Here is a 47,059-nt window from a genome sequence, read left to right as displayed (position 1 = left end):
CACAGCGGTCGATCTTGGTCCACCCGCGGCTTACACCGTTCGCGTGACACGCCCTCGGGTTCGGGTCCGTCCTGGTCGAACGACCGGACGATCCGCATCCCCAACACGTACAAGCTCTGCGGCTCGAACACCGCCGCCTGGTCCGCGAGCTGGACCTCGACGTCCGCACACACCGCCGGGGTCAACCGCCCGGCCTCCTTCGAGGCGAGGACCTCAACGATCTTCTCCACGTGCCGCAGGCTCATCGACCCGGCCGCGAACACCGCCGCACTGGCAGGCAGCCGCGGCGGCAGCACCTGACCGTCCATGGCGATCCGAGGACAGACGTGCTCAGCAGCGGTCACATACCGCTTGGCGTCGTTGTGGTCGAGGTTCCACAAGTCCCGGATCGCGTGGATCGACGACTTGTACCCCCGCGCGTGAAAGCCGCCCTCACGAACGAAAGCACTGATCGCGCAAACCCTCGCGAAGTCCAGCCGGCGCCCGAGAACCTCTAATTCACGGGTCGCACTACAGCGTTCTTCGAACGTCCCGACCAGGGTGTCTACCTGCAGTTGTGCCACCCCGTCGAGGGCGGCCTGCAGGTTCTCGGACATACCTCCAGTTTAGATGTGGCGAAGATCCATAGCCAGTCCAATTTCGACTTCGTGCACGCCTGAGGCAAAGCGTCGACAACGACGTTCTGGCTGTTTGTGAGCGCTAACAACAGCCAAAACGTCGTTGTCGACGGCCGGCGCAGCCGGCGTGCCCGCCACCCACAGGTGGGGCTGAAGAGTGCCATCCCGTCGACCTGGAACATCCCCACCACACGGCCGCCCGTGGGCGGCCCTCAACAACACCGCAAGAGAACACGCAAAGCTCCGCCCACGGGCGGCCGTGTGGTATCCCCAAAGAGGTCGACGGGATGGCACGACCCAACCCATCCCGAAGACTTGCCCGCCCGGCGAGGGCGCCCTTAAAAAAGCGCAACCACCAAGACCAGCAGAACCACAGCCGCGAGCCCATCCGCCACGAAGCCACCCAACGAACCACGTCGAGAACCCACCCCCACCCACCCAAACGCGCGACACACCGCTCCGAGACGTGGGACTCGCCCACCGAGACGTGGGACTCGCCCACCGAGACGTGGGACTCGCCCACCGAGACGTGGGACTCGCCCGTAGATACGTGGGACTCGCCCGTAGATACGTGGGACTCGCCGTGCCAGAAGTGTCGACTCACCGTGCCAGAAGTGTCGACTCACCGTGCTGAAGGTGTCGACTCACCCGCCCACCCCGACTCGCGCACGGCGTGGCCCCGACTCGCGCACGGCATGGCCCCCGGCCCGCACACCGCGGGCCCCGGGGTCAGCTGGCGATGCGTTCGGCAAGGGCCGGGAGGGTGTCCATGAGCCTCGCGATCCCCGGCCTCGGCGAGCGGGTCTCCCGGAGCACGAGCCGCACTGCAAGGGAGAGGCCGAGGTCGGGGAGTGGCACGCGGGTGAGCTCGCCGCGCCGCAGTGCGCCGGCTGCCGCGAACTGGGGGACCACGGCGACGTAGCCGTGGTGCATTCCGAGGTCCGCGGCCACGTCGGGGGAGCCGACCAGCCGCACCGGGCTCGTGTGGCCCCGGCGCGGGTCGGCGAACTGCGCCGCGATGTCGCGGACCTGGTCGTGCCAGTTGTGCACGACGACCGGGTGCTCGACGAGGTCGGCGAACGACGCCTCGCTGAGCGCGGCTGCGGGGTGCGTCGGCGCGACCACGACGACCATCGGCGATTCCGCGACCATCCGCGACCCCAGTCCTGCCGGCAGCACCCTGTTCAGCACGAACGCGGCGTGCGCGCTCCCGTCGACCAGTGCCGCGACGGCCTCGTCGCTGTGCGCGATCCGGCAGACGACGTCGATGGGGCTGCCGGCCATCGCCTCCAGCACCGCGGGGAACACGGCCGCGCTGAGGCTCGTCGGCGCCGCGACCACGATCCGGTCGACGTCCTCGGCGCGCACCGCCGCCTCCGTCTCGGCGAGCAGGTCGAGGCAGCGCCGCGCGTAGTCGGCGAGCCGCTCGCCGGCGGGGGTCGGGACGGTGCCGCGCGCACCCCTGACGAACAGCTGCGGCCCGAGCCGGCGCTCCAGCGCGGCGATCCGGCCGCTCACGGACGGCTGAGCCAGTTGCAGGTCGACGGCAGCGCGGCCGAAGCTGCCGGTGCGGATCACCGCGAGGAAGACCACGAGGTCGGTGGTCTCGATGGTCGGCACCGGGGAAGCCATAGGCGCAGCCTAGGGCTGAGCAGAGCCGATTGCCCACTACTGCAAATCAGTGGTGACAGAGAGGGTTGTGCGGACCGCGAGAGGAGGACGCCAGTGAGCGAGTCGATCAGGCCCGACCAGGCCGGCGTGGCGCCGGAGGGCGACGCCCGCCTGCACCGCAGCCTCGGCACGATCTCGCTTAGCCTCATCACGCTGACCAGCGTGATCGGTTCGGGCTGGCTCTTCGCCGCCTACAACGCCGCGAAGACGGCCGGCCCGGCGGCCCTCCTGTCTTGGGTGATCACCGGGTTCGCCACGCTGCTGGTCGCTCTCGTCTACATCGACCTCGCCGTGCGCCGCCCGCTCAGCGGCGGCAACGTCCGGTGGCCGCAGCTGGCGTCCGGCCCGCTGATCGGCGCCGTCGTCGGGTGGTCGGTGTTCCTCCAGGCCCTGTACGCCGGGCCGAGCGAGGCGACGGCGCTCACCCAGTACGCCGGTAGGTGGATCCCCGGCCTCGTCGAGTCGGGCACGCTCACCATCGGTGGACGCGTGTTCGCGGTGCTGGTGCTCGGCCTGGTGTTCTTCGCGAACATGTTCGGCGTCCGCTACATCGCCAAGGTCAACAACGTCGTGACGGTGCTCAAGGTCGCCGTCCCGCTGCTGGCGATGGCCTTGCTGCTGGCCAGCGGGTTCGACACCACGAACTACGAGACGGGCGGTGGGTTCGCGCCCTACGGGATCTCCGCGGCGCTCACCGCGATCGTCGGCAGCGGGCTCGTCTACTCGTTCACCGGGATCAACGCCGCCGCGGTGATGTCGGGGGAGGCCGCCGACGCCCGGCGCACGGTGCCGCGAGCGACGTTCATCGCGCTCGGGCTCTCGTTCACCATCTACTTCGGCCTGCAGCTCGCGATGCTGTTCGCGCTGCCCAACAGCATGCTCGGCGGGGGCTGGCACGGGATCAACCTGAACTCGCCGCTGGCCGACCTCGCCGCGATGGTCGGCATGGTCTGGCTCTCCTGGCTGCTGCTCGCCGACGCCGTCTTCTCCCCGGCCGGCTCCGCGCTGGTGTCGGCCGGTGTGAAAGGCCGCTACACCTACGGGGCGGCGCAGAACGGGATCCTGCCGCGGTTCTTCGCCTACGTGCACGCCCGCAGCGGCATCCCGCGCCGCGCGCTGCTGCTCAACCTGAGCTTCGGCGCCGCGGTGATCCTGCTGCTCGGCGACTGGAAGTCGATCGCTAGCTCGCTCAGCTTCTACTACGGCCTGAGCTACGCGGCCGTCTCCGTCGCGGTGTCGATCCTGTACGCGGTGTCGCCCAAGGCCGGCTGGCTCGGCCGCTGGAGCCCTGCCGTCGGAGCGCTCTCCTTCGTGCTCTCGGGCCTGATCCTCTACTGGTCGACGTGGGACAAGGTGCGGGTCGCGGTCCCGCTGCTGCTGCTCGGATTCCTCGCCTACCTCTGGCGGATCTGGCGCGGGCACGCGGCGCCGAACCCGTCGGCGCGCTGGGTCGGGCTCTGGTTCGTGACGCTGCTGCTCGCGCTGACCGCGCTGTCGTGGCTCGGCAGCTTCGGCGGGATCGGGCTGGTCGCGGCGCCGTGGGACAGCCTGGCCGTCGCAGCGCTGTGCGTCGCCGGCTGGTGGTTCGGGATGCGGTCGGGCATCGCGTGGCAGCACGCGGCCGACCGCGAGGAGGACAGGAGTGACGCACGTGTCTGACCGGGCTCCCGTATGGGACGTCGAGAGGTCGCGCGCCCGGGGCAACAAGCGGTGGTCGGCGTTCACGCCCGACGTGCTCGACCTCGGCGTCGCGGAGATGGACGTCGCCGCGTGCCCGCCGGTGCGCGACGCGGTGCGGGCGGTCGTCGACGCCGAGGGGTTCGGGTACCCGGTGCCCGACCAGCGCAGCGAGGTCCCGCGGGCGGTCGCGCAATGGCTCGGGAATGACGGGCTCTTCGTCGATCCCGCCGACGTGCGGCTCGTGCCCGACGTCATGCGGGGCATCGGCATCGCCATCAGGCGACTCACCCGTCCCGGCTCACCCGTGCTCGTCCCGACGCCGAGCTACCAGCGCTTCTTCGAGATCGTGCCGGCGTTCGGCCGGGAATGCGTCGAGATCCCGCTGCTGCTCGACGACGGCGCCCACCGGCTCGACCTCGACGCCGTCGAGAGCGGGCTGGCCGCCGGCGCGGGCAGCGTGCTGCTATGCAACCCGGTGAACCCGACCGGCGCCGTGCTCGACCACGCGCAGCTGCTCGCGCTATCCGACCTCGTCGAGCGCCACGGCGCGCGGGTGATCGCCGACGAGATCCACGCGCCGATCCGCTACGGCACGCCGTTCGTCCCGTACGCCGCGATCAACGCGCAGGCCCGCGCGCACGCCGTGACCGTCACGAGCGCGACGAAGGCGTGGAACTTCCCCGGCCTGCGGGCGGCGTTCGTCGTGCTGACCGGGCCGGGCGACGGCGCGACGTGGAGCGCGCTGCCGCACGTGGAGTCGAGCGGGGTCAGCCCGCTCGGCATGGTCGCCACGGTCGCTGCGCTCGATCATGGCCGGCCATGGCTCGACGCCGTGGTGCGCGACCTGGGCGTCCACCGCGACCTGGTGCTCCACGACCTCGACGCGGCCGGCCTCGGCGAGATCTGCCGGCGTCCTGGAGCGACCTATTTCGCCTGGCTCGACCTCAGGGCGTGGGGCCGCGAGCGCCCGGGCGCCTGGCTGCTCGACGAGGTCGGCGTGGCGCTGGGGGAGGGCGCGAACTACGGCGCCGCAGGTGCCGGGTTCGTCCGGTTGAACTTCGCGACCCCGCCGGCAGTGCTCAGCGATGCCGTTGCGCGCATCGCCAAGGTGCTCGGGGCGTGAGGCCGCGCTCATCGGCGGCCGTGGGGTGCCGCCGATGAGCGCTGGGCAGATGTTGGACCAGCTCAGGCCGGCTTGAGGACGACCTTGAGCGCCTCGTTCGCCGCGGCGTTCTTGAAGACGTCGTAGGCCTCGTCCATCTGGTCGAAGGTGAACGAGTGCGTGCCCATCTTCTCCGCCGGGATGCGGCCGCTCGCCACCATCTTCAGCAGCGTCGGGATCGAGACGGTGTCGACCAGCCCCATCGTGAGCGTGACGTTCTGGATCCACATGTCCTGCATGGGCAGCTCGACCGGGGTGCCGTGCACGCCGATGTTGGCGATCGTCCCGCCCGGCCGGACCAGGGAGGCCGCGGTCAGCAGGGTCTCCGGATAACCGACGGCCTCGATCGCGACGTCGACGCCGAGCCCGTCGGTCAGCGCGATCACGGCGGGCACGGTGTCGGGGCCGACCTCCACCGCGTCGGTCGCGCCGAACTCCAACGCCTTCGTCAGCCGGAACTTGTTGGTGTCGATCGCGATGACCTTCGACGCTCCCCACAGGTCGGTCGTGAGGATCGCGGCCAGCCCGACGGCGCCCGCACCGACGACGGCGACCGTGTCGCCGGGGCGCACCCGCCCGGCCAGCACACCCACCTCGTAGCCGGTGGGCAGCGAGTCGGCGAGGAAGATCGCCTGCTCGTCGGTGACTGCCTCCGGTACCGCGTAGAGGGACGTGTCGGCGTAGGGCACGCGCACGAGCTCGGCCTGAGTGCCGTCGATGAGGTGCCCGAAGATCCAGCCGATGCCGCCGACGGTCTGGCAGTGCGACGGCATCCCGCGCTGGCAGTACTCGCAGCGGCCGCACTTGGTGATCGCCGGCACCAGCACCCGGTCGCCGACGGCGAACCCGCGGACCGCCTCGCCGACGGCCGTCACGGTGCCGACGGCCTCGTGGCCGAGGATGCGCCCGTCGGTCACCGCGGCGACGTCATCCTGCAGGATGTGCAGGTCGGTGCCGCAGATCGTCGTGGTGTCGACGCGCACCACGACGTCGGTCGGCTCCTCGACCGTCGCGTCGGGCACGTCCTCCCACGCCTTGTTGCCCGGACCGTGGTAGACCAACGCCTTCATCGCGACCTCCGTTGTGCTGGCGGAGCACCGAACGTAGGACGCGCGCCGGAGCGTCGACTGTCCGAGAATCGGACCATCTGGCCGTGGCGGTCGGGGCGGGTGATCGCGGTTGACGCGGATCCGGGACAGTGCCGCCGGGACAGTGCCGTTCGCTCAGAATGAGACAGGAGCGCCCGCCGGGCGAGCTTATCCTGCCGGGATGGTCGGCGTGGTCGGTCAGGAGGCGGCAAGGCGCTCGTTCCTCGCCACCGGACGAACCCCGGCCGGCCCGCGGGCCGTCGCGGACGCGGTTGTCGCGTCATGGGAGCGGTCGCGCGCGAACGACGTCGACGCCGAGCGGCTCCGGGCCTGTTTTCGAGGCGACGGTGGCGGTGAGGTTGATGGGGCCGCGCTGGTCGAACGCTGCGCCCAGGGCGTCTTCGCCGAGTTCCTGGCGGCCAACGTGGGTGTCGGCTGCTCGCTCGCGCTGCTCGACCCGCTCGGGATGGTGCGGGCGCGGCACGATGACGATCCCGCGCTGGGTGATCTCCTCGACGGCTTGCTGCTGTTGCCGGGGTACGGCTACGCCGAGGGCGACGTCGGGACGACGGCCGCCGCGGTCGCGCTGCACGAGCAGGCCGATGCCACCGTGCGCGGGCCGGAGCACTACAACGTGCAGCTGCTGTCGGTGGACGAGGCGGCCGCCGTCGTGCGCGACCCGGAGACCGGTGCGACGTCGGGCGTCGTCGTGGTCGTCGTGCACGCGTCGCAGGGTTCAACTCTGCAGCTCGCCATCGCGCGGACGCTCGTCGCGCGGATCGAGGCGCGAATGGCGGGCACCACCGGACGGCTCGCGGTGCTCGAACGATTCCGCGAGGCGGAGCGGGACGGCGGCTGGGTGATCGCGACCGACGGCGACTGCGTACTGACGAATGCCGCGGCCCGTCACCTCGACGCCCAGGACCTGCGCTTCCTCAGCGATCTCATCCTGGCCGGGGCGGTGCTGCGCGACTTCACCTTCAAGCACGTCGACCTGCCGGTCGCGGGCTGCTGCGAGGTCGCGCTGACCGCGATCCGCGACCACGACACCGTCGCCGGGTGCCTCCTGACGGGCGCGCCGGCCAGCACGAGCCGGCCCACCGCGGCAGCCGAGGCCGTCCGCCGGCAGGGTTCGCACGTCGCACCGACGACCCGCCGCGACTACGCCGAGGACCTGCGGCACGGCGGCCGCTCGCGCGAGCACATCGAGGCGAGCATCCGCGCCAACCGCGAGCTGCTCACCCCGTTCCTCCGCGCGCAGGAGGAGGTGCTCGCGAGCATCACGCAAGGCCGCAACCACCTGCTGATCGGTGAGCCGGGGGTGGGCAAGCGGACGCTGGTGACGAGCCGGTTCCGGCAAGTGCACCCGTCGGGCCGGCTCGTGACCGTCGACTGCGCGTCCTATGCGGGCGACCCGGCCGAGACGCGCATCGACCGCGCCGGCCGCCTGTTCGACCGCCCCACCATCGTCGTCCTGCACGCCATGAACACCCTCAGCCCGCTCGGCGCGCGACGGCTCGACGAGGCGCTGCGCCTGCTCGTCACGATGCCGTCGCCGCCGTTGCTCGTGGGTTGCGTCGATACGCCCGCGGTCGACGCGACCCGCCCGTACGGCCTGCTCCTGCGGCACTTCCACGAGGTCACCCGGATCCCCGCGCTGCGGTATCGCGCCGACGAGATCGGCGAGATCGCCCTCTCGATCCTGCGCCGGCTGGCGCGCGGCCGGCTGCGGGTGTCCCATCAGGTGATCCGGGTGCTGGAGGGGTACGCGTGGCCGGGCAACATCAGCGAGCTGGAGGACGTGCTGCGCTACGTCGTGGCGCGCAAGCCGCTGGGCGAGATCCAAGCGCCCGACCTGCCGGCGCACTGCTTCCAGCGCCGACCGCGCCGGATGTCGATGCTGGAGGCGGCGCAGTGCGACGCCATCATCCAGGCGCTCTACGAGGCGCGGGGGAACCGGTACAAGGCCGCCTCGATGCTCGGCATCGCCCGCTCGTCCCTGTACCGCAAGATCGACGCGTTCGGCATCTCGTACATCGCCTGACGGGCGCCGGCGGGTGCGCGACTCGGGTGACGGGCGGGTGAGTCGACACTTTCGGCACGGTGAGTCGACACCTCCGGCACGGTGAGTCCCACGGCCCGGCGGGTGAGTCTCGCGGCCCGGCGGGCGAGTCCCACGTTCCAACCGGCGAGTCCCACGTTTCGGCGGGTGAGTCCCATGTATCGGCGCGCGAGTGGCGCGTTTGGGCGGGTGTGATTGGGTTTTCGACGTGGTTCCGTTTAGTGGGTTGGCGGCGGATGGGCTCGCGGCGGTGGTCCGGTTGGTCTTGGTGGTCGCGCGTTTTTAAGGGCGCCCTCGCCGGGCGGGCAGATCTCCGGGATGGTGGGTCGTGCCATCCCGTCGACCTCCTTGGGGATACCACACGGCCGCCCGTGGGCGGAGCTTTGCGTGTTCTGTTGCGGTTTTGTTGAGGGCCGCCCACGGGCGGCCGTGTGGTGGGGTTTTCCCAGGTCGACGGGATGGCACACTTGCCTCACCTGTGGGTGGCGGGCACGCCTTCGGCGCCGGCCCGGGCTTGGGTGTCGACAACGACGTTTTGGCTGTTGTTAGCGTTCACAAACGACCAGAACGTCGTTGTCGACGCTTTACCTTAGGTGTGCACGAAGTCGAAATGGAGTGGCTATGGATCTTTGCCGCGTCTAAAATGGAGGTATGTCCGAGAACCTGCAGGCCGCCTTCGACGGGGTGGTACAACTGCAGGTAGACACCCTGGTCGGGACGTTCGAAGAACGCTGTAGTGCGACCCGTGAATTGGAGGTTCTCGGGCGCCGGGTGGACTTCGCGAGGGTTTGCGCGATCAGCGCTTTTGTTCGTGAGGGCGGTTTTCATGCGCGCGGGTATAAGTCGTCGATCCATGCGTTCCGGGACTTGTGGAACCTCGACCACAACGACGCCAAGCGGTACGTGACCGCCGCCGAGCACATCTGCCCGCAGATCACTCTGGACGGTCAGGTGTTGCCGGCCCGGCTGCCTGCTGCTGCGGCGGCGTTCGAGGCCGGGGTGATGAGCCTGCGGCACGTCGAGAAGATCGTCCAGGTCCTCGGCTCGAAGGAGGCCGGGCGGTTGACCCCGGAGGACTGTGCGTATGTCGAAGCCCAACTTGCGGGCCAGGCGGCGGTGTTCGATCCGAAAGGTCTCTTCACTCTGGGGATGCGGGTGGTCCGGTCGTTCGACCAGGACGGGCCCGAACCCGACGACGGGCCGGAGTCCGAGGTCAACGAGCTGACGATCACCCGTCATCCGGACCGGCCGGGCGGGACGATCAAGGGTCGGTTCGACAACCCGGTCCTGTTCGCCACCATCGCCACCCTGATCGACACCAAGTCGAAGCCGACCACCAGTGACGATCAGCGCAGCGCCGGGCAACGCCAGGCCGAGGCGTTGGCCGACATCTGCGGCTACGTCCTCGACCACGGCGACGTCCCCCACGCCGGCGGGCACCGTCCGCACCTCAACGTGCACATCCCACTCGCAGAGCTGGAGAACCGGGTCCGGACTGCTGTCCTCGACTTCGGCGGCACTATCGCCACCAAGGATCTGCGGCTGCTCGCCTGCAACGCCGGCGTCATCCCGATCGTCATGAACGGCGACAGCCAACCCCTCGACATCGGCCGCGCAAACCGCGTGATCCCCGACGGAATGCGACGAGCCGTCGCCGCCCGTGACCGCGGATGCGCGAGATGTGGCCGCCCGGCGAGTTGGTGCGACATCCACCATATTGTTGAATGGCAAAACGGCGGACCAACCGAAATCAACAACCTGGTAATGCTATGCAAGATGCATCACCGCGAAATCCATGCCACCGAATGGATGGTCCGCATGGTCGACGGGCTACCGGAGTTCATTCCGCCCAGATGGGTGGATCCGGATCAGGTCCCACGGCGAAGTCCGACGCATCCCTCGTGGGTCGTGGCTTATCCCCCATGAGCGGGAGGTTGCGTCGGCGCGCCGCTGCGACCGTTCCCGTCATGGACATGAGTATCCGGAAGGTCGGAGCGGGGCTGTGCGGTGCCGCGGCCGTGCTGTTCGCCGTGCTGGAGGTGAGCGGTGCCGCGGAGCCGGTGCAGATGCCCGTCACGCCGAATCCGGTGACGGTGGTCGCGGCTGCGGTCGCCGTGATCGTCCTGCTCGCGGGGGTGGCGATGCCGTACCGCGTGCGGGCCGCGGTCGGTGCGGTGTGCGCCGCGGCGGTGGCCGCCGGCTGCGTCGGCGCGGTGCCGCACACGATCCTCACCCTGGTGGTGTGGGTGGGCGGGCTGGTGACCGGCGCGCGCGGCCCGTTCGACGTCACCCCGGCCTGGCTCGCCGGCGCTACGAACCTGGCCGGGGTGGCGGCCGCGGGGACGCTCGTCATCTGGCTCGTGGTCGACGGGCGGCGGGCGCTCGGCCGGTGCACGGCGTGCGGGCGGACGACTCCCGAGCCGCCGCGGGCATGGCGGAACCTCCCGGCCCTGGCGGGAGCGGCGATCGTCGGCGCCTTGCCCTACGGCGCGCTGAAGCTCTGCTGGGCCGTCGGCATCCCGGTCGGGCTGACCGGGCACGCGTTCGACGACGTCACCTTCACCTCGCCCGGGTTCGGCGACACGGTTGTGCTCGTGCTGCTCGGGGTGGTCGTCGCGATCGGGATGGGGCGCCGGCTCACCGGACGGTGGGTGCGTCCGGCGCAGGTCGGGGTCGGCGCGCTCGGATCGCTGATGCTGCTGCCGGTCGGGGTCATCGCGACGGTCCAGATGGCCGAGGTCGCGCTGGGGACGCGCACCATCGACGGCAGCGAGATCGCGCCCTGGGCGTTCATGGTCGTCTACGCGAGCATGCTGGTCTGGGGCCTCGCGCTGACCGCGCTGACCGTGGGCTACGCCCGCAGCACTCGTGCGGAGTGCCGGCGACACGTGGTGCCCGCGATGACGTTCTGACCCCAACCTCCCAGGGCTCCGCCGGGTCCATGTGGATGTCGGGCCGGTCGGAAACCCGGGAGGGCACATGTACACGAGCGCGCTGATCCCGTACGGCGGATACCACGTCGGTCCACGACGCACGGTCACCGTGAACCTGTGCCGGCCGAGGTTCAGCCCGGAAGGTCTGCACATCAACGTCGACGGTTCGACCCACGTGTTGCCGTGGGGCGTGGTGAACCTCGACGTGCCGGCGGACCGCCCGGTCACCATCACCGTCTTCCAGCTCGCGCAGCACATCACCGGGCTGGCGACCATCGTGGTGCCCCCGGGCCCGTCGGCCGAGCTGGAATACCGCTCGACCGGCTTCTTCGGAGGCAGTCACTACAACGCTCGCGGCCAGATCGGCCCGCCGGGATCGTTCCCCGCCCCGTACCGCGACCACACCCTCCGCAACAGGCTCCTCGTGGTGATCCTGGTCCCGATCGCGACCGTGGTCCTGTTCGTCGTCGTGATGGCCGTGCTGATCGCGATCCTGGCCGCTGCTGCCGCGTGACGGTCGGGCCCTCGAGTCACATCCGCCAGCGGCCGGTGCTCCCGGTCAAGCCGGCCTGCAGCTTTCCCATGCTGGTGCCCATCTCGTCGAACGACGAGTCGTCGAGGTGGCTGCCGAGGGTCCGGGTGAGCAGCCCGAGGTAGATCGATTTGGCCTGGTTGAGCACCCGGATGCCGTCGTCGGTGATGACGGCGTAGACCTCGCGCCTGTTGTGCTCCGGGCGGTCGCGGCTCACCCAGCCCCGCTCGACCAACCGGTCGATGATCCTGGTCAGGCCGCCGCGGGTGACGCCGAGCCGGTCGGCCAGCGTGAGCATCTGCATCCGGCGGTCGGGCGTGCAGCTGATCTCGGTGAGCACGTCGACGTCCGACAGCGAGCAGTCGGCCTCGGCGCGCAGCTGCGCGTCGAGCAGTTTGCTCGTCTCCCGGTGGACGATGCGCAGGCTCGCCCACGCCCGCGCGACGCTGTCTTCGGATGCCACGACGGGAGTCTAGCAAGCGAGTTGACACAGAAACGGTTGTAGATACGATCGTTGTATCTACAACTCCGGAGGACGAGATGGCGATCGCCAAGAACGCAGCAGGAACCCGCGGCATGCGCGGGGTGCGTTGGGCCGCGCTGGTCGCGCGGGTGATGAATCCCGTGATGCTGTGGGACCACCGTCGGAAGGGCGACACGTTCCAGGGCAAGGCCGTGCTGTACCTGACGACGGTCGGCGCGAAGACCGGCCAGCAACGGAAGAACGCGGTGGGCTACGAGCTCGACGCCGACGGCGCGTGGCTGGTGGTCGCCTCGTTCGGCGGCGCGGCCAACAACCCCGGCTGGTACCACAACATGGCCGCCCACCCCGAGCAGGTGTGGATCGAGGTGGGCGGGCAGCGGCACCGCGTGCACGCCGAGCAGCTCGACGGCCCGCGCCGCGACGGGGCCTGGAAGCTGATCACCGAGCGGCGGCCCACCATGGCCGAGTACCAGGTGAAGACCGACCGGGTCCTGCCGGTGCTGCGGCTGACCCGCGTTTAGGTCACCGACCGGCCCGCGGCACCCAGAACAGCGCCAGCCCGGCGAGCACCAGGTGCAGGACGCCCGCCACCGCGGCCGCCGCGTGCAGCCCCGTGACGAACGCTGCCCGGGCGCTGTCGAGCACGGCCGGCGCGAGGTCGGGAACCACGAGCGTCTCGGGGAGCGTGCCCGCGACGCCGGGCCCCTGGAGGCGGAAGAGCAGCGCTGCGAGCGAGCCGAGCAGCGTGATGCCCAGTGCGTTCCCGATCTCGTTGCTGGTCTCCGCGATCGCGGCGGCCGACCCGGCGCGGGCGGGCGGCACCGCGGCCACGGCGGTGTCTGCGACCAGGCTGAACGAGATCCCGTAGCCGAAGCCGGCGACGACCGTCGAGGCGACGTACCAGCCGATCCCGCTGGTCGCGGTGGTCGGCAACAGGAGCAGCAGGCCGAGGACGATCGACAGGTGGCAGGTGACGAGTGCCGCGCGGGAGCCGATCCGCTCGACGATCGCCGGGGTGATGATGCAGGTCAGCGTGAGCACCGCGGCGCCGGGTATCGCGAGGAACGCCGCCTGCAGGACGGGCAGCCCGAGCACCGACTGCAGGTAGATGCCGCTGAGGTACGCGGTGGCCGACCACGCGGCGAGCGGCAGCAGCCCGGTGACGATTGCGACGGTGAAGATCCGTTCGCGGAACAGCGTGAAGTCGAACAGCGGATGGTCGAGGTGGCGCTGGCGGCGGCCGAACCAGACCAGCACCCCGATCCCGATGCCGCCGGCCACCAGTGGACCGACGGCCGGGCCCTCGGCGGCGAGGTGCTTGATCGCGTACGCGGTCAGCAGGAGCCCGCCCGCGGAGAGCACGACGCTGAGCGCGTCGACACGGCCGGTCCGCGCGGTCGGGACCTCCCGCAGCAGTACCGGCGCCAGCAGCAGGAAGCCGGCGATGACGGGCAGGTTGATCAGGAAGACCGAGCCCCACCAGAAGCGGCTCAGCAGCTGCCCGCCGACCACCGGGCCGATCGCGAACCCCGCTGCGAACGTGGCGGCGAAGATGCCGATCGCCCGCGCCCGCCACCGCGGGTCGGTGAACAGCTCGCCGAGCACCGCCAGCGCCGACGGGAGGAGCGTCGCCCCGGCGAGGCCCATCAGCCCGCGGAACGCGATGAGCAGCTCGGGGTTCGGCGCGAAGGCCGCGCCCGTCGAGCCGATGCCGAACACCGCGGCGCCGATCATGAGCAGCCTGAGCCGGCCGTACCGGTCGCCGATCGAGCCGAACGCGGTGAGCAGCGAGCCGACGACGAACCCGTAGACGTCCAGCACCCACAGCGACTGCTCCGCGGTCGGTGAGAGCGCCTCGGTCACGGCGGTCATCGCCAGGAACAGCACCGACCCGTCCATCGCCACGAGCAGGACGGGCCCGAGGATCACCAGCAGCCCGAGCCACGACCGCAGGCCGGGCGGGGAAATGACACCCTGTTCGTTCACGTCCGCCACCGTGCGTGCGGTGCCCGCACCACAACCAGACCCCTGGCAGGGGTACATCTCGCAGGTGCACCCAGGCGGCGGCCGGCGCGGTTAGGCTCGAACACTGTGGAGCGGGAGAGCCTCGGGACCTTTCTGAAGATCCGCCGCGCCCGCGTGCGGCCGGCGGACGTCGGGTTGCGCACCTTCGGTTCGTCCCGCCGGGTGCCGGGGCTGCGCCGCGAGGAGCTCGCGCAGCTCGCCGGCATGAGCACCGGCTACTACACCCGGCTCGAGCAGGACCAGGCCGGCACGGCGTCGGGTCAGGTGCTCGACGCGCTCGCGCGGGTCCTCCAGCTCGACCCGACCGAGACGATCCACCTGCACAACCTCGCCCGCCGGCCCACGTCGGCGCGCCTGATCCGGTCGCGCCCGGAACGTCCGCACCACCGGGTGCTCGCGCTGCTGGGGTCGATGGCCGACACGACCCCGGCCGTCGTGCTGGGCCGCCGCGGCGACGTGCTGGCCTGGAACCGCACCGGGCACGCCCTCCTCGCCGAGCAGCTCGACTTCGACGCGCCGCACGACCCCGCCCGGCGCCCGTCGATCCCGCGGATGTTCTTCCTCGACCCGCACACCCGCGACCTCTATCGCAACTGGGCCGAGCTCTCCCGCGTCCACGTCGCCTACCTGCGGCTGACGGCTGGGCGCTATCCCACCGACGCCCGGCTCGCCGAGCTGATCGGGGAGCTGATGATGCGCAGCGACGTCTTCGCGTCGCTCTGGACCACCGGCGACGTCGCCGACTGCACGGTCGGCACCCAGCAGCTGCAGCACCCCACGGTCGGCCGGCTCACCGTGAACTACCAGGTCTGGCTGCAACCGGACAGCACCGATCACCGGCTCGAGGTCTACACCCCCGACGACCCCGCGTCCGCCGACGCGCTGCGGCTGCTGGCGAGCCAGACCCTGCCGGCCCAGCTCGACGCCACGACACTCGCAAACCGGTAGACCCGGGTTCATGCGTCCGCGGCCGCCGGCCAGGTCGGGGCCGCCGCCAGCTGCGGGATCCGGGCCGGCGGGAGCGACGGCGCAAAGAACCAGCCCTGGCCGGTGTCGCAGCCGAGGGCGAGCAGTCGTTGCTGCTGCGTCGGCGTCTCGATCGACTCGGCGGTGACGGAGAGGCCGAGCACGTGGGCGAGCTGGACGACCGACGCCACGACCTCGACGTCGACCGTTGCATCTGCGCCGTTCCCGGCGCTCCCGTCGAGGCCACCGCTGATGAACGGGCCGGCGAGCTTGAGCGTGTGCACGGGCAGGTGACGCAGGTAGGCAAGGTTGGAGTAGCCGGTGCCGAAGTCGTCGATGGCGATCCGGACCCCCATCGCGGCGATGGTCCGGAGCGTGTCGAGCGAGTCCCGGTCGGTGCCCATCAGGTCGCTCTCGGTCAGCTCCAGCTCGAGCATGTGCGGCGGGCACCCGGTCTCGTCGAGGATGGTCTCGAGGTCCTCGGTGAAGGTCGGTTCCCGGACCTGCCGTTGGGCGAGGTTGACGCTCATCACCAGCGGGAGCGGCGACTCGGCGTTCGCCCACTCGACGGCTTGCCGGCACGCCGTCGTGAGGATCTCCCGGCCAAGCGGGACGATCAGGCCGGTCTGTTCCGCGAGCGGGATGAAGTCGGCGGGCCCGAGCCGGCGGCCGTCGGGCAGTCGCCAGCGGGTGAGCGCCTCGACGCCGACCATCTTGTGGTCGCGCATCCGGACGAGCGGCTGGTACTCGACGTAGAACTCGCCGTTCGCCAGCGCCTTCGGCATGCGTGAGCTGAGCGCGAAACGGGTGACGTCACGCTGGTGGCGGCCGCGGTCGAACAGCGCGATCCGGTCCTGCCCGTCGGCCTTCGCCCAGTACATCGTGGTGTCCGCGGCCTTCATCAGCTCCGCGGCGCCGGTGCCGCCCTCGGAGTACTGCACGACGCCGATGCTCGCGGTGACGGTGATCGTGTGGCCGTCGAGCAGCACGGGCCGGCGCACGACGTCCAACGCGGCACGGGCGACGTCCTGCAGGTGCTCGATCCCGGAGCTGCGTTCGACGAGCACGACGAACTCGTCGCCGCCCATGCGCGCGACGAGGTGGCCGTCGGAGCCGAGGCGGGCGAGCAGCCGTTGCGCGAGCGTGCGCAGCAGCGCGTCGCCCGTGCCGTGCCCGAGCGTGTCGTTGATCGCCTTGAAGCCGTCGAGATCCAGGTAGCAGATTCCCGGCCCGTGCTCCGGGCCGCCGCCGACGAGCGCGGCGTCGAGGCGTTCGAAGAACAACGTCCGGTTGGGCAGATCGGTGAGCGGGTCGTGCAGGGCCTGGTGCCGTAGCCGGTCCTGCATGTGCCGCTGGTCGGTGATGTTCTCCATCAACGACACGACGTACTGCGGTCGCGCGTGCTCGTCGCGGATCAACGACAGCACGAGGTTCGTCAGGATCGACGTCCCGTCCTTGCGCCGGTACGGCTTCTCCATCCGCACGTGGTCGAACTCGCCTTCCAGCAGCTGCTTGACCTGCTCCCAGGCGTGCGGGGGGTCGCTGGGATGGGTGAACTCCCAGAACTGCCGGCCCTCGATCTCGGGCGGGACGTAGCCCAGCATCTCCGCCAACGCCTTGTTGACCTGGAGGATCTCGCCGTCGAGCCGGGACACGGCGATCCCGATGACCGCGACGTCGAAGACCGATCGGAAGCGTGCCTCCGCCTCGCTGCGCGCCGTGAACGCCGCGGCGGCGATCTGCTGCTGCTCGCGGCGGGTGAGGGACTGCAGCGCGCGGGCGTACCCGGCCGCGATCCCGGCGAGCATGCCTGCGACCCGCTTGGTTGCGTCCACCCCGTCCGGCACGGCCGCCTGCAGCCGCTCACCCAGCAGCGACAACGACTTCTCGAGCGCGTCGGGCTCGGTGAAGTGGGCTTCGACCAGCCGCATGCCGACCGACCTGCCGACGGCCGACGCCCGGTCGCCGGTGACGGCCGCGTCGACGAGCTCGCGGGACAGCCCGGTCAGGAACCACAGCATCGACTTGCGGTCCATCGAGACCAGGCTCGTGTGGGCGACCGCTCGCCGCCACTGCGCCGCCAGGTCCTCCGGACGGGTCATGGGCGCTCAGTCACGGCGTGCGAGGCCGGCGAGGCCGGGGTAGTCGTCAGGCACGTCCGCGGCCTTCTCGTCGGGATCGTCGCCCTGTTCGGGGTGCCATCGGGGGAGCAGGACGACGCCGGGCGGGACCATCGTGAGGTCGCCGAAGAGTTCCTGAACCTCCGCCGCCGTGCGCAGCCGCATCGAGTTCGGCGAGGTGTCCTGGTCGTAGACCTTCGCGGCGTCCCGCAGCGCGGCCTGCCCGTCGGCGCGTGCGTGGCTGATCGCGACATGGCTGCCCGGCGCGACCCGGTCCACGTAGCCGGCGATGATCCCGGCCGGGTCGTCGTGGTCGTGCACGAAGTGCAGGACGGCGATGAGCAGGACGGCAACCGGACGGTCCAGGTCGAGCAGCCCGGTCGCGACGGCGTCGGCGACAACCTGCCGCGGGTTGCGGATGTCGGCCGAGATCGCCGTGGCGCGGCCGTTGCCGTCGAGCAGCGAGTGGCTGTGCGCGATGGCGACCGGGTCGTGGTCGACGTAGACGATCCGGGCCTGCGGGTTCACCTCTTGCGCGACCTCGTGGACGTTGCCAACGGTCGGGATGCCCGAGCCGAGGTCGAGGAACTGGTCGACGCCGGCGGCCGTCAGGTGTCGCACGACCCGGCGCAAGAACGCGCGGTTGTCCCGCAGGATGGTCGGGAGGTGCGGCATGGCCTTCAGGGCCTGCTCGCCGAAGAGCCGGTCGGACTCGAAGTTGTGCGAGCCGCCGAGGTAGTAGTCGTAGACGCGGGCAACGCTCGGCTTCGTGTAGTCGATGTCGCGGGACGACCATCCTGGCGCACCTGTCATGAATTCAGCCTTCCCCCAGGACCGCGACCGTGAACTCCACGCCGGATCATGCCATCCGGGGCCCTGCCCGCAGGGTGGATCAGTGATCTCGGTCGCCGTGACGTCGTCCCGGGGGAGTAGGTGGGGTGTCGCCCGCGAGCAGATGCCTGTGGAGAACCCGCGCACGACCCTGCTGGCATGGAAACGAGCATGTGGGGAAGGCGTTCGGCGGCGGTTGTGGCAGCTGCGGCAGTGGTCGTGCTGGCGGGATGCAGGGGAGCGGCGGGTGCCGCGTCGGTGCCCGAGTGGGCCGACGCCACCGCGGCGCCGCTGGTGACCGCCGATCCCGGTGCCCCGCTCGACGACCTCGGCCCTCCGCTGAAGGTCGCCGTCGGTGGGGCTGCGGTCGGTGGGGCTGCGGTCGTCGGGCTCGGGGAGTCGGTGCACGGCGCGGCCGACGAGCTGACGCTCAAGCACCGCGCGTTGCGGGTGCTGGTGGAGCAGCTGGGCTTCCGGTCGGTCGCGTGGGAGGACGACTGGACGACGGGGCGTCGGATCGACGAGTACGTCACCGGCGGCGTCGGTGACGCGGACGAGCTGGTGGCGACGATGAGCCCGCAGTGGCAGTCGCGCGAGGTGGCCGACGTGCTGCGGTGGCTGCGCGACTTCAACGCCGGCCGGACCGACAAGGTGCGGTTCGTCGGCGTCGAGTACTACCTGACCGGGCAGGGCGCCTACGACGCGATCGACGCCTACGTCGCGGCGGCCGCACCGGACCGGCTCGCCGAGCTGCGCGAGCAGGTGCGGATCCTGCGCCCGGCGTCGGCGAACATCTTCGAGCACATCCAGGCCTTCATGGCGTTGCCGGACAAGGAGCCGTACGCGCGCCACGCGCGTGAGCTGCACGACCTGGTCAGCGGGCTCCTGCACGCGACCGGTGACGACGGGTACGCGCTCGCCGAGCACACCGCCCGCCAGATCGTCTCGTTCTACGAGCACTTCCGCCTCCCGGAGAGCGAGAGCCACGCGTTCCGCGACGCGCGGGCGGCCGAGAACCTGGAGTGGTGGCGGGCGCGGACCGGCCACAAGATCGCGTACTGGGCGGCGAGCCCGCACACCGCAAGCGCGTCCACGCTGCGCATCAGCTCGCCCGATGGGGAGATCCACTTCCGGAGCGTCGGCTCCCACCTGCGCGAACGTCTGGGTGCGCGCTACCTGTCGATCGGCTTCACGTTCGACCACGGCAGCGTAGGCGGCGGTGGGCAGACCGTCGCTTTGCCGGCCGCCACCGAGGGCTGGTTCGAGCACCCGTTCGGCCTCGTGGGGCACGAGAGGTTCGTGCTGGACCTGCGCGCTGCTGCTCCGCAGGTGGTTCGCGAGTGGCTCGACGCGCCGATCACCACCCGCGGCCCGAACGGGCCGGGGTCGACCACCGACGGCGGAACGGCGGCGCAGTGGTTCGACGTGATCGTGCACACCCAGCAGGTGGCGCCGGCGGGCTGAGGTGCGTTCAGCCCGATCGGTGCGCCGGTTCGGCGCCGACCTGGGTGACCGGCTGCGGGCCGAACCTGTGCTCGGCGTCGGCGAGCAGCACGCGCAACAGCTGGTCGAGCGTGTCGCGCTGGCTGGGGTCGAGCGCCGCGAGAAGGGTGGCGTCGAGCTCGGCGATGCTGCCCACCAGCCGATCCACGAGATCGTGGCCGGCCGGGAGCAGGCGCACGACCCCGTGCCGCGCCCCCGGGATGCGGTCGCGTTCGACCAGACCGGCTTGCTCGGCCCTCGTCAGCCGCTGCGAGATCGCGCCGGCGGTCACCATCGCCCGTCGCGCGATGTCGCCGGGTGCGAGCTCGTAGGGCGGGCCGGCCCGGCGCAGCACCGATAGCAGGTCGAGTGTTGCCTGGTCGGCGCCGCCGGCAGCGATGATCCGGCGGCGCTGGTCGCCGAAGACCTTCGCCAGCTGCCAGACGCGGGTCACTGTCGCCATGGCGTCGACGGGCATTCCCGGACGCTCACGCGCCCACGCCGAGGTGATCTCGTCCGCCTCGATGGGCGTGTGCGCCTTCGAGCCATCCACCACGGGTCGCCTCCGTCCGACTTTAGGTCTAAACTTTAGATCTGAAGTCAATCGAGAGGACACGATATATGCGCACCGTCGTCATCACCGGCGCGGCCACCGGCATCGGCCGCGCCGCGGCCGAGGCCTTCCACGCCGCCGGGGACCGGGTGATCCTCACCGGTCGCCGGCAGGAGGTGCTCGCCGACGCGGTGGCCGAGCTCGGCGAGCCGGCCCGCGGCGTCGCGTTCGACGCGACGGATCCCGACCAGGTGCTCGCCGCGGTGGACCAGCTGCCGGCGGAGGTCGACGTGCTGGTCAACAATGCCGGTGGCAACACCGACTTCGACCGAGCCGCGCCCACGACGCTCGCCGAGACGGCCGCCGCCTGGCGGGCCAACCTCGACGGGAACCTGGTCTCGGCGGTACTGGTCACCACCGCGCTGCGGGACCGGCTCGCCCCGGGCGGCGCAGTGATCAACATCGGGTCGATCGCGGCGGACCAGGGCGCCGGCGCGTACGGCGCGGCGAAGGCCGGCCTCGCGTCCTGGACGGTCGACCTCGCCGGCAGCCTCGGCCCGCACGACATCACCGTCAACACCGTCGCACCCGGGTACATCGCCGCCACCGAGTTCTTCCGCGACAAACTCGCTGAGAGCCGGCGGCAGACGCTCGTCGAATCGACCCTTACCGGCCGCGCCGGCCGGCCCGACGACATCGCCGGTGCGGTCGCGTTCCTGGCAGGTCCGACGGCCCGGCAGATCACCGGGCAGGTCCTCGCCGTCAACGGTGGCGCGCACACCACCCGCTGAGGTGCGACTCCCGGCTCGCAGATCGGCTAGCTTCGTGGGGTGACGTTCGTCGGTACCCAGCGGCCGCCGCGCCGCTGGTTCCACGCCGAGACGGAGCTCGACCACTTCGCGATCGTCACCTACCGGGTCGAGACGGCAGCATTGGCGGCGCTGCTGCCGGCCGGGTTCGCGCCACGTGAGGTGGTCTTCGACGACGGGCGGCCGGGCGCGCTGGTGTCGGCGGTCGCGTTCGTCGACCGCGACTTCCACTTCCGGTTCTGCCCGCCCGTGGCGATCTCGTGCGGGCAGATCAACTACCGGGCCTACGTCACCGCGCACGGCCGGGCGGGCGTGTGGTTCTTCGCGACCAGCCTCGACCACGTGCTGGTGGGGCTGCCGAGGCTGGTGTGGGGCATGCCGTGGCGGCGCACCCGCATCGAGATCGACGGCGAGTGGGCCGCCGACGCCGGCCGGTGGCGGTTGACCGCTACCGACCGGTCGTCCACGAGCGCGTGCGAGGCCGTCGAGACCGGTTCCGAGTCCGACCGGCTCGACGGGTTCACCAGCCGGGACGAATGGATGGAGTTCCTCACGCACCCCACGTCGGGCTGGTACGGGCGCCGCAGCGGTGGCGTCGGGGAGTACAGCATCTGGCACCCGCCGATGACGCCCCGGCTGCTCGCGGCCCGCTCGGCGCGGTTCGCGCTGTTCGAGCAGCTCGGGCTGGTCGACGCCGATTCCGTCCCGCACTCCGTGCTCGCCCAGCCGTCGCTGCATTTCGACATCCACACCCCGCCGCGCCGCTACCCGGTTCCTCGCCGGTAACCCGGTTACCGGGAAGTGCCGTCTTCCGGGATCGGCGCCGCCGGGCGAGAGTGAGCGGATCATGAACGTCCTCGTACTGAGCTCCAGCCCACGACGCAACGGCAACTCCGCACTGATGGCGCAGGCCGCCGCGGACGGCGCGCGGGAGGCGGGCCACCGCGTCGAGTTCGCGTACCTGTCGGATCACGTGCAGGGCCTGCTGCGCGACTGCCGCACCTGCCGGGCCGTCGACGGGGCGTGCACGATCGGGGACGGGTACGAGCGCCTGCTGCTCGACCAGGTCGTCCCTGCCGACGGGTTGATCATCGCGACACCGCTGTACTGGTACGGGATGTCGGGTGCGTTGAAGACGTTCTTCGACCGGATGTTCTGCTACACCTCGGGCAGCGCCACCGACGGCGACGGTGTTGCGGCCGGGCTCATGGGCAAGCGGGTGGCGGTGACGATCGCCTGCGAGGAGAGCTACCGCGGCGCCACGCTCGGGGTGATCGCCCAGTTCCAGGAGCTGACGCGCTACCTGCACCAGGAGCTCGTCGGGGTGGCCGTCGGCATCGGCAACAGCCGGGGTGAGGTGGCCGCCGACCCGGCCCGGCCGCTGGAGCACGCCGCCGACCTGGGCAGACGGCTGTTCGACGCCCGGATCACCGACTACCGGATCGACACTCCACGCTCGAACCGCGTGTGGGCCGCACCCGACCCGGAGCGCGTCGGCACCCCTTGAGCGGGAGGCGGCTATCGCGGGCGCAGGGCGACCACGGGCAGCTGGCCGGCCATCCGTCGCCGCGCCGCGGCGCTGCCGTCGTACCGCCAGCCCAGCAACCTGCTGAGGACCGGCCGCAGGACGGGTGTGAGCCACCGGTTGCGACGCTCGTAGCCGGCCAGCACGGCGACGGCCTCCGCCTCGTCGAGCGTGCGATGGGTGGGCGCAAATCGGCGGCTGCCGACGCTGACCTCGACGGCCGGGCCGGCCTGGACATTGCGGTACCAGTCGGACGACGGGCCGAGCCCGGCGATGACCATCATCTCGCCGCTCGCGGGGTCGGCGCCGATCACTTCGAGGACGGTCCGGTAGCGCCGGCCGCTGCGCCGGCCCACGTGGGTGAGGCACAGGAAGCGGTTGCCGAGCAGCCGGCCGAGGTCCGCCGCGTAGAGCCGCGCCGGCAGCCGGAAGAGCAGCCGCAGCAGGGGCGACGGCCGGGAGCTGCGGCGTTGCCCGATCGCGGTGGTGGGTTTGCCGGTGATGCTCCGGGCCATCACGCGACTGCCGCCCGGCAGCCGCGCGAGCGCCAGGCCGGCCCGTCGGACCACGAGCTGGCGCTGGGTTGCGGGCAGGAACCAGCGCGCGCCGGCGCGCCCGACCCGCTGCTTGTCCTCGGCGACCGGCCGCCAGATCTGCTCGTACCGCTCCAGTGCCTCCGCGACCGATCCGGCCCGCGCCAGCTGCTCGGCCAGCACGAAGGCGCCGCCAATGGCCAGCGACGCCCCTTGCCCCGCGATCAGCGAGACGGCGTAGGCGGCGTCGCCGAGGAGCACCACCCGGCCTCGGTGCCAGCCGGGCATCACGACCTGCGCGACCTGGTCGTAGAAGATCTCCGACGCGGGCGGGCAGCGGTCGAGCGCCCGCGGCACCAGCCAGCCCAGCGAGCCGTAGATGTCGCGGATCGCGGCGCGCGGGTCGTCCGGGAGCGCGGGCTCGGAGGTGCGGTGCACCGCGAATGCCGCGACCCTGAAGGACGTGACCCCGCCGTCCCGGAGTCCGTAGAACCCCATCTGCCGGCCGATGGTGTCGGTGAGGCCGAACCGGCCGCGGACGGCCTCGTGCACCTCGGGGTCGGCGAACGTGAACGCTGCGGTGTGGAAGCCGAGCTGCCGGACGTAGTGCGCTTCCGGTCCGAAAGCGAGCGAGCGGACCGTGGAGTGCACGCCGTCGGCACCGACGAGCAGGTCGGCGTCGAGGACCGCGCCGTCGGAGAGCGTGACGCGCACCCCGTCGGGACGATCCTCGATCGCGGTCAGTCCGGTCCCGAACCGCAGGTCGACGGTGGGTGGCAGGTGTTCGCGCAGGACGCGTTCGAGGTCGGGGCGCATGACGTCGAGCAGCCGGCCCTGCACCGCGTCGGCGAGCTGCGTGTACGACACACCCGCTCGACGGCGCCCGCTCTCGTCGAGCAGCGCCGCCTCCTGCACGTGGTAGGACACCTCTTTGATCGCGGGCAGGAGGCCCATCCGCTCCAGCGCGTCGTAGCCGGGGCCGAAGAAATCGATCATGTAGCCCTGCGTGCGCGGCCCGTGGGCCCGCTCCACGATGACGACCTCGCCACCCGAGGCGGCAACCCGGTTCGCGAGCGTCAGCCCGGCGATCCCGGCGCCGCAGATCACGACCTTCATCGGGCCGGCCCGCTGACGAGGCGGCGCAGCACCGCCGCGACGGGTCCCTGCTCCGGGGCGAGCGAGCGGTGCAGCATCAGCCCGTCGAGCGTGGCCATGACCACCGCCGCGGTCGCCTCCGGCTCCGCGATCCCGGCCGCGCGCAACCGGTCGGCGACCTGCCCGCGGAACTCGTCGATCACGTCGAGCATCGCGGCCCGGAGCCGGTCGTCGCGCGTGGCGGCGAGGTAGGCCTCCGTGAACAGCAGCGTCATCGGGTCGGTCCCGGAGTAGCCGTCGAGCCCGGCCAGCAGCGCGTCGATCGTGTCGGCCGGGGTGCCCGACGCGTCCAGGATCGGGTCGAGCTCGCCGAGCATCCCGCGCATCGCGCTGATGACGGCCTCGTTCAGCAGCTCCGGCAGCGACCGGAAGTGGTAGTGCACGACGCTCGACGTGACGCCGGCGCGCTCGGCGAGCACCCGCGTGCTGACGGCCGTCCAGCCGCGTTCGGGGATGAGTGCGGCGGCGGCGGCGAGCAGCCGCTGCCGCACCTCCTGTCCGCGGATCGCCGCTGGTGAGCTCATCGGAACACCTCCTGGTCGATCGCCCTGATCGAGCGTCCAGGGCGATCGTACAGGAAGGTGTCAGTCACGCAGGTCGAGCCAGCGGACCTCCTCCGGCGTGAGGTCGACCTTCAGCGCGTCGAGGGAGCTCGCCGTCTCGCTGATCCGGCGGGGTCCGATCAGCGCGAACGTCGGGAAGCTCTGGTGCAGGACGTACGCCAGCGCCACGGCTGTCGGGGCGACGCCGCGCTGCTCGGCGAGCGAGCGGGCGCGCTCCAGGCGGACGAAGTTGTCGTCGCTGTACCAGCAGCGCACGAGCTCGTCGTCGGACAGGTCGTCGGGAGCGGCGCGGCCGGTGAAGAAGCCGCGGGCCTGGCTCGACCACGGCATCAGGACGAAGTTGTTCTCCTCCAACCACTGGCGCGACGTGTCGTCGTTGGAGGCGAGGCAGCCCTTCCACGGCACGTCGAGCGTCCTGGCGAGGCTGAACTGGTTGCTGACCGCCACCATGCCCCGCTTGCCCGCCGACGCCGCGTAGGTGTTGGCCGCCGCGATCCGCGGCAGCGCCCAGTTCGAACCGCCGTACGCCCTGATCCGGCCGGCGCGGACGTGCTCGTCGAGCACGTCGACGAACTCCGCGACCGGCACGTCGACGTTGTCGCGGTGCATGAAGTAGACGTCGAGGTAGTCGGTCTGCAGCCGGTCGAGCGTCTCCATCAGCTGCGGCGTGATCGCATCGGGCGTGTTGTTCGGCGTGTGCATGCCCTTGCCGATCACCACGACGTCGTCGCGCAGCCCGCGGTTGCGGATCCACTGCCCGAGCACCCGCTCCATCAGGCCGCCGCCGTAGTGGTGAGCGGTGTCGAACGTGGTGCCGCCCCGCTCGACGAAGTCGTCGAACATGACGCTGCCGTGCGGGAGGGTCCGCTGGTTGTCGCAGCCCATCACGAGCCGCGACACGCGCTTGTCGACGCCCGGGATCTCGCCGTACGTCATCAGGTTGCCGGCGCGCGGCTTCGGGGCGCGCCCGGACACCGGCGGGACGTCCGCGTCGAGGCGCTCCCGCGGGTACGTCAGCCCGATCGCGGCTCGCCACTGGTCGAGCACGGCCATCGTCGCGAGGGTGTCCGCCCAGGTCATCGCCGGTGCCTGCCGGTCGGCGACGTGCTCGGCCAGCTGGTCGGCCTCGTAGGCGTAGATCCGCGGCGCGTCGAACGTGACACGCTCGACCGGCTGCCCGGCGCGGTGCACCTCGATCACGGCGTCACCGCTCTTGCCCGGCAACCACGGGTGCGGCACCAGCAGGTAGCCCGCACTGCCCGTCACGCGGATGTGGTTGATGTCGGCGAGCCCGACGCCGGTGGTGAGGTGCGCGCTGATCCCGCCTTCGAACTGCAACGTCGCCGCCGTCCACGCGTCGACACCGTCGGAGCTCTGCGCGCCGGAGGTGTCGAGGAGCGTCCCGACCGCGCTGAACGAGGTCGGCTCGGCGGCGGGCTGCCCGTTCGCGGCGCCCGCGATCAGCCGGGCCGCGGTGACCGCGTAGCCGCCGACGTCGAGGATGCCGCCACCGGCGAGCGACGGCTCCCAGGTGCGGCTGCCCGCGACCGGCTCCGCGTTGAAGGCGAACGATGCGTCGATCTGGTGCACGCGGCCGATCGCGCCCTCGCGGACCAGCTCGACGAGCTTCGCCGTCTGGGGGAGCGCGCGGTACATGTACGCCTCCATCAGGAAGACGTCGTGCTCCTTCGCGGCCTCGAGCACCGCCATGGTCTCGGCGAGGTTGACCGTCAGCGGCTTCTCGCACAGGACGTGCTTGCCCGCCTCGGCCGCCTTGATCGCCCACTGGGCGTGCTGCGTGTGCGGTGTTGCGATGTAGACGGCGTCGACGTCGGGGTCGGCGAGCAGCTCCTCGTACGAGCCGTAAGCGCGCTCACCGCCGTGCTCCTCGGCGAACGCCCGCGCTCTGCCGAGGTCGCGGCTGCCTACGGCGAGCAGCCGGCCGGTCCGGGAGGCCGGTAGGTCCGCCGCGAACGCCCGGGCGATCCGTCCCGGTCCGAGGATGCCCCATGCCACCGACCTCTGATGAGTCATGCCCATACCCTGCCATCTCGGATCGGAGCTGTCATGGACGATCTGAGATGTTCCGTGCGGAGAGTGATGCAGAATTACCGAATTCGGACAGATAATTGCCGGTTCCGGTCATCGGATGATTTGTATTGTTCGCCCCTATGGCGCATTCGGAGTGACACCCCCGGCGCTAGCATGGCAATGCCGAAATTTGTCGACGACATCGAGGGGCGACGATGGACCGATTGGGACGGATCGGTGATCGCATGCTCGCCGTGCTGGCGCCGAAGGCTGTTGCGAGAGCGACATGTGCCATGCGGGAGTACTGCTACCGCAAGGAGAGTTGCCCGATCTACCACACCATGTTCTGCCGGTACTCCAGCGGCGGGCACGAGGTCTGCAACTGCCAGTACTGCGTTCCGACCTGCTGACGGGTGCCGCGAACCGGTCGGGCCACTCCAGCGGGTGGCCCGACCGATTTGCCGATCGGTCGTCGCGCTCAGTCGTCGTCGCGCAGCAGTTCCGACAGGCCGGCCGCCGGTATCGCACCAGGATCACAGCGCCCCTCGACTGTGACCATGACCGAGCCGGACGGCAGTTCCAGCACCACCCGGCGGTTGTTCTGCACGTGGGCGTCCAGCACGCCCTGGTGCATCACCCGCCCCGCGTCGTCCAGCGCGGAGATCAGCACCCGTGACTCGCCCCACGTCGACCCGAACGTCACCCACGCCCGGCGGACGACGAGCGAGGAACGGCCGGTCTCGACCATTGCGGTGGATCGGAAGCTGCCGTCGGGTCCGGGCGTGATGGCGATCGGGTTCATGCGGCCATTCTGACGCAACCCGAGAATGGTCGAGCGGGCGGGCCCGTCAGCAACCGTTGCATTCAGCGTTGTTCCGCCATGGTCCGCACTTGCCGTGATAGCAATAGCGGTACCAGAGCGAGAAGTGCAACGGCACCGGGCAGGTCCGGCACTCGTTCTCCAGCGTGTAGATGTGCGCCGCTTCGGCGGGCAGGTTCGGGACGAACAGAGAAAGGATGCGATCGGCGATACGAGACACGGGCGGTCACTCCCCAGGGCTCACAGCGGCTCGAACATCCGATGAATGGTAGCCGGATCGCTGGCCGGCCCGAAACCCTTGGCGGCGAAATTGCCGGTGGCATGATGCGGGGCGTGACCGAGGAGGAGAAGCCGGCGGAGGGGCTCACCGAGGTGCTCGCGCGGCGCTTCCTCACCACCGACGAGGCCCGGCCCGACGCTGTGCGGCGGTGGCACGCGCGCGGGCGCCGGACCGCGCGGGAGAACATCGCGGACCTCGTCGACAAGGGATCGTTCCTGGAGTACGGCCGGTTCGTCACCGCTGCCCAGGAGCGGCGCCGCCCGCTCGCAGAGCTGGTCGTGGAGGCGCCGGCCGACGGGATCGTCGGCGGCACGGCGACGGTCGACGGCAGGCCGGTCGCGGTGCTCTCCTACGACTACCTCGTCATGGCCGGCACCCAGGGCATGCGCGGTCACCGCAAGTCCGACCGGCTCATCGAGCTGGCGGGCCGGATGGGACTGCCCACGGTGTTCTTCACCGAGGGCGGCGGCGGCCGGCCGGGCGATGTCGACGTGCCGCTCGTGTCGGCGCTCGACGTCGGCTCGTTCGCGTTGTGGGGCGAGCTCGCCGGGGTGGTGCCGCGGATCGCCGTGGTCTCCGGCCGCTGCTTCGCGGGCAACGCGGTGATCGCCGGCTGCGCGGACCTGCGGATCGCCACGCCGGACGCCAACCTCGGCATGGCGGGCCCGGCGATGATCGCGGGCGGTGGGCTGGGGGAGTTCGCGCCGGAGGAGATCGGGCCGGTCGACGAGCAGGCGGCCACCGGCGGCGTCGACGTGGTGGTCGACGACGAGGAGGAGGCGGTGGCCGTCGTGCGTCGGGTGCTCGGGTACCTCGCCGGCCCGTCCAGCACCGGCCCGGCGGACGACCAGACAGCTCTGCGCGATCTCCTCCCCGCGAACGACCGCGAGACCTTCGACGTCCGACCCGTCGTCGAAACCGTGGCTGACACCAGCAGCGTCACCTGGCTGCGCGAAGGTTGGGCTCCGGAGCTGCTCACGGCGCTGGCCTGCGTCGACGGCATCCCGGTCGGGATCGTGGCCAACCGGTCCACCCACGTCGCCGGCGCCCTCACCGCCGACGCGTCGGCGAAGGCCGCCGACTTCTTCGGGCTGTGCGAGCAGTGGCGGCTGCCCGTCGTCTCCTTCGTCGACACGCCGGGCTTCATGGTCGGGCCCGCCGCCGAGCGCGCCGGGCTGGTCCGGCACGCCTCGCGCATGGTGAACGCCGGCGCACGATTGACCGTCCCGCTGGTCGGCGTCGTGCTGCGCCGCGGCTACGGGCTCGGCGCGCAGGCGATGCTGGGCGGCAGCACCCACCGACCGCTCCTGACCGTGGCGTGGCCTGGCGCGCACCTCGGCGCGATGGGCCCCGAAGGTGCCGTCCGGCTCGGCTACGCCAAGGAGCTCGCCGCGATGAGCGAGGACGAGCGCGAAGCGGCCGTCGCCGACCGGACCGCCGAGGTCCGCAACCACGCCAAGGCCCTGAACGCGGCGCGGGTCTTCGAGATCGACGACGTGATCGACCCCGCCGACACGCGCGCCGTGATCTCCGCGACGATCAGCAGGGCGATCCGTCAGCGCTAGTACGGCCTAGTATGCGCGTCCGATCAGCACGGTGTGCTTCGCGGGCGCCCCGGTGATCAGGCAGCTCGGCGACGGCGGCTCGGCGTCGACGATGCAGCGGATCGTGGCGCCGGTGCCCTCGCCCAGCGCTTGCTCCGACTCCTCCGTGCCGGACCACCCGGCGAGGAACAGCCCGCCGTCGCCGACGCGGCGCGTGAACTCGGCGAAGTCGGTGACCGGCTGGGTGTGCTCCTCGCGGAACGACCGCGATGCCGCGAGCAGCACCTCCTGGATCTCGTCGAGCAGGGCGGCCGCGGCGCGGGCCGCGCCGTCGATCGGGACGCCGCCCTTGCTGCGGTCGTCGCGACGCACCAGCGTGGCCTGCCCCGAGGCGAGCTCCCGCGCGCCCAGCTCGATCCGGACCGGGACGCCCTTCAGCTCCCAGTCGACGGAGCGGCGGCCGAACGACGTGTGGGTGCGGGCGTCGAGGTGCGCCCGGACGCCCGCGGCGCGCAGCTCCGCGACGATGCGGGCGGCGGCGTCGGCGACCTCGCTGCTGTCGTTGTCACTGTTGTCGTCGAGCTGGAGGACGACCACCTGGTGCGGCGCGATCGTCGGAGGGAGGCGCAACCCGTGGTCGTCGCCGTGCACCATGATCATGCCGCGATCATCCGCGCCGATGTGCCCCACGACGTCGTGGCGGCGTGCCGGCGCTCGCCCTCGGCGTCGAGGTACTGGATGTCGAAGGCGCGCGCGAAGTTGTGGCCGAGGTTGTGGCTCGTCCCCATTTGCAGCGCCTTGCCGTCGCCCATCAGCGCCTCGCACGTGAAGGTGTGCTCGGCGCCGGCGAACCGCTCGCCCGGCGACTTCTCGCCCGTCACCACCGAGATCGCCAGCGACTCCTCCATGAACAGCCGGTAGACCTCCAGCATCCGCAGCGCCTCTTCGGCTGCCTCCGCGTGGGTCGCGTGTGCGGTGTGACCTTCCTGCCAGAGGAATTCGGTGTTGCGCAGGAACAGCCGTGGGCGCAGTTCCCAGCGCACCACGTTGTTCCACAGATTGAGCATCATCGGCAGGTCGCGATGCGACTGGATCCACTTCGCGAAATAGTGGTTGATGACCGTTTCGGAGGTGGGGCGAACCACCAGCGGTTCGGTGAGCTGCTCCCCGCCGCCGTGCGTGACGACGGCGAGCTCGGGGGAGAAGCCCTCGACGTGCTGCTTCTCCTTCTCCAGGAAGCTCATGGGGATGAACAGCGGAAACGCCGTGTTCAGCGCCCCGGTGGCCTTGATCCGACGGTCCATGTCGGCCTGCATGAGCTCCCAGATCGCGTACCCCCACGGTCGGATGACCATGCTCCCCCGGGCCGGGCCGTTCTCGGCCATTTCGGCGCGAGAAACGACATCCTGGTACCAGGCGGAGAAGTTCTCCGCCCGCCGGGTGAGTACGGATTTGACCACTTTGCTGCACTGCCTTCTGCGTCGGGTGCCGAACGGATATCGGAAACGGTAGCCGGGGCGGGCAAACCGTTTATCCGGACGAGTGGCCGCTCCCGCGCACCCGGTGCACCACGAGTTCTGGCGTCGGCGCGACCCCTGCCACCGCCGACCGGTGGTCGGGGAAGTCGAAGACACCGAGGATCAGCTGCATCGGGTAATCCGGGGCCTGGTAGCAGACGCGGGTGGCGACCCCGTCGACGAAGAACTCGACACGCCCGGGACGCCAGTCGACGGTGTACCGGTGCGGCATGGAGACGTCGATGGTGAGCTGGTCGGCGGAGAACTCCTCGGTCAGCACCGGGTCGCGGAAGGGGTGGATCCCCGACCCGACCGCGGCCCCGTCTGCTCCAACTGCGTCGCCGAACACCTCGACGAGGCAGATCTCGCCGCAACGCGTCGGGACGTCCTCGATGCCGACCATCCACGCGGAGAACATGGAGCGCGGACCGATGCGCGCTGAGCACTCGACCTCGACCCGACCGAAGTGCGGGGTCCAGCCGAGGACGGTCGGCTGGACCTCTCGCACGGTCAGGCCCTCGCGGAAGGGCTGCTGACCGCGGGTGCTCCCGAGCGGGCCCGACCAGTTTCCGCTCTGCACCGCCGACACCCGCAGCCGGCCTTCGTGCAGGTCGGGGCACCACAAGGGCTGTTCCGGCGGGATCGAGAGGTGCAGCCCGTCCGGCTCCACGGTGTACGTCGCCGCCGCTGCGGCGCGCGAGCTCCACGCCGGCAGGTAGGAGGTGGTCCACACCGCCGGGTCGAGCTGCGGGTCGGTGAAGTGCTCGTCGAACGTGTCAGGCGCGGTCACCCGACGAGTTTCGGACATGGGTGGCGTCGCGCTCGGACCGGAGGTCGATGACCAGCTCCCTCGGCAGGCCGTGGGTGTCATGCAGGTAGCGGTAGTCGTCCTCGGTGAGCGGCTCGTCGGTCCGGCGCCGGGAGAGCACTCGTCGGCCGCGGTGCAGCAACGACCGGAATCGCTCCTCCTCGCCGCGCAGCACGTCGCGGACGTCGCCGGGGTCGGGCTGCAGGAACTGGTGGAACGTGCGGTCGATCGGCTCGGAGGGCAGGTCGATCAGCGACCGGGTCGGGTCGTCGCGCCACAGGATCGTCAGCACCCGGCGGAGCAGCCGCCGCAGGACGTACCCGCGGCCGGTGTTGGAGGGGCGGATCCCGTCGCCGATCACGACGATGCTCGAACGCAGGTGGTCGCACGTGACGCGCAGGGACGTCCCGTCCAGGTCCCACAGGTCGCCGACGGTCCGGACCCAGGGCTCGAACACGTCGCAGTCGAAGACCGACCGCTTGCCCTGCAGGACCATCAGGAGCCGTTCCAGCCCGAGCCCGGTGTCCAGCCGGTTCGGGCCGAGCGGGTGCAGCGACCCGTCGTCGTGGCGGCGGTAGCGCATCATCACGTGGTTCCACAGCTCGACCCAGCGCGGATCGGACGTCGGCGTTCCGGTCGGTGGGGACTCGCCGGTCCAGACGAAGATCTCCGAGTCGGGTCCGCAAGGACCGGTCTCGCCGTTCGACCACCAGTTCTCGTCGCGGGTCGGCTCGACCGGCACACCGAGCTCCTCCCACGTCCGGATGGGCCCGGTGTCCGGGCCGACCTCGTCGTTGCCGCCGAAGACGGTGGCGTGCAGCCGATCGGGGCTGATCCCGTAACCGTCGCGCAGCAGCTCGAACCCCCAGTGCAGGCTCTGCGGCCCTGGATAGTCGCCGAGCGACCACGACCCGAGCATCTGGAAGACGGTGAGGTGGGTGTGATCGCCGACCTCGTCGAGGTCGGTGGTGCGCAGGCAGCGCTGGCGGTTCACCAGGCGGCGACCCGACGGATGCGGTTCGCCAACCAGGTACCGGGTCAGCGGGTGCATGCCGGACGTCGTGAACAGCACCGGGTCGCCCGGCGGCGGGATGAGCGAATCCCCCACGACGAGGTGGTGGCCGCGCTCGCGGAAGAACTCGGTGAACGTTGTGACGGTGCGGTCGAAGTCCATGGCGGTGCCTCTCTCAGATCATGACGACCGGAGCGGACCGCTGGCACGGGCAAGACCGAAGGGATGGCGCCGGAGAATCCGTCTCCGGTCGCCGGCGGGATGAAGGGATCAGGCGGCGGCAACCGGCGAGCTGGCAGCTCGCGCGGTCGCGGAAAGACGCCCCTTCATGCCCACCAGGCTACCGACCTGCCGAATCTCCGGGCCACCGCTTTGCAGCTGATCAGGTGAGCTCGTCCGAGCGGCCGGCGGCCAGCCGGGACCACTGCGCCGTCGGGCGGCCGTCGTGCCGGAACTGCTCGCCCGCGGTGGCGTACGGCTGCGGCCATCCGGCGGGGGAGTCCTCCCAGGTCTCCTGGCGGCCGTACGTGGTGAGGTCGAGGAGGCGGTAGCTGGTGCCCGTCACCTCCGTGCCGCGGCCGGTCGTCCAGTACGTCTCGAACACCCGGTCCTCCTCGCGGAGGTAGCAGACGTAGCCGCCGAAGCTGCGGCCGGCGAGCAGCGCGTCCCCCGAGTCACGTGCGGAGTACCAGGGCATGGTCCAGCCCATGAAGTCCCGGTAGCGGGCGCTTTCGGGATAGGTGCCCTGGCAGAACGTCGCGTAGGTGACGTCGCGGCTGTGCAGGTACGACAGGTCCGGCGTGTGCTCGGTGAAGAACGTGCACCCCTCGCACTGCTCGGCGGCGGAACTGCCGTCGTGCCACATGTGCAGGTAGACGATGAGCTGCCGGCGGCCCTCGAACACGTCGATCAGCGGCACCGGGCCGTCGGGCCCGACCACCGGGGTGCTGGCGTCGACCTCGACCATCGGCAGCCGCCGCCGGGCGGCCGCGATCGCATCGCCCTCACGCGTGTGCGCCTTCTCCCGCACCAGGAGCTGGTCGATCTCAGCCTGCCACGTCGCGCGATCGACGACGTCGGGCTTCGGGTACTTCCTGTCGTTCCTGAGGGTGCCGTTCGTGAGCATCGGCTCTCCATCCGGTCGTCGCGGGCCGGTCGGTCACCGGCCCAGGTAGTTGAGACCCGTCGGGAGGCCGAGAATCATCGCTCCTGCATCCCCGGGACCGTGTCCAGGCGCACGAACAGGACCGCGCTGCCCCGCGCCTGGGGAGGGCAGGAAAGCCACTTTCCTGCCCTCACAGGGCCGGAAAGTGGCTTTGCTGCCCTTGCCGGGGACGGCGGGACGGCGGGACGGGCCCGGTTCAGGAGCGACCGGCCAGCCGGCGCAGGCGCGCCTCCAGCCCGTCGAGGTGCCGTTCGAGCCCCAGCTCGAAGAGCGCGTCGAGGTCGGCGACGGGGTCGGCGGTGTCGATGCTCGCCAGGTGTGGGAAGCGGCCGCCGGCCAGGTACGTCGCCAGCTCGGCCTCCTGCGCGTTCCACCACTCGACCGTCGACAGGCCGCTCTTGCGGGTGGCGGTGAGCTCCCTCGTCCGCGTGCTCGCCATCCCCAGCACGAGCGCGGGGAGCGCGATCGCCTCCCGGAGGCGTTCGGCGGGGTCGAGCCCGAGCCCGTCGAGCGCGTCGAGCATCCACTCGGTGCGTGCCATGCCCTCCGGGGAGACGGTCGGGCGGATGACCGACGTGAGTCGCGTGAGCCACGGGTGGTCGCGGTACATCCGCCACTGCGAGCGGCACTCGGCGGTGAGTCGTGCACGCCAACCCTCCGGCGCGGGGTCGGGCAAGGGGTAGTCGCTCAGCAGGTGGCGCGACATCAGGTGCACCAGCTCGTCCTTGCCGGAGACGTGCCGGTAGATCGACATCGGGCCGACGCCCAGCTCGTCGGCGAGCCGTCGCATCGAGAGCTCGTCGCCGCCGTGGGTGTCGGCGATCCGGATGGCGGTCGTGGTGATCCGGTCGCGGCTGAGTGCCCCGCCGGTCGCCGCCGGAGTGCTCCGGGGCAGCCCGGCGACCACCGTCGCCGAACCGGGTCGGGACTCGACGAGCCCCTCGGCCCGCAGCTGCGCGAGCGCCTTCGCGGCGGTGGCGTTGGCAACCCCCCATTCCCGCATGACCTGCCGCGTCGACGGCACCCGGTGGCCGGGGCGCAGCTGTCCCGTCGCGATCCGGGCCGCGATGTCGGCGGCGATACGACGGAACGATGCCTCGGTCACTATTCAACTGTACTAGTACGGGAAGGTAGGGCAAACCCCCGTTTCACTTGCTGACTCTCACATGCTCCCGCCACAGTTGAGGAACAACGTACGCAGCTTTGAACGAGGGGACCTCATGACGACCGACATTGTCGCCGGCGGCGACACCGATTTCATGACCGTGCGGCGCATCACCGCGAGCGGCAGCCAGCGCGAGATCGGGCGCGAACTCGCCGACGCGGCGCGGGCGACGTACGGCTGGGCGCCGCAGCCGGCCGAGCGGCGGAAGGCCCGCGCGCGCCGGCTCTGGTTCGAACGCAACTGGCCACAGCACCACGCCCGCATGCAGGGCACCGCCGACGCGCTCGGCGTCGACCTCGAGGCCGACGAGCTGTACCTCGACGGCCTCGCCGGGGTGCCGGAGGGCTCGGCCTGCTCCGTGACCTTCTACCCGCCGGCGTTCACGAAGGAAGGCAGCGGGCTGCTCGGCCGCAACTACGACTTCTTCACCGTCAGCCAGGCCGGCATGGTCGCGTTGATGAGCGGCGAGCCGATGCCCACCGACCAGCCGGCGTGGGCGTCGCGGCCGCACGTCCTGCACTCGCGGCCGGACGACGGCCCGGCGACGATCGTGCTCACGATGGACCAGCTCGACGGCGCCATGGAGGGCATCAACGAGCACGGCCTCGCCGTCGCGCTGCTGATGGCCGACGCGCAGAACACCTCGATGCCGGAGGACGGCAGCCCGCAGGTGGGGCTGTCGGGCCTGCAGCTGCCGCGGTTCCTGCTGGACACGTGCGCGACCGCGGAGGAGGCCCGCGCCGCGCTGTACGACACGAAGCAGCACGACCACGGTGTGCAGCTGCACTACCTCGTCGCGGACGCCTCGGGCGACGCCTTCGTGTGGGAGCGGGCGAGCGGCGGCCAGGAGTACGTCACCAGCAGCGATCGAGGCGCGCTCTGCGTCACCAACCACCCGCTGTTCCGGCACGGAACCAGCGACCTGCCGCAGGACGACGCGGAGTCGATGCTGACCTACGGCCGCTACCGCGCGCTGGCGGCCCAGGCCGAGGAGACGGTCTCCGGCGAGTCGCTGCGGGCGGTGCTGGACGGCGTGCGGTTCGATGCGGCGACTGCCGAGGGCTACCCGGTCCGGACGCTGTGGCGCTCGGTCTTCGACGTCGGCGCGCGGAGCATGTCGACGGAGTTCTACCTGGCCGATGGGATCTACTCGCCGGAGCTGACGTTCGAGCCGTAGCGCGCGGGTTGGGGCGTCCCGTCCAGGGTGGCGTCGCTGCCCCAGCTGGCGAGCAGGCGCAGCGCTTCCTCCGACTTCGTCCCAGGTGGACTGTGGTAGATGGACAGCGCCTGCTCATGGTCGCCCGGCAGGCGGAACGTTTCGTAATGCACGGTCAGCTCGCCGGTCAGCGGGTGCCGCAGGCGCATGGTGCCGTGGGTCTTCCGCTTGACGTCGTGTGCGGCCCACAGCACGCGGAAGTCGTCGCTCTTGACCGACAGCTCACCGACCAGTTCGGCGAACAGCGGGTCGTCGGGGTGCTTCCCGGCGTCGAGGCGCAGCTGGCCGACCACGTCGGCCGCCTTCGTCCTCCACTCGGGGAACAGGATCCGGGCGTCGGGGTCGAGGAACACGATGCGCGCCCAGTTGCGGTCCTGCGGGCTGCGGGCGGCCCAGTCGCCGAACAGCGCCGAGGCCGTCTGGTTCCAGGCGAGCACGTCGGTGCGGCGTCCCCAGATGTAGGCGGGCACGTTCTCGATCGCGCTCAGCATCTCCCGCAGCACCGGACGGACCTGCTGCCGTCTGACCGGCATCGGACGGCGGCGGGATCCGGGCCGGGTGAGGTGCAGCAGGTGGGCGTGCTCCGTCTCGGAGAGCCGCAGGGCCGTTGAGATCGCGTCGAGCACCTCGCGTGACACGTTCCGCCCGTTGCCTTGTTCGAGGCGGGTGTAGTACGCGACGGACACGCCCGCCAGCTGGGCCAGCTCTTCCCGGCGCAGGCCGGGCACCCGGCGCCGTCGCCCGTACTCGGGCAGGCCGACGTCGGACGGCTGCAGCCGAGCCCGGCGGCTGCGCAGGAACTCGGTCAGCTCCGCCCGGGGGTCGGTCTGGGTGACCATGGCGCCATTATCACGCCGGCTGCCGCCATCTGCGGCTGCCGAGACTGTCCCTGCCGGTAGTAGGCACGCGGTGCGTACGACGAACGGAGGTCTGGGTGACCGCCCGCGTCCGGCGCAGCTTGGCAGCATGAGTGAAACCCGCACCGGAGGCGCACCCGCCGCGACCCGCGGCCGCCTCCCGCACGCCGCCTTGACCGGTCTCTTCCTGGCCGGGTTCATCAGCATCCTCACCGAGTGCCTCCCGGCCGGCCTGCTCACGGAGATCAGCCGGACGCTGGACACCAGCGTTGCGCTCACCGGCCAGATCGTGACGATCTACGCCCTGGCCACCGCACTGGCGGCGATCCCGTTCTCGCGCGTCACCGCCGCGTGGTCCCGCCGAACCGTGCTGCTGCTCGCGCTGGGCGCCGTCGCGGTCGCGAACGTGCTGACCGCGGTGTCCACCGACTACACCCTGACCATGGTGATCCGGTTCGTCGCCGGGCTGGGCACCGGGCTGATCTGGCCGCTGCTGGGCGGGTACGCCGCCCGGCTCGCTCCAGAGGGTCGGCAGGGCCGGGCGATCGCCATCGCGCTCGCCGGCACGCCGCTGGGGTTGGCGCTCGGGGTTCCGCTGGGTACGTGGCTCAGCGCCTTCGGCGGTTGGCAGACCGCGTTCTGGGCGGCGGTCGCGCTGATCGTGCTCACGATGGTCTGGGTGCTCGGGTGGCTGCCCGACCTGCCGGGACAGCGGGTGACCGACCGCTTCACCGTCCGGAAGGTCCTGGCGATCCCCGGCCTGCGCACGATCCTGTTCGCGCTCACCGCGTACATGGTCGCGCACAACATCGTCTACACCTACGTCACCGACTTCCTCGGCTACGCGCACATGGAGTGCCAGGCGGGCTGGGTCCTGTTCGCCTTCGGCGTCACGTCGGTCCTGAGCGTGGTCGTGGTCGGGTCGCACATCGACCACCACCTCCGCAAGCTGGTCGTCGGGAGCACGGTGCTGTTCGCGGCCGCCGTGCTGGTGCTGGCGGTGTTCGCCGGCGCGCCCGCGCTGGTCTACGTGGCCGCGGCGGCCTGGGGCTTCGCGTTCGGCAGCTCGCCGAGCCTGTTCGTCGGCGCGGCGATCACCGCGAGCCGGGAGGCATCCGACGTCGCCCAGTCGATCACCATCACGGTGTTCTCCGCGTCCATCGCGCTCGGCGGGTTCCTCGGCGGCCTGCTCATCGCGGACCTGGGCACCGCGTCGATCACCTGGGCCGCGCTCGTCCTGCTGGCCGCCGCGGCTGCCGCCGTGATCGGCGGCAAGCGCCACGCCTTCCCGGCCGGCTGAAACCGTCCTACCGGTCGTTCATACACGGCAGTGCCAGTGCCGTATGCTCCGCGGTATGTCCAAGGTAAGGGCAACGTTCTCGCTGGACTCCGACACCAACGCTCGGATCCGTCAGTGCGGGTCGAGGCACCGTGGTGGTGCGTCGGGGTACATCGCCGAGCTGGTGCGCAAAGATCAAATGCGAGAGGCCGTCGCGCAGCTCGAACAGTTCCACCGGGCCAACCCGTCGTACGCCGAGGACTCCGAGGCCGAGCTCACCGCGGCGCAGGCCGAGGCGTGAGCGCTGAGGGGTGAGCACTGCCGCGTACCCGGCTCGCGGTGAGATCTGGCGCTACAACCCGGTCATCGTGCGGGAGAACCGCAGCGACCTGCGGCTGATCGTGTCGACCGACGCGGTCAACGCCGCGAACGTGCCGACCCTGGTTGCGGTGCACGTCGTTGCGCAGCAGACGGAGTCGCTGCTGTCGGTCACCATCGAGCCCTACGGGTGGGCCGTAGCCGGCACCCTCGAACAGGTGATGCGTCGCCGGCTGACCGAGCGCGTCACCGTCGTGCCAGCCGAAACGATGGAACAGGTGGACGTGGCGCTACGGGCGTACCTCGAACTCTGACGGTGCGCAGAACGCCAGGTCGGGGCTGGGGTCGCCGCGCACGACGTTGGCGACCTCCGCCCCGATCGTCGGGGCGAGCTTGAAGCCGCGCCCCGAGAACGCGGTCGCCGCGATGAGGCGTTGCGCGCCCGGCACCCGGCCGAGCATCGGCACGCCGTCGTCGGCGTACAGGTCGGTGAAGGCGTCCACCCGCACCGGGTCGGGGTGCAGGTCGGGGAGGAAGCGGCCGACGGCGTCTGCCATGCGGCGCACCTCGCCGGGGGAGTGGCGGCGCTGCAAGGCGTTCGGGTCGTCGACGACGTGCGAGACCGCCGCGCCCGCAACCTTGACTGTCACGCCATCGACCGACGGGGTGCCGTAGAGGTGCACGCCCCCGGATTCCCTGACGAAGACCGGGAAGCGGGCCGGCGCGAACGCGGCGGGGTCGCGCGCCGCGAACCAGCTCAGCAGCACCCGCTGCGGGCGGACCCGCGCGCCGAGATCCGACGGCAGGAAGCGCCCCGACCACGAGCCGGCGCACAGCACGACGTCGCCGAAATGCCAGGTGCGCCCGGCGGCGACAACGGTGACGTGATCGTCGTGCGGCCGGATGTCCTCGACGGGGCAGTGGCGCAGGACCTTCGCGCCCAGCTCCTCGGCCCGGGCGGCCGCAGCGATCACGGCCGCGTCGCTGCGCAGCACGCCGGCCTGCGGGTCGAGCACAGCCACTTCGCCCGGCAGCAGGGTGTGCTGCGGGAACCGGCGCGCGGCCTCGGCCTCGTCGAGCACCTCGACGGGCACGTCGTGCTCGGCGGCCATCGCGAGCACCGACCGCACGTAGTCCTCGTCGGGGTGCCCGATGGAGAGGCCGCCGCACTGCGTCAGCAGCGCCGCGCCGGTCTCCCGTTCGAGCTGGCGCCACCCGTCCAGCGCGCGGCGCAGCGGTCCGAGCCAGCGCCCGCCCTCCGCGTACGCCATCCGGTACAGGCGGGTCTCGCCGCCGGCCGCCCCGCCGTCGTGGCCGGGTGCGTACGCCTCGAACCCGACGGCGTCGACACCGGCCGCGGCGAGCTGCCAGAGCGCCATGCTGCCCGCCGTTCCGACGCCGACCACCGCGACATCGGCGTCCCACCCACCGCTCACAGGACCTTCTCCAGGAACGCCCGCGTGCGGGGATGCTCCGGCGCGACGAGGACGGCCTTCGGCGCGCCGCGCTCGACGATGACCCCGCCGTCGAGGAAGAGCACCGAGTCGGCGACCTCCCTGGCGAACCCGATCTCGTGGGTCACGACGATCATCGTCATGCCGTCGGCCGCGAGCGCGCGCATCGTGTCCAGCACCTCGCCGACCAGCTCGGGGTCGAGCGCGGACGTCGGCTCGTCGAAGAGCATCAGCTTGGGCTGCATCGCGAGCGCCCGCGCGATCGCCACCCGCTGCTGCTGCCCGCCGGACAGCGTGGCGGGATAACTGCCGGCCTTCTCCGCCAGCCCCACCCGGGCCAGCAGCTCCTCGGCCCGCTCCCTCGCCTTCGCCCGCGGTTCGCGACGCACGGTGCACTGCGCGTACATGACGTTCTCGACCGCCGTCATGTGCGGGAAGAGGTTGAACCGCTGGAAGACCATGCCGATGTCGGCGCGCTGGCGGCCGATTTCGCGCTCGCTCAGCTCGTGCAGCGTGCGCCCGGACTGCCGGTAGCCGACCAGCTCCCCGTCCACCCAGATGCGGCCAGCGTCGACCTTCTCCAGGTGGTTGACGCAGCGCAGCAGCGTGGACTTGCCCGAGCCGCTCGGACCGAGCAGGCAGCACACCTCACCGCGGGCGACGTCGAGGTCGACGCCCTTGAGCACCTCCGTGCGGCCGAACGACTTCCGCACACCCGACGCCCGGACCATCGGCTCCGCGTTCATGCCGCCTCCTGGCCGGCGAGCGGGTCGCTGCCCCTGCCGTAGTACTTCTCGACGTAGTGCTGGCCGACCCCGAGGACCGTCGTGATCACGAGATACCAGAGCGACGCGACGATGAGCAGCGGGATCGTTTGGAACGTGCGCGAGTAGATGATCTGCGCGCTGTGCAGGAGGTCGGCGACGCCGAGCACGCTGACCAGCGAGGTGTTCTTCAGCATCGCGACGGTCTGGTTCGCCGTCGGCGGCACGATCACCCGCATCGCCTGCGGCAGCACGACACCCAGCAGGATGCGGCCGCGCCCGATACCCAACGCCTGCGCTGCCTCCGTCTGGCCGCGGTCGACACCGAGCAGCCCGCCGCGCACGATCTCGGCGAGGTAGGCGGCCTCGTTGAGGGTGAGCCCGAGCAGCGCCGCGACATACGGCGTGATCAGCGCGTTCACCCCGGTGCCGGGGAACAGGGCCGAGAGGTTGAACCAGAAGATCAGCTGGATCATCAGCGGGGTGCCGCGGAAGAACCAGATGTAGGTCCACGCGCAGCGGGAGAGCAGCACGCTCTTCGAGAGGCGCATGACGGCCAGGATCACGCCGAGCACGATCCCGCCGATCATCGCGAGCGCCGTGAGCTGCAGCGTGAGCAGCACACCCTCGAACACGGCCTCGGCGGTGAAGTAGCGCGCGACGACAGCCCACTCGAAGCGCGGGTTCGTGACGAGCGTGTAGACGAGCAGCGCGGCCAGTGCGACGACCACGACCATGCCCATCGCGCGCAGCGGGCTGCGACGTGCGACGACAACGAGGTCGTCGCCGTCCGCCTCGGCGGTGGACAGCCCGGCGACCTGGGACGGCACGCCCGTCACCCCGCCGTTTCGAGCACGGCCTGGTCCACCGCGGAGCCGTCCATGCCCCACTTGGCGTAGATCTGCTTGTACGTCGGGGTCGCCATCAGCGCGGTGAGCCCCGCCTCCAGCGCGGGCGTGAGGTCGGAGCCCTTCGCCGTCGCCACCGCCACGCCGCTGCGGTTCATCTCGTCGACGAGGTCGATCGTGCCCGGCCGCTGCTGGCCCGCCCACGCCAGCACCGGGGTGTCGGCCAGCACCGCCTCGACGCGACCGCTGCTGAGCTGCAGCAACGCCGTCGTCTGGTCGGGGAGCACCACCGGCTGGACGGCCGGCTGGCCGGCGCCCGTGCACGCGGTCGACAGCTCCGGGAGGCGGGTGAGGTGCTGCACCGAGCCCTGCTGCACGGCCACCGCGTGCCCGCACAGGGTGTTGAGCCGCAGCGCCGCCGGGTTGCCGGCTGGGACGGCCAGCGACGTGCCCCACGCGCCGTACCGGATCATGTCCAGCGCCTGCACCCGCTCCGCCGACGGCGCCATGCTCGCGATCGCGACGTCGTACCTGCCCGACTTGAGACCGGGGATGATCCCGTCGAACTGGACGTCGGCGATCGTCACCTCCAGCCCGAGCACCCGGCCGAGGGCTCTGGCGAGGTCGGGGTTGAGCCCGACGATCGTCGAGTTGTCGTCGGCGAAGAACTTCGTCGGCGCGCTGGAGACGTTCATGACGACGGTGAGCGTCCCGGTCGACGCGATGCGCTGCGGCACCAGCGCCGCGGCCGCGTCGACCTTCGCCACCTCCGTGAACGGGTCGATCCGTTGGTTCGCTTCGGAGGTGGACGCGGGTGCGGCGGCGCTGCCACCGTCGCCGCCGCCACCACCGCCGCAGGCGGCCAGCAGCAGTGCGGCCAGCACTCCCACCAGCGCCGTCGTCGCTCTCGCCACGGCTCGCATCGAGGACTCCTCCCAAGGTGTGGGCCAGGTTGCACACACTGTGGGACACGACCTCGCGCAGGAAAAGGGCTAGCTGGGACAGACCTTCTTTATTCGAGAGCTACCTGCCATTAACCTCGGCCGATGCTGAACCCGATCCACCTGCTGACGCTGCGCACGGTGCTCGCCCACGGCTCGTTCGCGCGGGCGGCCGTTGAGCTGGGTTACACCACGCCCGCCGTCTCGCAACAGGTGTCGGCGCTGGAACGGGCCACTGGGCTCGTGCTGTTCGAACGGCTGCCGCGCGGGATCCGCGCGACGCCCGCCGCGAGCTACCTCGCCACCGCGGGCTCGGAGATCGTCAACGCGCTGGTGTGGTTGGAGCGCGACGCCGTCGCCATCGCGACCGGCCGGCGCGGCGAGATCCGCCTCGGCAGCTTCCCGACCGCCAGCCAGCGGATCGTGCCGGCCGCGCTGGCGCACTTCGCCGCCGCCAACCCGGAGTCGGTGGTCTCGTTCGACCAGGGCACGCTCGAGGAGCTGCTGGCCGCGCTCACCGAGGGACCGCTGGACGTTGCAGTCGTCTACGAGAACGACCTCGGCACGCCGCCGCTGCCGTCGGGGCTCGAAGCGGTGCACCTGCTGACCGAGCGGCGTCACCTGCTGCTGCCCGCCGAGCACCGGCTCGGTGGGAACGCCGCGATCGACCTCGGCGATCTCGCGGGCGAGACGTGGATCGCGAGCAAGACGTCGCCGCTGCTGAACCGGATGTGCACCTCGGCCGGGTTCGAGCCGCGGATCGCCCACCGCACCGACGACTTCGACGTCATGCACGAGTTCGTCCGCCACGGGCTCGGCATCGCGCTCGTGCCCGCGCTCGGCCACGTGCCCGGACCGGGCATCGTGACCGTGCCGCTGACCGTCACCCCACCCACCCGGCGCGTTTACGCCGTGCACCGGCGGTCCAACGAGAACCCGCTGCTCGCGCAGCTGATCGATGCCCTGCGCGAGGGCGTGCGGCTGTTCCGCGTGGCATGAGCCGGCGGGCGGTGTCAGGTCGCGCCGATCGGGTCGACCTGGTGTCGATCCAGGACGAGCGTCGCGACGGCGATCGGGACGGCCGGCAGCACGGCGAGCCACCACCACCAGGCGGCGTTCAACGGCAGGCCCAGCAATGCGGCGAGCACGTGCAGTGTGATCATGACGCTGAGCAGCGGGCGCAGCAGCACTCGCCGGCGTGTGACGCACGCGGCTGCGACCCACGCGAGCACGGCCTCGGTCCCGAACATCGCGGCCGTCATGAGCAGGATCGTCTCGGCGATGATGACCACCAGGGTGTCGGCGTCGGGCGAGGCCTCGACCCGCCCGAGCGCCACGACCATCCACACGGCCAGTCCGGTGAGCAGCGCCGCGAGTGCGATGGCGCAGCCGAGCGCGGCGTTCTGACGGCTGCGAGCGGGCGACGACATGGCGCGACCTCCCGGTAGCTGATCGATGCCCTGGATGAGCTGAACTGGCGGCGATCGGTTGGGTGCTGCCCACGATTCGGGTGATCAACGATCGGGTGAGGCTTGCCGGTTCGTGGTGTGGGCGCAGCTACGGTGCGGGCACGTACCGGCAGGGGACGACGCCGGTCGGGAACTGCGCAGGTCGAGGGATGGTCCGTGATGACGTTGAGCAACCTGGTTCTCGCCGCGCTCACCGCTGCGGCGACGGTGGCACCGGTCGCTGGCGTCTCCGGAGCGCTCCCACCGGTGCCGCCCGTGCCCGCCCCACCGGTCGTCGCGCAGCCGACCGTGCCCGTCCGCCCGGCCGTCGAGCACCCCTCCGACCTGCTCGACCTCAGCAACTGGAAGCTCACCCTCCCGGAGGGCGAGGAGGGCAAGCCGCGAGAGGTGATGCCACCCGGGCTGCCCGAGTTCAGCAACGAGTTCTTCCGGCTCACCGACAAGGGTGACGCCGTGCTATTCACCGCCGAGGTCGGCGGCGTCACGACGAAGAACAGCAGCTACCCGCGCTCGGAGCTGCGGGAGATGCAGGGCGACGAGAACGCCTCCTGGAGCAACACCACCGGACGGCACGTGCTGAACGTGCGCGAGGCGATCCTGGCGGTGCCGACGGCCAAGCCCGAGATCGTGGCGGCGCAGATCCACGACGGTGACGACGACGTCCTGCAGATCAGGCTCGAAGGCGAGCGGCTGATGGTGCAGTACGACGACGGCGAGAGCGAGACCCTCCTCGACCCCGCCTACAAGCTCGGCACCCCGTTCGACATCTCGATCATCGCGGCCGACAGCCGGGTCGAGGTGATCTACAACGGCACGAAGAAGGCCGAACTCGACAAGAGCGGCACGGGTTGGTACTTCAAGGTCGGCGCCTACGTGCAGTCCAGCCCGGACAAGGGCGACGAGGTCGGGACACCGGGGACGGTCGCGGTGTACTCGCTGGAGCTGTCCCACACCGAGGGCAGCGCACAGCCGGGCAGGCAGTGACCGCGCGCGCGAGTCGGGCTCTGCCGGAGCGCGAGTCGGGGCGCGCAGGCGGGTGAGTCGACACTTTCGGCACGGTGAGTTGACACCGACAGCACGGTGAGTCGACACCTCTGGCACGGTGAGTCGTCACTTTGGGCACGGTGAGTCGACACTTTGGGCACGGTGAGTCCCGCGCTTCGGCGGGCGAGGCCCGCGTCTCGGCGAGCGAGTCGCGCGTTTGGGAGCGGTGAGTCGACACGGTCAGCCTGGCGACTCGCGTTTCGGAGCGGTGAGTCGCGCGTTGCGGAGCCGTGAGTCGCCTGCCGGAGTTGACCGTCGACTACGACGTTATGGCTGTTGTTAGCGCTCACGAACTGCCGAAACGTCGTCGTCGCCGGTCAGGCCGTCGGGCAGCGGGTGCGCGGGTCGGAGCCGGGCCGGGCGCGAGTCGGAGCGGGTGAGTCGTCACCTTCGGCACGGTGAGTCGACGCTTCTGGCACGGCGAGTCCCACGTTCCGGCGAGCGAGTCCCGCGGTTCGGCGGGTGAGTCACGCGTTTCGGAGCGGTGAGTGTCGCGTTTGGGTGGGTGGAGATGGGCTCTCGGGTCGCGTCCCGTGGGGTGGGTCGTGGTGGATGGGCTCGCGGCTGTGGTCTTGTCGGTCTTGGTGGTCGCGTGTTTTAAGGGCGCCCTCGCCGGGCGGGCAAGTCTCCGGGATGGGCACTCTCTGAATCGCCCCGGCGTGTCGGGAGACTCGATCTTGTGAGGAGATGGAGTCATGACACGTCGGTCCCAGCACTACCCACCGGAGCTGCGTGAGCGAGCGGTGCGGATGGTCGCCGAGGTCACCCCGAACTACGACTCGCAGTGGGCCGCGATGGGCGCGGTCGCGCAGAAGCTCGGTGTCGGTACGGCGGAGACTGTTCGTAAGTGGGTGCGCCAAGCCGAGACCGACGCTGGTCAGCGGCCGGGCACGACCACTGAGGAGTCGGCGGAGCTGCGGCGGCTCAAGCGGGAGAACGCTGAACTGCGCCGAGCCAATGAGATCTTGAAGGCCGCGTCGGCTTTCTTCGCGGCCGAGCTCGACCGGCCCTCGACACGCTCGTGAGGTTCATCAACACCCACGCCAGTCAGGATGTGGGTGGGCTGCGTTGGGGAGTCGAGCCGATCTGCACCGTGCTGTCTGAGCACGGCTGCGCGATCGCCCCATCGACCTACTACGCCGCCCTGGCCCGGACACGCACCCCGTCGGCCCGGGAACGCCGCGACGAGGCGTTGAAGGTCGAGATCAGGCGCGTCCACGGCGAGAACTACCGGGTCTACGGCGCGCGGAAGGTCTGGCTGCAGCTCAACCGCGAAGGCATCGCGGTGGCCCGCTGCACGGTCGAGCGGTTGATGGGTGAGTTGGGCCTGGTCGGTGCCCGCCGTGGTCGCCGCGTTCGCACCACGACCGCTGACCCGGCGGCGGCGAGGCCGGCAGATCTGGTCGAGCGCAACGTCAACCCGCTCGCCCCGAACTGCACGTGGGTCGCGGACTTCACCTACGTCCCGACCTGGTCGGGCATGGTCTACGTGGCGTTCGTCTTCGACGCCTACTCCCGCCGGATTCTGGGCTGGCGAGCGGCGACCACGATGAAGACCACGCTGGTGCTCGACGCGTTGGAGCAGGCCGTCTGGACCCGACAGCAGGCCGGGGTCATCGAGTTGGACGGGTTGATCCATCACAGCGACGCCGGATCTCAGGGCGGATTCAACCGGTCGTCGCAACACCTCGAGCCGGAGGTGTGTTGTGGGTCGAGAGCCTGGTTGGGGAGCGGAA

The 47,059-nt window shown here is 71.1% G+C and carries 45 protein-coding genes and 2 pseudogenes; 21 read left to right on the top strand and 26 right to left on the bottom strand.

The annotated features are described in order from the left end of the window. Positions 1–596, bottom strand: a 596-nt coding sequence (locus LL648_RS39415) for a DUF222 domain-containing protein (protein WP_232668069.1), incomplete at its 3' end; no start/stop codon positions are given. Between the two features lie 750 nt (positions 597–1,346). Beyond that, the gene (locus tag LL648_RS39410) at positions 1,347–2,249 is read right to left on the bottom strand and encodes a LysR family transcriptional regulator (RefSeq protein ID WP_232668068.1); all 903 of its coding nucleotides are present in this window, start codon (positions 2,247–2,249) and stop codon (positions 1,347–1,349) included. Between the two features lie 93 nt (positions 2,250–2,342). Here LL648_RS39410 and LL648_RS39405 point away from each other — a divergent pair, with 93 nt between their 5' ends. Together LL648_RS39405 and LL648_RS39400 are read left to right on the top strand one after the other, a co-directional pair. Then, entirely contained in the window at positions 2,343–3,947 is a 1,605-nt protein-coding gene (locus LL648_RS39405; protein WP_232668067.1) for an APC family permease, read from the top strand. Then, complete coding sequence (locus LL648_RS39400) at positions 3,940–5,091, top strand: MalY/PatB family protein (RefSeq protein ID WP_232668066.1); 1,152 nt, start codon at positions 3,940–3,942, stop codon at positions 5,089–5,091. Before LL648_RS39405 ends, LL648_RS39400 begins: the two co-directional genes overlap by 8 nt. A gap of 62 nt (positions 5,092–5,153) precedes the next feature. On the opposite strand, the gene LL648_RS39395 is transcribed toward LL648_RS39400, so the two are convergent. Next, the gene (locus LL648_RS39395) at positions 5,154–6,200 is read right to left on the bottom strand and encodes an alcohol dehydrogenase catalytic domain-containing protein (protein ID WP_232668065.1); all 1,047 of its coding nucleotides are present in this window, start codon (positions 6,198–6,200) and stop codon (positions 5,154–5,156) included. 199 nt (positions 6,201–6,399) lie between these two features. Between LL648_RS39395 and LL648_RS39390 the strand changes: the two genes are divergently transcribed. From LL648_RS39390 to LL648_RS39375, 4 genes are all read left to right on the top strand, one after another. Continuing rightward, positions 6,400–8,262 carry a helix-turn-helix domain-containing protein gene (locus LL648_RS39390; protein ID WP_232668064.1) on the top strand — a complete coding sequence of 621 codons (1,863 nt, stop codon included), beginning with the start codon at positions 6,400–6,402 and terminating at the stop codon, positions 8,260–8,262. A gap of 669 nt (positions 8,263–8,931) precedes the next feature. Then, a complete protein-coding gene (locus LL648_RS39385) occupies positions 8,932–10,206 on the top strand; it encodes an HNH endonuclease signature motif containing protein (protein WP_232668063.1) in 1,275 nt (424 codons plus the stop codon). Positions 10,207–10,247: 41 nt separating this feature from the next. After that, a complete protein-coding gene (locus tag LL648_RS39380) occupies positions 10,248–11,192 on the top strand; it encodes a hypothetical protein (protein ID WP_232668062.1) in 945 nt (314 codons plus the stop codon). A 67-nt stretch (positions 11,193–11,259) separates the two neighbouring features. After that, positions 11,260–11,727 carry a hypothetical protein gene (locus tag LL648_RS39375; protein WP_232668061.1) on the top strand — a complete coding sequence of 156 codons (468 nt, stop codon included), beginning with the start codon at positions 11,260–11,262 and terminating at the stop codon, positions 11,725–11,727. Between the two features lie 16 nt (positions 11,728–11,743). Here LL648_RS39375 and LL648_RS39370 read toward each other — a convergent pair whose 3' ends face one another. Next, positions 11,744–12,208 (bottom strand): MarR family winged helix-turn-helix transcriptional regulator, encoded by a 465-nt coding sequence (locus LL648_RS39370; protein WP_232668060.1) that lies wholly within the window; start codon positions 12,206–12,208, stop codon positions 11,744–11,746. A gap of 77 nt (positions 12,209–12,285) precedes the next feature. Between LL648_RS39370 and LL648_RS39365 the strand changes: the two genes are divergently transcribed. Beyond that, positions 12,286–12,750, top strand: a complete 465-nt coding sequence (locus tag LL648_RS39365; RefSeq protein WP_232668059.1) for a nitroreductase/quinone reductase family protein — start codon at positions 12,286–12,288, stop codon at positions 12,748–12,750. A 1-nt stretch (position 12,751) separates the two neighbouring features. On the opposite strand, the gene LL648_RS39360 is transcribed toward LL648_RS39365, so the two are convergent. Further along, complete coding sequence (locus LL648_RS39360) at positions 12,752–14,215, bottom strand: MFS transporter (protein WP_232668058.1); 1,464 nt, start codon at positions 14,213–14,215, stop codon at positions 12,752–12,754. A gap of 105 nt (positions 14,216–14,320) precedes the next feature. Between LL648_RS39360 and LL648_RS39355 the strand changes: the two genes are divergently transcribed. After that, on the top strand, positions 14,321–15,202 hold the full coding sequence (locus LL648_RS39355; RefSeq protein ID WP_232668057.1) for a helix-turn-helix domain-containing protein: 882 nt from the start codon (positions 14,321–14,323) through the stop codon (positions 15,200–15,202). Positions 15,203–15,210: 8 nt separating this feature from the next. On the opposite strand, the gene LL648_RS39350 is transcribed toward LL648_RS39355, so the two are convergent. Both LL648_RS39350 and LL648_RS39345 read right to left on the bottom strand, forming a co-directional pair. Then, positions 15,211–17,322 carry a putative bifunctional diguanylate cyclase/phosphodiesterase gene (locus tag LL648_RS39350; RefSeq protein WP_232668056.1) on the bottom strand — a complete coding sequence of 704 codons (2,112 nt, stop codon included), beginning with the start codon at positions 17,320–17,322 and terminating at the stop codon, positions 15,211–15,213. 6 nt (positions 17,323–17,328) lie between these two features. Beyond that, positions 17,329–18,153, bottom strand: a complete 825-nt coding sequence (locus tag LL648_RS39345; RefSeq protein ID WP_232668055.1) for an SAM-dependent methyltransferase — start codon at positions 18,151–18,153, stop codon at positions 17,329–17,331. Between the two features lie 177 nt (positions 18,154–18,330). Between LL648_RS39345 and LL648_RS39340 the strand changes: the two genes are divergently transcribed. Beyond that, the gene (locus LL648_RS39340; protein WP_232668054.1) at positions 18,331–19,635 is read left to right on the top strand and encodes an erythromycin esterase family protein; all 1,305 of its coding nucleotides are present in this window, start codon (positions 18,331–18,333) and stop codon (positions 19,633–19,635) included. A gap of 7 nt (positions 19,636–19,642) precedes the next feature. Here LL648_RS39340 and LL648_RS39335 read toward each other — a convergent pair whose 3' ends face one another. Then, positions 19,643–20,209 carry a MarR family winged helix-turn-helix transcriptional regulator gene (locus tag LL648_RS39335; RefSeq protein ID WP_232668053.1) on the bottom strand — a complete coding sequence of 189 codons (567 nt, stop codon included), beginning with the start codon at positions 20,207–20,209 and terminating at the stop codon, positions 19,643–19,645. Between the two features lie 65 nt (positions 20,210–20,274). Between LL648_RS39335 and LL648_RS39330 the strand changes: the two genes are divergently transcribed. From LL648_RS39330 to LL648_RS39320, 3 genes are all read left to right on the top strand, one after another. Continuing rightward, positions 20,275–20,997, top strand: coding sequence for an SDR family NAD(P)-dependent oxidoreductase (locus LL648_RS39330; protein ID WP_232668052.1), 723 nt, complete (start codon positions 20,275–20,277; stop codon positions 20,995–20,997). A 39-nt stretch (positions 20,998–21,036) separates the two neighbouring features. Further along, positions 21,037–21,801: a DUF2071 domain-containing protein gene (locus tag LL648_RS39325; RefSeq protein ID WP_232668051.1), complete on the top strand. Its 765-nt coding sequence runs from the start codon at positions 21,037–21,039 to the stop codon at positions 21,799–21,801. Positions 21,802–21,862: 61 nt separating this feature from the next. Further along, positions 21,863–22,522 carry a flavodoxin family protein gene (locus LL648_RS39320; RefSeq protein WP_232668050.1) on the top strand — a complete coding sequence of 220 codons (660 nt, stop codon included), beginning with the start codon at positions 21,863–21,865 and terminating at the stop codon, positions 22,520–22,522. A gap of 11 nt (positions 22,523–22,533) precedes the next feature. On the opposite strand, the gene LL648_RS39315 is transcribed toward LL648_RS39320, so the two are convergent. The 4 genes and pseudogenes from LL648_RS39315 to LL648_RS39300 all read right to left on the bottom strand — a co-directional run bounded on the left by LL648_RS39315 (position 22,534) and on the right by LL648_RS39300 (position 26,825). Next, positions 22,534–22,929, bottom strand: a complete 396-nt coding sequence (locus tag LL648_RS39315; protein WP_255687417.1) for a nitroreductase family deazaflavin-dependent oxidoreductase — start codon at positions 22,927–22,929, stop codon at positions 22,534–22,536. Between the two features lie 75 nt (positions 22,930–23,004). Further along, positions 23,005–24,189: pseudogene (locus LL648_RS39310) on the bottom strand (FAD-dependent monooxygenase); the annotation flags it as partial. Next, the gene (locus tag LL648_RS39305; protein ID WP_232668049.1) at positions 24,186–24,752 is read right to left on the bottom strand and encodes a TetR/AcrR family transcriptional regulator; all 567 of its coding nucleotides are present in this window, start codon (positions 24,750–24,752) and stop codon (positions 24,186–24,188) included. The gene LL648_RS39305 and the pseudogene LL648_RS39310, both read right to left, overlap by 4 nt. Positions 24,753–24,812: 60 nt before the next feature. Next, entirely contained in the window at positions 24,813–26,825 is a 2,013-nt protein-coding gene (locus LL648_RS39300; protein WP_232668048.1) for an aldo/keto reductase, read from the bottom strand. A gap of 212 nt (positions 26,826–27,037) precedes the next feature. Here LL648_RS39300 and LL648_RS39295 point away from each other — a divergent pair, with 212 nt between their 5' ends. Then, a complete protein-coding gene (locus tag LL648_RS39295) occupies positions 27,038–27,232 on the top strand; it encodes a hypothetical protein (RefSeq protein WP_232668047.1) in 195 nt (64 codons plus the stop codon). Positions 27,233–27,300: 68 nt separating this feature from the next. Here the strand turns inward: LL648_RS39295 and LL648_RS39290 are convergent, their stop codons facing one another. Both LL648_RS39290 and LL648_RS39285 read right to left on the bottom strand, forming a co-directional pair. Next, the gene (locus LL648_RS39290) at positions 27,301–27,624 is read right to left on the bottom strand and encodes a hypothetical protein (RefSeq protein WP_232668046.1); all 324 of its coding nucleotides are present in this window, start codon (positions 27,622–27,624) and stop codon (positions 27,301–27,303) included. Between the two features lie 46 nt (positions 27,625–27,670). Next, positions 27,671–27,862: a hypothetical protein gene (locus LL648_RS39285; protein ID WP_232668045.1), complete on the bottom strand. Its 192-nt coding sequence runs from the start codon at positions 27,860–27,862 to the stop codon at positions 27,671–27,673. A gap of 104 nt (positions 27,863–27,966) precedes the next feature. Between LL648_RS39285 and LL648_RS39280 the strand changes: the two genes are divergently transcribed. After that, positions 27,967–29,487 (top strand): acyl-CoA carboxylase subunit beta, encoded by a 1,521-nt coding sequence (locus tag LL648_RS39280; RefSeq protein ID WP_255687410.1) that lies wholly within the window; start codon positions 27,967–27,969, stop codon positions 29,485–29,487. Positions 29,488–29,493: 6 nt separating this feature from the next. On the opposite strand, the gene LL648_RS39275 is transcribed toward LL648_RS39280, so the two are convergent. From LL648_RS39275 to LL648_RS45590, 6 genes are all read right to left on the bottom strand, one after another. Then, positions 29,494–30,126: a His/Gly/Thr/Pro-type tRNA ligase C-terminal domain-containing protein gene (locus LL648_RS39275; protein WP_232668043.1), complete on the bottom strand. Its 633-nt coding sequence runs from the start codon at positions 30,124–30,126 to the stop codon at positions 29,494–29,496. Continuing rightward, positions 30,123–30,926, bottom strand: a complete 804-nt coding sequence (locus LL648_RS39270; protein WP_232668042.1) for an aminoacyl--tRNA ligase-related protein — start codon at positions 30,924–30,926, stop codon at positions 30,123–30,125. The genes LL648_RS39275 and LL648_RS39270 overlap by 4 nt, the downstream gene beginning before the upstream one ends. A 70-nt stretch (positions 30,927–30,996) precedes the next feature. Then, positions 30,997–31,773, bottom strand: a complete 777-nt coding sequence (locus LL648_RS39265; RefSeq protein ID WP_232668041.1) for a glycoside hydrolase family 16 protein — start codon at positions 31,771–31,773, stop codon at positions 30,997–30,999. Then, entirely contained in the window at positions 31,760–32,965 is a 1,206-nt protein-coding gene (locus tag LL648_RS39260; RefSeq protein ID WP_232668040.1) for an alanine--tRNA ligase-related protein, read from the bottom strand. Before LL648_RS39260 ends, LL648_RS39265 begins: the two co-directional genes overlap by 14 nt. A gap of 220 nt (positions 32,966–33,185) precedes the next feature. Continuing rightward, the gene (locus LL648_RS39255) at positions 33,186–33,929 is read right to left on the bottom strand and encodes a DUF899 family protein (RefSeq protein ID WP_232668039.1); all 744 of its coding nucleotides are present in this window, start codon (positions 33,927–33,929) and stop codon (positions 33,186–33,188) included. Positions 33,930–34,164: 235 nt separating this feature from the next. Beyond that, positions 34,165–35,073, bottom strand: coding sequence for a TetR/AcrR family transcriptional regulator C-terminal domain-containing protein (locus LL648_RS45590; RefSeq protein WP_232668038.1), 909 nt, complete (start codon positions 35,071–35,073; stop codon positions 34,165–34,167). A gap of 115 nt (positions 35,074–35,188) precedes the next feature. Between LL648_RS45590 and LL648_RS39245 the strand changes: the two genes are divergently transcribed. Next, entirely contained in the window at positions 35,189–36,310 is a 1,122-nt protein-coding gene (locus tag LL648_RS39245) for a C45 family peptidase (protein ID WP_232668037.1), read from the top strand. Here the strand turns inward: LL648_RS39245 and LL648_RS39240 are convergent. Continuing rightward, a complete protein-coding gene (locus LL648_RS39240) occupies positions 36,280–37,188 on the bottom strand; it encodes a helix-turn-helix domain-containing protein (protein ID WP_232668036.1) in 909 nt (302 codons plus the stop codon). The genes LL648_RS39245 and LL648_RS39240 overlap by 31 nt on opposite strands. A 127-nt stretch (positions 37,189–37,315) precedes the next feature. Between LL648_RS39240 and LL648_RS39235 the strand changes: the two genes are divergently transcribed. Genes LL648_RS39235 through LL648_RS39225 form a run of 3 tightly spaced genes read left to right on the top strand, consistent with a single transcriptional unit; the run spans position 37,316 to position 39,117 of the window. Beyond that, complete coding sequence (locus LL648_RS39235; RefSeq protein WP_232668035.1) at positions 37,316–38,506, top strand: MFS transporter; 1,191 nt, start codon at positions 37,316–37,318, stop codon at positions 38,504–38,506. 55 nt (positions 38,507–38,561) lie between these two features. Further along, the gene (locus LL648_RS39230; RefSeq protein WP_232668034.1) at positions 38,562–38,786 is read left to right on the top strand and encodes a hypothetical protein; all 225 of its coding nucleotides are present in this window, start codon (positions 38,562–38,564) and stop codon (positions 38,784–38,786) included. A gap of 10 nt (positions 38,787–38,796) precedes the next feature. Then, positions 38,797–39,117: a type II toxin-antitoxin system PemK/MazF family toxin gene (locus LL648_RS39225; protein ID WP_232668033.1), complete on the top strand. Its 321-nt coding sequence runs from the start codon at positions 38,797–38,799 to the stop codon at positions 39,115–39,117. Here LL648_RS39225 and solA read toward each other — a convergent pair. From solA to LL648_RS39205, 4 genes are read right to left on the bottom strand one after another with little or no spacing between them, the layout of a single operon-like run. Next, on the bottom strand, positions 39,094–40,239 hold the full coding sequence (gene solA, locus LL648_RS39220; protein ID WP_232668032.1) for an N-methyl-L-tryptophan oxidase: 1,146 nt from the start codon (positions 40,237–40,239) through the stop codon (positions 39,094–39,096). The genes LL648_RS39225 and solA overlap by 24 nt on opposite strands. Next, a complete protein-coding gene (locus LL648_RS39215; RefSeq protein WP_305080817.1) occupies positions 40,236–41,003 on the bottom strand; it encodes an amino acid ABC transporter ATP-binding protein in 768 nt (255 codons plus the stop codon). Before LL648_RS39215 ends, solA begins: the two co-directional genes overlap by 4 nt. Next, complete coding sequence (locus LL648_RS39210; protein ID WP_232668031.1) at positions 41,000–41,851, bottom strand: amino acid ABC transporter permease; 852 nt, start codon at positions 41,849–41,851, stop codon at positions 41,000–41,002. The genes LL648_RS39215 and LL648_RS39210 overlap by 4 nt, the downstream gene beginning before the upstream one ends. 5 nt (positions 41,852–41,856) lie before the next feature. Next, positions 41,857–42,792, bottom strand: coding sequence for an ABC transporter substrate-binding protein (locus LL648_RS39205; protein WP_232668030.1), 936 nt, complete (start codon positions 42,790–42,792; stop codon positions 41,857–41,859). Positions 42,793–42,915: 123 nt separating this feature from the next. Between LL648_RS39205 and LL648_RS39195 the strand changes: the two genes are divergently transcribed. Beyond that, entirely contained in the window at positions 42,916–43,809 is an 894-nt protein-coding gene (locus tag LL648_RS39195; protein ID WP_255687408.1) for a LysR family transcriptional regulator, read from the top strand. 14 nt (positions 43,810–43,823) lie between these two features. On the opposite strand, the gene LL648_RS39190 is transcribed toward LL648_RS39195, so the two are convergent. Beyond that, positions 43,824–44,240, bottom strand: a complete 417-nt coding sequence (locus LL648_RS39190) for a hypothetical protein (protein ID WP_232668029.1) — start codon at positions 44,238–44,240, stop codon at positions 43,824–43,826. A gap of 198 nt (positions 44,241–44,438) precedes the next feature. On the opposite strand from LL648_RS39190, the gene LL648_RS39185 reads away from it, so the two are divergent. After that, entirely contained in the window at positions 44,439–45,263 is an 825-nt protein-coding gene (locus LL648_RS39185) for a polysaccharide lyase family 7 protein (RefSeq protein WP_232668070.1), read from the top strand. A 755-nt stretch (positions 45,264–46,018) separates the two neighbouring features. After that, positions 46,019–47,059, top strand: a pseudogene (locus tag LL648_RS39180) (IS3 family transposase); the annotation flags it as partial.

The sequence above is a fragment of the Pseudonocardia sp. TRM90224 genome, assembly GCF_021245725.1.
Classification (GTDB): domain Bacteria; phylum Actinomycetota; class Actinomycetes; order Mycobacteriales; family Pseudonocardiaceae; genus Pseudonocardia.
Note: the sequence above shows the minus strand (reverse complement) of the source record. Positions and strands in the feature narration are given on the sequence as shown.

Excerpts from the sequence above, each read along its gene's own strand:
- LL648_RS39410 (WP_232668068.1), bottom strand. The coding sequence starts at position 2,249 with ATGGCTTCCCCGGTGCCGACCATCGAGACCACCGACCTCGTGGTCTTC.
- LL648_RS39395 (WP_232668065.1), bottom strand. The coding sequence starts at position 6,200 with ATGAAGGCGTTGGTCTACCACGGTCCGGGCAACAAGGCGTGGGAGGAC.
- LL648_RS39390 (WP_232668064.1), top strand. The coding sequence starts at position 6,400 with ATGGTCGGCGTGGTCGGTCAGGAGGCGGCAAGGCGCTCGTTCCTCGCC.
- LL648_RS39385 (WP_232668063.1), top strand. The coding sequence starts at position 8,932 with ATGTCCGAGAACCTGCAGGCCGCCTTCGACGGGGTGGTACAACTGCAG.
- LL648_RS39380 (WP_232668062.1), top strand. The coding sequence starts at position 10,248 with ATGGACATGAGTATCCGGAAGGTCGGAGCGGGGCTGTGCGGTGCCGCG.
- LL648_RS39375 (WP_232668061.1), top strand. The coding sequence starts at position 11,260 with ATGTACACGAGCGCGCTGATCCCGTACGGCGGATACCACGTCGGTCCA.
- LL648_RS39365 (WP_232668059.1), top strand. The coding sequence starts at position 12,286 with ATGGCGATCGCCAAGAACGCAGCAGGAACCCGCGGCATGCGCGGGGTG.
- LL648_RS39350 (WP_232668056.1), bottom strand. The coding sequence starts at position 17,322 with ATGACCCGTCCGGAGGACCTGGCGGCGCAGTGGCGGCGAGCGGTCGCC.
- LL648_RS39345 (WP_232668055.1), bottom strand. The coding sequence starts at position 18,153 with ATGACAGGTGCGCCAGGATGGTCGTCCCGCGACATCGACTACACGAAG.
- LL648_RS39340 (WP_232668054.1), top strand. The coding sequence starts at position 18,331 with ATGGAAACGAGCATGTGGGGAAGGCGTTCGGCGGCGGTTGTGGCAGCT.
- LL648_RS39330 (WP_232668052.1), top strand. The coding sequence starts at position 20,275 with ATGCGCACCGTCGTCATCACCGGCGCGGCCACCGGCATCGGCCGCGCC.
- LL648_RS39320 (WP_232668050.1), top strand. The coding sequence starts at position 21,863 with ATGAACGTCCTCGTACTGAGCTCCAGCCCACGACGCAACGGCAACTCC.
- LL648_RS39305 (WP_232668049.1), bottom strand. The coding sequence starts at position 24,752 with ATGAGCTCACCAGCGGCGATCCGCGGACAGGAGGTGCGGCAGCGGCTG.
- LL648_RS39300 (WP_232668048.1), bottom strand. The coding sequence starts at position 26,825 with ATGACTCATCAGAGGTCGGTGGCATGGGGCATCCTCGGACCGGGACGG.
- LL648_RS39295 (WP_232668047.1), top strand. The coding sequence starts at position 27,038 with ATGGACCGATTGGGACGGATCGGTGATCGCATGCTCGCCGTGCTGGCG.
- LL648_RS39290 (WP_232668046.1), bottom strand. The coding sequence starts at position 27,624 with ATGAACCCGATCGCCATCACGCCCGGACCCGACGGCAGCTTCCGATCC.
- LL648_RS39280 (WP_255687410.1), top strand. The coding sequence starts at position 27,967 with ATGCGGGGCGTGACCGAGGAGGAGAAGCCGGCGGAGGGGCTCACCGAG.
- LL648_RS39275 (WP_232668043.1), bottom strand. The coding sequence starts at position 30,126 with ATGATCATGGTGCACGGCGACGACCACGGGTTGCGCCTCCCTCCGACG.
- LL648_RS39260 (WP_232668040.1), bottom strand. The coding sequence starts at position 32,965 with ATGGACTTCGACCGCACCGTCACAACGTTCACCGAGTTCTTCCGCGAG.
- LL648_RS39255 (WP_232668039.1), bottom strand. The coding sequence starts at position 33,929 with ATGCTCACGAACGGCACCCTCAGGAACGACAGGAAGTACCCGAAGCCC.
- LL648_RS39245 (WP_232668037.1), top strand. The coding sequence starts at position 35,189 with ATGACGACCGACATTGTCGCCGGCGGCGACACCGATTTCATGACCGTG.
- LL648_RS39240 (WP_232668036.1), bottom strand. The coding sequence starts at position 37,188 with ATGGTCACCCAGACCGACCCCCGGGCGGAGCTGACCGAGTTCCTGCGC.
- LL648_RS39235 (WP_232668035.1), top strand. The coding sequence starts at position 37,316 with ATGAGTGAAACCCGCACCGGAGGCGCACCCGCCGCGACCCGCGGCCGC.
- LL648_RS39230 (WP_232668034.1), top strand. The coding sequence starts at position 38,562 with ATGTCCAAGGTAAGGGCAACGTTCTCGCTGGACTCCGACACCAACGCT.
- LL648_RS39215 (WP_305080817.1), bottom strand. The coding sequence starts at position 41,003 with ATGAACGCGGAGCCGATGGTCCGGGCGTCGGGTGTGCGGAAGTCGTTC.
- LL648_RS39205 (WP_232668030.1), bottom strand. The coding sequence starts at position 42,792 with ATGCGAGCCGTGGCGAGAGCGACGACGGCGCTGGTGGGAGTGCTGGCC.
- LL648_RS39195 (WP_255687408.1), top strand. The coding sequence starts at position 42,916 with ATGCTGAACCCGATCCACCTGCTGACGCTGCGCACGGTGCTCGCCCAC.
- LL648_RS39190 (WP_232668029.1), bottom strand. The coding sequence starts at position 44,240 with ATGTCGTCGCCCGCTCGCAGCCGTCAGAACGCCGCGCTCGGCTGCGCC.
- LL648_RS39185 (WP_232668070.1), top strand. The coding sequence starts at position 44,439 with ATGACGTTGAGCAACCTGGTTCTCGCCGCGCTCACCGCTGCGGCGACG.